The sequence below is a fragment of the Novipirellula caenicola genome, from assembly GCF_039545035.1.
GTDB lineage: Bacteria > Planctomycetota > Planctomycetia > Pirellulales > Pirellulaceae > Novipirellula > Novipirellula caenicola.
On sequence record NZ_BAABRO010000020.1, the window covers coordinates 1 to 57,671 of the forward strand.

Sequence of the window (57,671 nt, forward strand, 5' to 3'; positions counted from 1 at the left end):
AGTTCCCATTGATCGTCGGTTAAGCAATGCCGCCCCACCATGATTACCTCCTCCCTTTCGTTCGAACTAACTTACCTCTCATTCGTACGAAATAACGGGCAACATGGTTTTCAGACAGAGCCTAGTAGCGTTTTGGCGGCGACCAAGTTACTGAAGATCTCCTGGAACACCGCTCACGAGATCATGCAGCGAGGGGTCGAGCGAGGGCTACAGCGTCGTGATACCGACCCGATTGAAACCATCGGCATTGATGAAAAGAGTTTTGGCAAAGGTCAGGACTACGTGTCGCTGATGGTGGACCTGGAAGGATCGCGGGTGCTGGAAGTCGTCAAAGACCGCAGTGAGGAATCTTGCGACAAACTCTTTGATAGTCTCACCGATGAGCAAAAATCGGGTATCCGGGCAGTCGCGGTGGACTTCTGGCAAGCCTTTCGAAACAGCATTGTCAAACAAGTTCCCAAAGCGAAAATCGTTCACGACCATTTTCACATTAGCCAGTACCTCGTCGAAGCGGTCGACCTGGTTCGACGTCGAGAGAACAAACTCCTTCGACGCGAAGGCATTAACGCGCTAACGGGGACGCGTCAGTTTTGGCTCTTCAACGAGGAGAGTCTTGATGATGCCAAGCAAAAGCAAATGGAGGACATTCGCCGAGTAGCGATCAAGACGGCACGCGCGTGGGGAATCAAAGAGATGTTTCGTGACTTCTGGACTTACCGAAGCGCCGCTTGGGCGGAGAAGTTTTTTGATCGTTGGTATGCATGGGCGATTCGCAGCAAGCTTGATCCGATCAAGAAGGTGGCGAGGATGCTCAAGAAACACCTCGCTGGTTTGCTGGCCTACTTCGAGTACTCCATTACGAACGCCAAAAGTGAAGCTTTCAACGGTCGGGTGCAGGCGATCAAGTCGGCAGCCCGCGGCTTCCGCAACTTTGAGAACTACCGTATCCGGATCCTGTTCTATTGTGGAAAGCTACAGCTGGAACCAGATGTGAGCCACTAAAATCGACGAAGAGCCCCCTCCGGGAGGGTCGGCTGCGATAGCGGCCGGGGAGGGTGGTGAAACCATGCTTGCACGATCCACTTCTAACACTCCGAGCCCCACCCAGAGCCGGCTACCGCCGACTCTGACCTCCCCAAAGGGCATTGGTGTCTACACATCGATTATCTCTGATAGAGCGGCGTTTTCCATGTCTTTCATCTCCTCAAGTGAAAGTTCGGTCGCCATCAAGTAGTCCAGCATATTCAAGTGGACATAATACCCGGCCAGTAAAGCTGGGCCGGTGAACTCCACGCCGCGTTTCATCCGGCGTCCACTTAATCGGATCAGATGTCGACGAAATTTAATCGCCGCTTCGCTCTCGCTGGCCTCCAACTGTTTCACTAGCACACACGCCATTGCGGCCAGAAGCAGACGCTTTGCGATCGCCAAACCCGTTTCCTGCTGCCAATATTCCAACTCCAATCCGTGACTCTTGAGCAGTTTAAAAAAACTCTCGATGCGCCAGCGGAAGTAGTACCATTTGCCTACTTCGGACGCATCAGCTTCATCACCAGGGACGTTCGTCAGTAGGGTCCACTGGGCGACGATCCAGCCATCGTCATCGACCAGTCGCACAAACACGGCACGAAGCTCGATTGGTTTGCCGGCGATCGACTTTTTCTCACCGTCGATGACGGCACTGTGGGGGCGATAAAGGGTCACGGTTCGCTCGCCCACTTGTCGCTGGACCTTCTTCCCCTCGTGAAGAGCCTTGCCCGCATCGACGTACTGAAACGTTTGATCGAGTTCCTCATCAAGTTCACTCAGCAGCACCGAGCGACCTTCGCACCGTACCCGACGATCATCACAGCGGACCAAGAACAAGTGGCCCAGGCTGTGCCAGCGTCGTCGCCGTCCCAGTGAGTCCGCTTCGCGATCGATTACATGAACAGGAGTTCGTAGCAGATCCCAGCCGTTGGAAGCCTCGGCCATTGTCGTCTCAAGCTGGTCGAGATGGTGCCCCTCCCACAGCGGAGGTTCCTTTGCGGTGCTGTGCAGAGCCTCGCTCGTCTTGAGGTGGATCTGCATGGGAGCCAGCGTGATTCCGGAGTCTGCCTCGACCAACAGGGCCGTCGTCAAGTCGTAGCCGATGTCCGTCTTGTGGGTGAGCTGAAGCAAGTCGCTCTTGCGATTGGCGTGGCTCTTGTAGTCCAGCTTGCACCAATCATGGGCGACCAAAACAAATTTGCTTTGGCTGTTCCGGCAGCCATCTCGACCAAGCTTCCTGAGGGGCTCCATAAGTTTCTCAAGCGAAACCCGATCATTCTTCAGGAAACGCCACAGGTTCTGACTGGCCGAAGTCGTTTTATCGATGTCCACCGGGCAGTGTGGCCCGGGGTTGGACCTTGTGGCAGCCTTCATATGCGACTTAACCTGTTTGCGATACTGTGTTTGCAGGCGTTTTTCCAACGCAATTTGAATCCCATCCAGCAATCAATATCAAATCGATCAATTTGTGTAGACACCAATGCCCAAAGGGGAGGTGAATCTAAACTCACCCTCCCTCCGGGAGGGTCGGCCGCGATAGCGGCCGGGGAGGGTGGTGAAACCATGCGTGCACCGTCCACTTCTAACACTTCGAGCCCCACCCAGAGCCGGCTACCGCCGACTCTGACCTCCCCACAGGGGAGGTAAAATCTTGTGCTCACGCTGGCTGCTTCTTAACCGGAACCAACAGAACAATCGCAGCGGCTGAAATCGCGCAGAGAACCAGGATCGCCACGGGGTACCCCAGACGAACTTGCAGACTGCCTAGCAGCGAGGTGGACCAGGCCTCGCAAGCGTTGGTGGCCGCCATAAATGCGGTGAACTGAGTGGCAGCCAACTTTGGCGATGTCAAATTCATCAACCAGTGATAAAGGGCCACCGTCAGCCAACCGATCGTGAAGGCCACTGCCGTTAATAGCACTAGAATGTGCAGCCCTCCTTGCCCTTCTAACCACCGATCCACTACCGCCAACGAGACGATTGCGATCAGGTTGACAATCAAGGCGGCCGCGACAAATCGCGTCCCTTGGAAGCGTCTTGAGATGCGTCCGGCAAACAGAGAACCGACGATCATCGCGGCAATCATCGTCGTCGCCGTGAACTGGCCAACCTCGAACTCGCTGTAGCCATGATCGATCAACAACGGGCCCAGCACCGCTTCGAGTGATTTGAATGCGGCAGGGGCAATCAGCGCGAACAAAAACGCTCGTCTCATCTCACGCGTACGAATCGCGGCAAATAGTTCGCTTCCCAGTAACCGCAGTCGCATGAAAAATGCAGACCGACTGGCCCGATCCGCTTTCACGGCGCGTGCCGCGGCAATGTCCATGGACTTCTCCTTTGATTTCGTCAACGCGAGCGCCGAAACCATGATCAAAGCGATCAAGACGGCAACGACTCCGGCGAAACCGACGTATCGCTCCAAGATTAACGATCCACCTCCCATCGCCGCTCGCCCCACCATGACGCCGCACTGCATCCATCCGTTCAGCGAACCTCGCTCGATGGGCTGCGATTCACTGACACACAACGCGTCGATCGAAATATCCTGCGTCGCGGCGGCAAAAGCGTGGAACAACAAACACGCAGCAACCAACGAAAACTGCATGCGAACATCCAGCCACAGCAACGGGAGCAGCGCAATCGCCATCACCGATTGGCTGGCGAGAATCCAGTGGCGGAATCCCCATCTCGGGCCACGCAGCAGGTCAACCAGCGGCGCCCACAAGAATTTCAGCGTCCACGGCATGATCAACAACGCCATCAGCCATGTGATCTGATCGACTGGTATCTCCATCGCTCGCCAGCGAGTGGGTAATCCTAGCCAGATGAAACCAATCGGAGCTCCTTCGCTCAGATAGAGCAGTCCAAACAGGACTTTACGGCGTGACGGTGTGGCAAGGAGATCCATGCGGTCGATTGTAACCGCTGCTTCGCTTTAGCGATCAGACGAACCGACGATCCCACGCCGAGTCAATTCCGCCAGCACCTCGGCAGCCTGCTCGCTTGGCGTCGCCTCGGCGTGGCCGGCGAGATGAATCTCGGGCTGCTCGGGCGCTTCGTAAGGGTCGCTGATCCCGGTAAAGTTTTTGATCTCGCCGGCTCGTGCCTTTTTGTACAACCCTTTGGGATCGCGAGCCTCACAAATCTCTAGCGGAGTGTCGACAAACACTTCGAGGAAATCGCCCGCCGATCCGCTGGCCTCGACGATCTTTCGCACTCGATCACGATCTCGGCGGTAGGGACTGACAAACGCGGTCAACGTGATCAATCCTGCGGACGCCATCAGCGCGGCGACCGAGCCAATCCGGCGAATGTTTTCTTCGCGGTCGATGGCCCCAAACCCAAGCCCAAAGCGGCTGGCAAATTCTTCACCATGCTCGTCTCGCAAACCATCCGGAGGCGCACACAATCCGTGGCGAATGTTGTCTCCATCAAGCAAGATGGTGGCCCGCCCGAGCTGGTTCAGCTGACGCTCGAGCTCGTTGGCGACGGTACTCTTGCCGCACCCGCTCAATCCAGTGAACCAGACAACCACGCCGCGTTGGCCAAGATTCGCTTCGCGTGCGGCGCGATCGACGGTTTGTTCGTGCCATACAATGTCAGAGGGATTTGTCATCGGTTGCTAATTGCTTTCGTTTCGTATCGTGTTTCTGGTCAATCGGGGTACTGTAAATCGAGCGAGACCTATCGCCACTCGGGCGATCGCTTCTCTAGAAAAGCGGCGACGCCCTCTTTGGCGGAGTCCGTCGAACAGGCGGCGGCACTGTAGGCCGTGCCTGTGGCAATCTGGCTGAGCAGCAGTTCACCGACGCACTCGTTTAGCAATCGCTTGGTCGCCTGCACGGCTTCACGAGGCGCTTCAGCGCACGCCGACGCCAATTCGGACGCGGCCACCCAAATCTGGGCCGAGGGGACTGGCTTGGGGCACATCCCCAATCGATAAGCCTCGTCGGCGTCAATCACTTGGCCGGCAAGCAACATCCTAGCAGCCGTCGCGGCGCCAAAGCGAAACGAGATCAAAGCCCCTGTCGCACCGCTCACCAGCCCTCGACGGGTCGCTTGGGCACTGAGCGAACCACGCTCGGAGAGCACCAGCAGGTCGGCGGCCAGTGCGATGCCGAGCCCCGCCCCAATCGCGGCCCCATCGACCGCGGCGATCACCGGCTTGGGAAACCGCAGGATTTGCTCGAGTAGCTCCGCATAACGCTGCCACAACTTGAACAATTCCCCCTGGGATTCATCGACCGCCATCGCCGAGATCGCGCTGAGGACACTCAAGTCGATCCCGCTGCTGAAGTGCTCGCCACCACCGGTGAGAATCACGGCACGCACTCGTTTTTCTTGATGAAGGTCAGAAAACGCAGTCCGCAAATCTTCAATCAGCGTCGGGCTCAGCGTGTTGTGCCGCGAAGGGTGATCCATCAGGATCGTAGCGACGGCGTCATGAATCTTGATGTCGACATGTTGCATTGATTCGCTCTCGAAGGGGTGAAGAGCCATCAGGAAAAAAACGAAAGACGAGGCTCTCATTATCATCGCTGAACCGACCGTCGCGTGCTACCCGCGACAAACCCAGAGGCTGCAGCAGATCGAATCGAACCGTTTTGATCGAAAGACCGAGCGAAAACGCAACGAAAAAACCCCGAAGAACTAGGTTCTCCGGGGCTCCTTCTGCTCTCACGTCTTACGACGCTAGAGGGTATTGTTAAGCAACTGGATCGATTGCTTAGTTACCACAGTTGACGCATCCAGCGCCGGTTGCCATTGGTGCTGGCGATGCGACAGGACCTTCGCTGTAAACGGCTGGCGATGAACTGCCACCGCAGTCGACGCAACCAGCTCCGGTCGAGTAACCGGCTCCAGCTCCATATCCAGCGCCGTTACCGCCACCGTAAACAGGAACTTGGATCGTGGTCGGAACTTGACGGCAAACGCGAACTTGAACTTCACGCATCGATTGCACAGGAACGCACACGGTGTAGGTTTCTGGCACTTCTTCCTGAACGGTGTCGTAAACGGTGACGTTGTACGAACGCGTGCGGGTTTCAGGAACGTTGACGGTGTAGTTAACTTCGCGAGTACGCTCTTGGGTTTCCAAGCGGGTACGGTTGACCGTTCGCGTACGGGTCTCGGTGGTCATGGTCGTCTGAGGCACGGTACGAGTACGTGTTTCCAGACGAGTCTTGGTCACAGGCACCATGCGGGTGCGAGTTTCCGTCTTCATGCGAGTCACAGGAACGCTGCGAGTGCGAGTCTCGGTGCGGTAGGTCGTCACGTTGTACTCACGAGTACGTTCTTCTTGACGGCACTTTTGCACGGTCACCATACGAGTACGTTGCTCGTTGACCATTTCCGTGTAAGGAACTTGGCGGGTACGAGTTTCCATACGAGTACGAGTCACAGGAACTTCGCGAGTGCGAGTTTCTTGACGGCACTTAGTGACTTGGATCGAACGAGTGCGTTGCTCGGTCGTGTACTTGGTCACGTTGACCATGCGAGTGCGGGTTTCAGGACGCATACGAGTCACAGGCACCATGCGAGTTTTGGTTTCGCAAGTGTAGCTGGTCGTCGTGTAGGTGTAAGGAACCTGGGTCGTTTGACGCTTGTAAGTCGTGTAAGGCACTTGCGTGGTGACAAGGTTAGGAACGTAAACACGACGATAAGCGATCTGAGGACCGCAAGCTGCACCGGCCGAAACGCCGCCACCACAACCGTCGTCGCAACCGCTGCCGCAGGTTGAGACAGGCTCACAGCAACAGCATGAACCACAACCGTGAAGGCCGTGACGATGACCGCCCAACAGACCGCCACCGATGATTCCGCCACGGCGTGAATGTCCGCCACCGACTTCAACCGCTTGGCATTGGTAACTGCCCATGTCGCGGGTAACGGTTCGCATCGAGGTCACTGGTACACAAGTGCTAACGGTTCGGTAAGCAGTGTGCGTTTGTTGAACAGGAACGCGAACTTGATAGGTCTGAGCGACTTCTTCGGTGTAAGGAACGTTAACCGTATAAGTTTGCTCGACCTGTTCTGTGTGAGGAACCGAAACCGTGTAAGGTTGTTCGATCGTCTCAGTGTAAGGAACATTTACCGTGTAGGTCTGGGTGACCGTTTCGGTGTAAGGAACACATACTTGGTAGGACACTTCACGTGTCTTCTGTACTGGAACGCATACCGTGTAAGCTTGTTCAACTTGCTCGGTGTAAGGAACGTTAACCATGTACGTTTGAGTTTTGGTTTCAGTTACAGGAACGGAAACATTATAAGTCTGCTCAACGTTCTCGGTGTAAGGAACGTTAACCGTGTAGGTCTGTTCTACTTCTTCGGTATAAGGAACCGATACTTGGTAGCTTTGTTCGACCTGGGTCGTGACAGGCACCTGGACGGTGTATGGCACTTCTTCGGTGTAAGGCACACAAACTTGGACGTTGTACTTTTCCGTACGAGTCTGAGTTTGTGGCACCATTACGGTGTACTCTTGTTGCTTCGTTTCAACGCGTGCAACTTGACGAGTAACCGTTCGCATCCGTGTCTGCGTTTGACGCTGGTACGTCGTCGTTGGGACCATGCGTGTTTCGGTCACGTACTGCGAACGCATGACGGTTTGCGTTTGATACGAAACGGCTGGGCCGCACGCATCGGCACCACCAGCGTAAACGGCGCCCGAGCCGCTACCCATGGCGACACCGCCACCAGAAACACATCCGGCACCGCTCTCGCAGCCACCGCACGAACCACATCCTGCTTGGACATTCACTGCGAACACCAACGTCGCAATCAGTCCAAATACATACTTGAGCATTTGAGCTTTCATCTTGGGGAACCCTCCAAATACGTCTCACAGCCTGTGAGGCAACAGAAGAAAAACGAGGAGCTTTAACGGCTGCGTAAAGTGGGCGAACCTATCGCCCTGAGACGTTGAATTTAAACTGTGCAACCACACTGTCAACGATTACTTATTGAATAAAGGTCCCGAATCGTTAAATAGTATACTTGCATACAAATATTGACATCAAATTGGAGTCACTATCCCGCACACATTGTCGTCTAAGCGAGCAATACAGTATGTGAGTTGGTGACTGTAAATCTGATGTTAATGAAATGTATAAGTGCGGTTTAGAGTTAAATTTCTGGGGCTATGAAACGCGCTCGTCGAAGAAGGGAACCTAAGTGTAAATCGGATCGGTGCAAAACCGACCAAGATGCTTGATTACCTACCAAGTTTAAATCGGTCAAAACCGATCGCAATTCTTTCCTGCAAAAAACTTTTAAAAATCTCGCAATCGTGCGGTGCAGCGGTGCGTTTTACGCGTCATGGAGACGCGGTCGATGAGCCGAATCGAGCGAGTCGCCACTAGACAACCATACTCGCGCGGCATACGCCACGCATCATTTTCGGATTCGACCAAACGGTGTTCTCGATTGAAGGCCGGGGACCTCGACGCATGGGATTGTCCTGCCATCACACACACGCAAACAACTCAGTGCACCTGTATTTTTTGATAACACGATTGAGGCGCCGTTCTCTCGATTCACTTGATTGCATCCAATCGGACACCTGTTCATGTAGGACTTTCGCAACCGGCAATCCGGCGACTACTGGATCGTCGATCCTCGTGACCGGTCGCCGTCCTCTTCTGCCATTGCCAACGCCCCCATCGCAATCGATCCGTTAACACGACCTGTCGACTCGCCCCTCTCGTTCCTCGTTGACTTCGCTTTCGTTGAAATTTGGTAGCGGCACACTGAGCAGTACCAAGGCTTCGATTCGGTCACTGAAAATACCGCGGGGCAGCTGTCGCGGGGCGGCATTCGTCGGCATGACGATTGACTCGCTCGCAATCCAATCACCAGCGGCAGGGTCGCTGTGATCTGCTCGGGTCGTGCTAACGCGGCGAGCGGCTTAGTGGATTGAAAAACGCAGTGCTGAGTCGTGCCCCCTCGGGCACCGGGCAATCCAGCTGGCCCCACGCTGCTCCGCTACCAAAACGCCTCGCTTGGTGCCAACGTCGATGGCGTGGGTCTAGCGTCCCAGTCGTTGAGGGGCTGACGCCCAATGCCATCTACTTTGAGTAGCGGTGCGGCGCGGAGCCCGGCCGGCTAGGCACTGCCTGAGAACGCATCAGAGCCGGAAACTTGGTAGCGGAATTCGTGAAGAATGTCGATTTCCCAATGGGTTAGGGCATGCTGCCAAAGGGTATGCCATGCTGCCGAAAGTCTTGACGACTTCCGCTACGGGTTTTAGGCAGAGCCTAGTGGCATAGTCGATGGCGTTGGGCTGACGGCGGCGGCCCGTTGACTCCGCTCGATGGCCCGTTGACTCCGCTGGAAAGCGGCGGGTGGAACCGGAAAACAGCCGTCGATCAGCGGGGGATGACCGATCACAGCGTCATTTGCAAGAAGCGTGGCAGAACGCGAGAAATTCACGGCCCGATTGCTGCCCCCCACTTCACAATGAAGCGATTTAACATCTTGTTCGGACGCGGACGGCGAAAAGTGTGCCGTAATGCCCACCAAGGGATATATCTCTATGACAAACCAACATCGATTCTTTATGATGCAATCCTGATAGTGAACGGCAGGGCAAAGTAATACGCGATGAATTGCCAAAACGGGCATCATCGTGGCGAGGTTCTGGCAGCGTCGACTGCGACGCATGGGGGGCAATTCGAACGATTGCAAGACAAGAGTGATCAGCCAGCTGAAAATGACTTTCAGTTGACAAGATAGCAGCGTAGCGGCTTTCCACACGAGGTGATTTCGCGGATCATACGATTCGACGGGTTGCCCCTTTGTGAACAGCGGGTCGCCGGATCGACGAACAACCACGTTGCCAATCGGAGCTTGCTTCCGAAGGGCAATCGCGAGACGTGGCATATTGTTCGCGAATCGATTCGGAGACGAAACGCATGCGGTGCATGTTGACCAACATATAATACAGTGCACGTTCATCTGAGTGGGTGAGGGAAAGATCGATGAATCGATCGACACAAACAACGCAGAATCCAACCATGCCTCGCAAACTGATTTGTATTGGCGACCCGAGCACGCTTCCGGCGGACATCCCCGAGGGAGAAGTGGTGGTGGTCGACACCTCGGTGGCGGTGGTGGATCAGTTGGACGACCCCTCGATCGAAGGAGTCTGGATCGCCCGTGACCAGCTGCCCAAGATTAGCGAGCTGAGAGGGATTTCGCAGAGTGGCATCATGCTGCGGGATATGCCCGAAGGCGTGGCGTTGTTGGATTCCGATTTGCGAGTGCTATGGGCCAATCGTCGGCTGGTCGAGTGGTCAGGCCGCGAGGAGCCGTCGGTCGGGATGAACTTTTACGAGATGCTGTCCAACCCCGAGATCATGGGCCCCGATTTCTGCCCGTTTCACACCGCACTTGCGACGGGGGACGAGAGCAACAGCACGCTGCACACCGAAGACAGCCGCTATTTTCAAGTCCACGCGGCGCCGATGGTGCACCCGGTCCATAGCCGCCAATTGGTGGTCACGGTCAGCGACATCACCGAAGAAATACTGCAACAAAACAAGCTAGCTGCGATCCACCAAGCCGGACGTGAACTGGCCGATCTTCGCCCGACTGAAATCTTTATGATGGAAGTCGACGAGCGAATTGATCTACTAAAGGAAAACATTCGCCACTATCTCAGCAACCTGCTGAACTTCAACATCATCGAGATCCGCTTGCTCGAACAAGCGACCGGAAACTTGATGCCGTTGTTGAGCGTCGGGATCGACCAAGACGCTGCGGATCGGCAATTGATCGCACATCCTCAGGGCAACGGGATCACCGGATACGTCGCGGCCAGCGGCATCAGTTACATTTGTCACGATGTCGTCAATGACCCTCTGTTTATCCCCGGCGTAGCGGATTCACGCAGTTCGTTGACCGTTCCGCTGATGCTGCATGACCAAGTGCTCGGGACGATCAATATCGAAAGCCCCGAAATCAATGCATTTGGCGATAGCGACCTGCAGTTCCTCGAGATTTTTGCACGCGACATCGCGTTCGCGCTAAATACGCTGGAACTATTGGTCGCTCAAAAGGCGAATACGGCTCAGCAGAGCTGTGATGCGATTCACGGCGCGGTCGCGCTTCCGGTGGACGAAATCCTGAACGATGCCGTCAATGTGATGGAACAATACATCGGACACAGCTCGGAAGTCGTTGATCGATTGAAGCGTATCTTGCGGAATGCTCGCGATATCAAGCAAACGATTCAACAGATCGGCCAGCGGATGACGCCGCTCGAAGCGATTCCGGTCGGTGGCGAGTCGGCTCACCACGTGTCGCTACGCGGCAAACGAATTTTGGTGGTGGATGCCGACGAACAAGTTCGTGAAGACGCGCATCAACTGCTCGAACGCTATGGATGCATCGTCGAAACCGCGCATAAAGGCGACGAAGCGGTATTGATGGTGCGCGGCAGCGACGATTCGACGATTTACGATGTGATTATCAGCGACATCAAGCTTCCCGATTACAGCGGCTATCAATTGATGCTGCGATTGGGCAAGATCATGGACTATGTGCCCATGGTTTTGATGACGGGATTTGGCTACGACCCAGGACACTCGATTGTCAAGGCACGCCAAAACGGGCTTCATGCCAAAGGAGTCCTGTTCAAACCGTTCCGTTTGGACCAATTGATTGACGTTGTCAAAACCATCCTTGATTTCAACGAAGAAGTCAAAGCCAGCGGGGTTGTGCCTCCGAAACCAGTGGACAGCGAAGAGCCAGCGGAGTCAAAACCATCCACCGACGGCAATCCGCCGGCGAACCACAGCTAGACTCACCGCGTCTCATTTCCATTGCCACTTGTCACTTGGCTTTAAAAGGCCTTCGGATTTTGGCCTTTCTGATTTCAGCCACTTCTTGGCCTCGATGTCGTCGAGCAAATAGGCATTCCAAAACGCGAGACTGATTTTCTGAATCGCGGGATGATGGCTCGCATCGCGTTTGCGAGTACGAAAGCCGGCACTATCGCTGAACGTGAAGTGATAGCCTCCGTCGAAAACCAGTTGGTATTTGTCACCATCAGGTAGAGCCTCATAGACCTGTTGCCGTGATTCGGGCGTCGTTTGCGGATCAATCGGGCTGTCGTCGTTGGTACCCGTCATGCACAACACCGGTTGCTCGATATCGCCGAATGCGTTCGCTGGCGAAATCATTTTTGCCAACGAAGGGCTCATCGCAAAGAACGCATCAATCCGCGGATCATGATAGTTTTGGCGTGTAAGGAATTTGCGTCCTGCCACTCCCATCGTCGTGACAGCGCCAAAACTATGTCCGCTCATCCCGATCCGGTCGAGGTCCAATTTGCCAAATAGCGGGTGTCCGGTTTGCTGGTTCCACTGCTGCAGTTGATCAATCACAAACGAGACATCGGCGAAGCGATCACTCGCATTCTTGGCACTCGCGGCACTTTTTAGTTTGCTTAGCCGCTGCACGACCGAGCCGGACGCGATCACGTCGCGGTCGCTGCCGGGGTGCTGCATGAAAACACCGATGAACCCGTTCTTGGCCCAATGCTCGCCGAGATAACGATTGTTCTCTCGCGAACCACCCAGCCCGTGTGAAAAAAGGACAATGGGTTGGGGAGCCTCCTGTTGGACAAGGTAGATCCGCAACGGGACGCTGCGGTCTCGCGACGCGTCGACCGGCTCGTCATCGATTTGTTTCACGGTAACAACGTCCTCGGCGACATGGTCCTTGGTAACAACGTCCTCGGCTTCAACATTCATCCCCTGGCCGCCGATGATCATCCATCCAACCAACAAACCGCGGCAACATTGCAATTGAAAACTCATCACGAAAACCTCCCATGGATAATGTCTATCGGTCAAGAGAAATCGCTTCAGCGTAATCGAGTTCTCCGGTGCGACCGTCGTAATACTGAAAGATCACTTGAGGATGCGGATAGGCCACCAAGCGTTTGCCCCCAAGCTGCTTGGGCATATTAAAGACATTGTTGATTTGCACGACACAGAAATGCGGATACAGCCGCTCGAGTCTCGGTAGATCGTCGAGAATATACGAACTCCAGCGAATGTCACATTTACGAGGCCCGAATTTAAAGATGCCGGTGGCCGGGCGATCGCTCTCGTCAAACTTTGGCACATGATTGACGCTATTGTGCGGTCCACAGCAAAACTCCCAAATGTTTTCGGTCACCTTGATCGCAAAGCTGTTATGCAGGTCACCGGTCATCACGAACACTTTTTTACCCAACTTTTCCCAAGCATCGATCAACAGTTCACGTTCATGGAAGAACCCGGTCCATGCCTCTTCTTTATTTCCGGAAACCTCGTAGCCGCCCGCTCCACTGTGCGGGATCATGAAGGGCACCGTCGAGATCACAAAGAAGAAATCGGCATCACTTTGCTGCATGCTTTCCAGCAGCCATTCGCGTTGAGGTTGGCCCAGCATCGATACGTCGGGCTTGTCTCGCTGTGTGATGTCATGCATCCCTCGATCGCCCCGTGTGTCCAACAGAAAAAACTCGCAATTCGCAACGCGGAACTTTCCGTAGCTCCGTCGACCGATCGAGTAACTGACGTCGCCGTCGACTTTTGCAGGCATGTGCAGCCGCAATGTATGAGCGTCGACGACTTCGCGGATTGCATAAATATAAGAATTTTTATGTCCGTCATCGTTGTCATACTGCATATCATCGGTGCCCGCTTGTTTGGTCCCCCAGTGGACATGCAGGTTCAGCATCTGATCGAGCGGCAGCGTCGTGAAATCGGTATCAGCATCGACCAACAAGTCGCTGCCGGATTTCATCGTAGCGGTACCAAAATGAACCGGTTGCGAGTGTTCGACGGGATTGGCCCAGCCCAGATAGTCGTACCAAGCGGTGGTTCCAATATCGCGAAACACGGCGCGACGGTGCCGTTTTCCTGTTTCTGCAGCGCCCCATATATCGTTGATCAGTTCGTGGTCATCAAACGTGAACAAACTAGGCATGTTGCGGTGCCAACGCGCCATCTCGACGCCCCGCTCTAAATATAGTTTGTAGTTCTCCCAAACGCCTACGATCGTGGGCATCACCTCGACGACGCGAGGAACCTCGTCGATGCCTTGTGTTAAACGCCAAGCTTCGACGGGATACTCACGCTCTTCCTCGTAAAGCCAATCTCCATTCATCACGTGAAAATGAACCTTGTCCGCCCAGTCGCGGTTGAGCGTTTCGTAGGTGGGCGTGCGATGGCCAATCCCGTTGAGAGGATTTTGATTTGCGCACGAACCGATCTGAAAGCGAAAGTTGAACAAACCGTCGGGGTTGTGTTCTGGGTTGCGAGAATCTTCAGCACTTGGCAGCGTACGAAAAGTACCGGGCAGCCCGTGCGGACGCTCATTGACAACGATTTGATAATAGTACCGCGTGTCCGCTTGCAAATCGGTTAGCGTCACGACGCCTGTATTGTCGTTTTCGATTCGTGTTCGAGCGGCATCGCTCCGTTGGTCCATGGCATCTTCGGCGGTACCGTATTGAACCCAAAACGATCCCGGGTCCGAAGTTCGCCCCCAAACTCTGACGCTGTGCGCCGTCGACATCCCGAGCATCGGACCATGCGTCAACCGAATCGGATCGCGTTCAGCCAGTGCTGGCGAAACATCCAGACTAACCCACAAGAGAACGAATAACGGCAGCAAAGAAATAGGGCGTAGCATGATGTCCCGTGGTGCGAGGTAGAGAGGGAGGCAGAACCGACTCGGTTCCAACATCATACTCCGCCCATGCGATCACCGTGAGTTCCGGTTGCCTCGTCTGCTAACCAACCCCCAAACCGACACGCGTGTGACCAAGACCGAAACCTGAGCGTTCCACAAGCGGAACGCAATCGGCCCCGTGCGCCCAATCACGAAAACAGTTGATCGTAAACCTGTTTGGCGATCGCTTGCTCTTCATCGGTCGCCACCACCAAGGTGCGAACGGTCGCCGAAGGGTGGGTTAAATCCGCGATCGTCCGCTCGCCCAGCGGCGATTCATTTGCGTTGGGATCGATCACAATCCCTAGATGAGCCAGCGGAGTCGTGATCAGCGTGCGTAGTTCGGCAGCGTTCTCGCCGACGCCTGCTGTGAACACCAAGGCATCGAGCCCACCGAGAATTGCAAAATAGGCACCGATGTATTTTAGGATTCGATGGACATACACCTCGATGGCCAGCGCGGCATCCGCATCGCCTTGACTTCGCCGCGTCAGAACCGTTCGCATATCGACATCGCCGCAAAGCCCTAGCAATCCACTTTGCTTGTTGAGTAAGGCATCCGTTTGGTCGACCGTCATCCCCGTTTGCCGCATCAAATACAGTGGCACGGAGGCGTCGATGTCACCGGTCCTCGATGCCATCACCAACCCTTCCAACGGAGTCATCCCCATTGATGTATCGATGGCAACGCCATCGATCGACGCGGTAACGCTGGCGCCGCCCCCGAGATGCAGCGAGATGACACGCTGGCCGGTGGTCGCCGCATCAAGCGTATTTATCGCTTGTTCGGTAACGTAACGGTGCGACGTGCCGTGCGCTCCATAACGCCGCACACCATGCTCGCTGTATGCCCAAGTGGCAATCGCGTAGCGGTATGCCTTGGGCGGCAAGCTGGAAAAGTAGGCGGTGTCGAAAACCAAGACTTGGGGAACGGAAAGGTTCCGTGCGGCGATCGCCTCGATGACCGATCTCGCGGGCGGATTGTGCAGCGGCGCAAGCGTATCAAGCGTGGCCAGTTCCACCAGCACATTGTCATCGACAAGCGTCGGTGTGGCGAAGCGAGCGCCTCCTTGCACCACTCGGTGCCCAATCGCGGCCAAGTCGATGTCCTTGTGCCGATCCAATGCAATTCGTGCCGCATTTAGATGATCGGCCGCGTCACCGCCCACTTGACCGATGCGATCGACCAGCCCTTCGGTCAATCGATTTCCCGAGGCCGAGTCGATACAAGCGTATTTCAGCGTCGTGCTGCCAACATTGAAGACAAGGATGTTCATGAGTCTTGAGCCTGGATCGCAGTGATTGCCACCGTGTTAACAATATCAGCCACGGTACACCCACGAGATAAATCGTTCACCGGTTTTCGTAATCCCTGCAGCACAGGGCCGATGGCAACCGCCCCTGCTGATCGCTGGACCGCTTTGTAGGTGTTGTTGCCGGTATTGAGGTCAGGAAAGATGAACACGGTCGCGCGTCCGGCCACCGCACTGCTAGGCAATTTCGTGGCTGCCACGGCGGGATCGATTGCCGCGTCGTACTGCAGCGGGCCTTCGACCAGCAGCTCGGGGCGTTTGCGTTTCAGGATCGCTGTCGCTTCGCGAACCCGTTCAACATCCTCACCATGCCCGCTCTCTCCGGTCGAATACGACAGCATCGCCACCCGCGGATCGATCCCAAATTGCGTCGCCGTGTTGGCGCTGCTCGATGCGATTTCTGCGAGTTGATCCGCCGTCGGATTCGCAATCACCGCGCAGTCGCCGTAAACCAACACGTCATGCTTTAGACACATCAAAAACACGCTACTGACGCATCCGACACCTTCGCGTGTCTTGATGAACTCAAACGCCGGGCGAATCGTGTTCGCAGTGGTGTGGATCGATCCCGAGACCATCCCGCCAGCGAGTCCTTTGGCGACCATCATCGTGCCGAAATAGCTGACTTCGAGCATGCGGTCACTTGCGACGTCCAAGGTCACCCCTTTGTGTTTCCGCATCGAGTAATATTCGTTGACAAACGATTCGCGAAGCGGTGAGGTCTTGGGATCGATGATCTCCACACCAGAATCGGAAATCGAAATTCCCACATGACTCGCCGCAGCACGAATCGCAACCGGATCCCCCAGCAACACAATCTCGGCAACATCACGGCGGCGAAGCACATCGACCGCTTGCAAAATGCGAGGCTCACTGCCTTCTGGCAAGACGATGCGAACACGTTTCTCGCGAGCTCGTTGAATCAACGAGTATTCGAATAACATCGGAGTGACACGGTGTGTGTCGGGCGCCTGCAATCGCGTGGCAAGGTCCTCGGAGTCAATGGATTGTTCGAATAGACCAAGAGCCGAATCAATTTTGCGAGGCGAATGTTCGCCGATTTCTGCGCGGATCTTTGAAGCTTCGGTTGCCGCGGTAAACGTATCCACCGACGTCAACAAAACAGGCATGCCAGACGTGTTGCAAATCAATTGCTGGACCGCCAGCGGCGGCAACATCCCACCGGTCAACAAGATTCCGGCTGGTGATGGCCCGTTCGCATCGAGCGACGCCAGTGCACAGCCGGCCAAAATATCGCTGCGATCCCCTGGCGTGATCACCAGACTCGATGGATACAACCGCTCGAGAAAGTCCGGCAACAGCATCGCAGCGACCTTCAACCGCGTCACTTCGCGATCAAACGTCGTTTCGTCGCCACTGAATTTCGTCGCATTGAGTCCCACTTGAATCTCGCGAAGCGTCGGTTGACGCAGTAGCGGTTCCTCAGGAAGCAGGTACAAGGGAGCTTGGGAAGCCGACGATGTCTGGTTGTAGGCCGACCGCAGCTCCGATTCATTCGCTGCATCAATTTGGTTCAGTACCGTGGCAATGACCTGGCCTCCACGGTCCGTAATACTATCGTTGCCGATGTAAATCGACTGCATACAGTCTTCGACACTTTTGCCCCGTGCCGAATACACGGGCATGATCGCACAGCCAAGATTGACCGCGATATCCGAATTCAGCTCAAATTCGATTTCTTGCGCCAATCCTTGAAAACTCGTCCCCTCGACGATCACAAAGTCGCACGTCTCCTGCAAACGTTTGAACTTCTGTTGGATGCGTTGGATTAGCCCCTCGTAACGATCCTCTGCCAACATGCGGCGGGCTTCGATTCGCGTGACCCCCGCCATTTCGTCTGGGTCGGTTGTGATTTGGTAGCGCGATCGCATCAACCGGATGCTTTGATCTTCGTGCGGGCGAGAACGAACGACGGGGCGAAAGAAGTGCACGCGGTCGAAACGACGCATCGCTAATTCCATCACCCCAAGGGCAACCATTCGCTTGCCGGTCGCGTTTTCATTCGTCGCAATGTAGAGGCTGTCAGGCATGACATTTTGCTGCGTGAGGTGAAAAAGTGGCGAAATTCAGCCGCATCCGCACAAACGAAGTTGGCTCGATCACCCCTGGTACCAAATTGACCGCTCTCATTGAATGCGAAAACGCAAAACCAATGAAGGTGAGGGCAATCCAGCGAGAGGTGGTTGTGCCAAAACCGCACAGTTGGCTTCGAATTCACTAACGTGTATCCCAGCGATCCGCATACAACCGTGCAATGCAGGCGAGAATGATCGTCATCCCGAGCAAGACGGTCACTTCCAACCGCAGTGAGGTGACGGGCAAATCGTACCAGAATACTTTTTGGTATCCATCAAGCGCCCAGGCGTTGAATGTCAGTTTCCCCCACTGCTGCATTTCTTGGCTCATCACGTAACGCGGCACCATACTGCCACCGAGTGCCGACATGGTCAGGATCAGCACGGTCGAAACGGCAGTCAATTGGGTACGAGACCGACAAAATACGGCAAGACAAATGCCTAGACTCGCCGTGGCGGACGCCGTGCAGAAGGTCATCAATGCAAAACCGCTTCGATGGCCAAACAAATCGACCGAAAACACTTGCTGTGCCCACAGGAACATCACCGTCAATTGCACGCAACCAAGGCACATGATGTACAGCCATTTGCCAGCCAACAGTTCGCTGACACTCAACTGGCTCGACAGCAACCGGTCGAGCGTGCCGGCTTCGTGTTCCTCCAGCAGACTCCCGCCCGCTCCGGTCGCCGAAAACAGCAAGAACATCACTGCGATGCCGGCGGCGTACATTGCAATTTTGGGATTGTGCTTGCCCGCACCAAACAAATTGTTGGACTCGACGTCGATCAGCGAATCGGCCGCTCCGACGTCCGCAGTGGTTGCCTTCGCCGATCTTTCGAGACTCGCCGACGACGACGCAGGGTCAAGCGAATTTGCCGGCGGCGAATCCCGAGTGGCTGCGGCAACGACTTGCGCCAACATCACACGAATGATTTGGTCGCCGATCGGATTGCTGCCCTCGCTGAACAGTTTGACTGTCGACTTGGATCGCGATTTCAAATTGGCTTCGATTCCGCGAGGCAGGTACACCACGGTCGCGACGTCGTGGTCTCGCAGCACCACGCGGTTGAGTCGCTCGATTGGCCACCGCTTGGTCGTATTCAGCAGCCCCAGATCGATTTGCAGTGCCGATTGTTGCTTCAGCAGACTTGCGATCCGTTGGCTGGTCGCGGTCATGTCGTCATCAACGATCGCAACGTTGATTGCGGCATCACCGCTGCTGACGCCCCGGCTGAAAATCATCGCAAAAATACTGAAGAACAAGATTGGCAACACCAGCACCATCACAAGCTCTTGTTTGTTGTTCCACAACCGCAACAGCGAGATTTGAAAAATGGTTGCAATCATTCTCGCAGTTCCTTGCCCGTTAGATGCAAGAAGACATCCTCAAGCGTCGGCTGCTTTAACACCACTTGGGCCACTTGTAGTTGATCACGCTCGAGGCTTGTCAAGATTTCAGCCAATTGAGTGGCAGGGTTCGAAATCTCGCACGTTCCGGTCGTCCCGGACTCGTCCATCGACAAACCATGCCGTGTTGCATCGACGACATGCGGAAATCGGATCCGCAGCAATTGGCAGTGTCCGACCGTTCTAGCGATCAATTCATCCAACGTGCCCATCCCGATCACCTTGCCTTGGTCGACGATCGCGATCCGATCACAGCGATATTGAGCTTCGTCCAATTGGTGCGTGGTCAAAAGAATTGCTGTCCCACGGTCACGCAGTTCGTCAATCATTTCATGGATGCGGCCTCGGCTTTGTGGATCGACTCCCACGGTCGGTTCGTCGAGAAGCAAGATCGCAGGACGATGCAAGACACTGCATGCGATATTGAGCCGACGCTGCATCCCACCGGAAAATGTTTTCACAAGATGGTGACGCCGATCGGTAAGGTTCGCCCACTGCAGCGCCTGGTCGACTCGCTGACCAAGTCGGCGTCGATTCACGGCATGCAGTTTCCCAAACACCATCAAGTTTTGTTGCGCCGTTAAATCGTCATATAGAGCGATGCTTTGCGGAACCACGCCAAGCGATCGAGTGCGATCGGTTCCCAACGCAAATTTAAATGATCCATTATCCAATCGACTACGGCCGGCCAGACAGCGAATCAAAGTGGTTTTGCCGGCACCATTCGGACCAAGCAACCCAAGCAGCTCGCCGGGATAAAGATCGAGCGACAAACCACGCAGCGCACGCGTTTTGCCATGCGACTTTTCCGCAGCTTGGATCGAAAGGATTGCAGTGAGTGAAGCCATTCAAGCAGGATTCCAAATTGGCATGACGATGCACGCTTAATCCAGCAGCGGCAATGTCGCCCGCTGCTGTGCACTTTGCACCGCCGTGTCGACAATTTGTTGACCGATGCGGCTGATCTCGGGGCTTAGCGGTCCTTCGACTTGACCTCCGCGGGTAATCACATCGACCATGTACTGCACCGGATTCTGCTGAGGCGGCGTCAGCACGTCTACCTCGATCGGGTGCGCGGCGGGCTGGTTTTCGGTTTGAAGATTGACGACGCCGGCATAGTCTTCGCTAGAAATCGTTCCCTGCGTCCCCACGATCACAAAACCGCACTTGGGTTGTGGTTGGTGTGTCCACGGATCCGTAAAGGTTCCCCAGCGAGTTTCAAATTTGGACAAACCGGTGCGATAGCGGGCGACAATGATACTGTGCTCGTCCACCTCCAATCCCTCGGGCTGGTCGACGACACAGCTGACTTCGATCGGGCGACGGCCGTTCATGAACCACGTCCCCAGCGTTGTTCCGTAGCCGGCATAATCAAGCAGCGACCCACCGCCTTGGTCTCGCTTGTAAAACCAGCTGTTAGGTTTTTCACGCTCGACGTCGCTGGCGGTTCGCTCGACCTTATCGGCGGCATGCCACAGCGGGCCACGGTTGCCGCCATAGTGATGCACTTCGAGGACCTCGCCGATCACGCCTTCGTCGATCAACCGCTTGGCGGTGCGATGCGATGGCATCCAAGTCAGTGGCCAATTGATCGCCAACCGGCTTCCCGAAGCCTGTGTGGCCGCGATCATCCGGTCGGCTTCGGCCAACGACCCGGCAAACGGCTTCTCGACCATAATGTCGCAACCGAACGGAGCGACCTTTTCGACCCACTCGCCATGCTGCGACGCCGCCGGGCAAAGGATCACCAGATCGGGTTTGGTTTGCTGAAGACACGCCACGTGATCCGTAAAAATGCGGTCCTCAGGAACCTGAAATGATTTTGCCGCAGCAGTCATTCGCTGAGGATCATTGTCGCACAGCCCAACGATCTCGGCGTCGGGGTGTTCGTGCACCATTCGCAACAAATCCCCCATATGAAAATGATCAAAATTGATACCCGCGATTTTGAATCGAGCCATGTCTGAAAACACTAATTGCAAAGGAGGATAGAAAAACAGGTCTTCGGCAATGACAACCGATTGTAGCGTTTTGCAGGGTCGTTGATGTGCGAGCCCAGCGCAATTCCGTTAGACTAATTCGATCCCCAAAACATGATGCAGAGTCCACCCCCATGACGATCTGCGGCTTGTCCTGTCTATCAAAACGAGAGTGAGTCCAAGATGCTTTCTGAATCGCAAGGCAATCGTCGGCCCCTTCTACGATCCTCCCTAATCGCACGCTCGATCACATTTGCGGCCTGTGCCATTTGTCTTTGCTGCTACACCACACCCGCGACCGCAGAACCCCACGATTGGGAAAACGAACAGATCGTTTCGCAAAACAAGCAACCACCACGTGCGACGTCGTTGCCGTTTGCGGATCGCGAAAGTGCAATCCAAGCCACCCCCGAAGCAACGCCTTACTTCCAAAGTCTCAATGGGATTTGGAAATTCAACTGGGTGAAGCAACCGAGCGATCGACCGGTTGATTTTTACCGTCCTGATTTTGATGTTCGCCAATGGGACGATTTGGCGGTGCCAAGCAATTGGCAGATGCATGGATACGGTGTTCCGCTTTACAGCAATATCCCCTATCCGTTCAAAAAAGATCCGCCTCGCGTGATGGGCGAGCCGCCAAAACACTTTACTAATTTTGATCAACGCAATCCGGTTGGATCGTACCGTCGCCAATTCGCCATCCCCGAGCAGTGGAAGGATCGCCAAACGTTCTTGCAATTCAACGGGGTCGACTCGGCGTTTTACGTGTGGGTCAACGGTGAAAAGGTTGGCTACAGCCAAGACAGCCGCACTCCGGCACTTTTTAACATCACGTCCTTCCTGCAGCCTGGCGAGAACACCTTGGCGGTGGAGGTTTATCGCTATAGCGACGGCAGCTACCTGGAGGACCAAGACTTCTGGAGACTCAGCGGGATCTTTCGCGACGTTTTCCTCTGGTCCGCAGCCCCGCTGCATGTACGTGACTTTTTTGTGCATACCGATCTGGACTCGGACTACCAAGACGCAAAATTGTCGGTCGATATCGAAATCGCCAATTCAGGAAATAGCGAACAGAGCTTTACAGTCGCAGCCGAATTGATCGACGATCAAAATGCAACCGTATTTCGCGACGTTATCGCGACGGGAAAGGTTCCCGCGAATCGTTCGACGAATCGAACCTTGACCAAAGACGTTGTCGCACCAAAGCTGTGGTCAGCCGAAAACCCCAACCTCTATCGATTGCTTTTGACATTAAGTGATGATCAAGGCAACGTGATCGAAGTAACCACCTCGCGAGTCGGTTTTCGCAAGGTCGAAATCAAACAAGGCCTACTGCACATCAACGGCAAATACGTCTACTTGAAAGGTGTCAATCGGCACGAGCATGATCCCGACACTGGGCACACAGTTTCGACCGCTTCGATGATCGAGGACATCAAGCTGATGAAACAATTTAATATCAACGCGGTTCGTACCAGCCATTATCCGAACGACCCGCAGTGGTACGATCTGTGCGATCAATATGGTTTGTATTTAGTCGATGAAGCAAACATCGAATCGCACGGGATGGGTTACGGCCAAGAATCGCTCGCGAAGGATCCGGCTTGGGGAAAAGCTCACCTGGACCGTACCGAGCGGATGGTCGAACGAGACAAGAACCATCCCTCGGTGATCATTTGGTCGCTCGGTAACGAAGCCGGTAACGGCGTGAATTTCATGGACGACTACGACTGGATCAAAAAACGCGATCCGTCGCGTCCGGTCCAATACGAACGCGCTGGATACGACGACCGAAACACCGACATTCGTTGCCCAATGTATGCCGGCATTGACGAGATCGTCAGTTACGCGTCAAAGAATCCTGATCGTCCGCTGATCTTGTGCGAGTACGCTCATGCGATGGGCAACAGCGTCGGTAATTTCCAAGATTACTGGGACGCGATCGAGTCCTATGATCACCTGCAAGGTGGATTCATTTGGGATTGGGTTGACCAAGGTCTTCGCAAAACGATCCCCACCATGGTGATTGTCAAGGATCAACAAAACAGCGACCTATCCGCGAACGTGATCGGAGACGTGGATGCCGAAAAGGGAGTCACCGGAGCGGTTGTGGTCGGACGGTCCAAGGCGTTGCAGTTGACCGAAACCTTGACACTCGAAGCGGTGATTAACGGCAACCATGCTTCGGCATTTTGCCCGCTGATTTCCAAGGGCGACCATCAATACTTGCTGCGATTGGATGCCAAAGGCATCAACTTCACCCTGTACACCGACGCATGGAAAGGCCTTCACGTTACCTATGACAACGCACAGCTGCACGAAGGTCAAAACCGCATCACCGCGACCTACGATGGCAAGCACCAACGGCTGTATGTCAACGGCAAACAGGTAGGTGAAAAAGAATTGCAGGGAACGATTCACCCGAGTGTGTTTGACGTCAACATTGGTCGCAATTCCGAAGTCACCAACCGAGTGTCATCACTGCCGATTCGTGAAGCAAGAATCTACAACCGCCCGCTGTCGGCTGAAGAAGTCGCCAACGTTCAGCAGCGAGGTAAGGAAGGGCTTGTCTTGGATCTCGACCTTCGCAAAACGCAACAACAGCAGCGACCGGCGAACAGCCCCGATACGTTTTTTGCCTACGGTGGCGATTTTGGGGACCAACCCAACGATGGTAATTTTTGCATGAATGGTCTCGTCCAACCGGATCGCCGTCTGAATCCTCATCTTTGGGAAGTCAAAAAGGTTCACCAAAACATCAAGGTAACCGCGGTCGATTTGGCGAATGGTAAGTTTGCAGTCCAGAACAAGTTTCTATTCACCAATCTGAACGAGTTCATCGCCAAATGGGTGATACGCCGCGACGGTGACCCCATTCGCTCGGGAACGCTCGACCGTTTGGACATCGCACCATTAACAAGCGACGAAATCACACTACCCGTGGATGGGCTGGACGATCAAAACGGCGAGATCCTGTTAACCATTTCCTTTGAATTACCGGCCCCGCTGCCTTGGGCAGACGCCGGACACCGGATCGCTTGGGACCAATTTGTGCTTCACGATTGGAGTACCAGTCTGACCACCGATAGCGAGGAACCTACCCGTGTGGTGGTCAGCGAAACGCAGGATCAGGTGGAAATTACCGCCGGCAAAACTGTGGCCACGTTTGCGAAGAGCAGCGGAGAACTCCGTTCGCTCGAGGTGGATGGTCATGCGCTGTTTTCCGGACCGCTTGTGCCACAGTTTTGGAAAGCGCCAAACGACAACCAATATCGCAACAAGTACTTGAGCCGGTTGGGTGCGTGGCGGAATGCAGCCGACCAGCGGACGCTGACGAAGATGATGGTCGAGGAACAAAAAGACCACGTCGATGTCATCACTGAATCCGATCTGCCCGTGGGTGATGCTCGATTGACACTGCGATACTCAATTTTCCCCGGTGGTCACATCCATGTCGTTTCCGACTACGATCCAGGCCAAGGGGAACGGCCGCTGATTCCTCGCTTTGGCATGCAAGTCAAAGTCCCGCAAGCGATGGATCAAGTACGTTGGTATGGCCGTGGCCCGCAGGAAACGTACTGGGATCGCAAAACCGGAGGTGAGATCGCGGTCTATGAATCGAGCGTCGACGAGATGGTGCATCCGTATTGCCGGCCACAAGACGTAGGTAACCGGACCGACGTCCGATGGATCGCCGTCGTTGACAAAGCGGGACGAGGGCTGAAGTTCACCGGCAAAGCTCCCGTAAGCATGAGTGCATGGCCGTTCACGATCGAGGATGTGGAAACCGCATCCCATCCCTATCAATTGCCGCGTCGAGATTTCAATTTGCTCAGCATCGACGCAAAGCTACACGGCGTCGGTGGTGACAATTCGTGGGGAGCACAGACGCATGCTCAGTACACGATCCCGGGTGATCAACCGCTGCACTACGAATTCACGATCTCGCCGATCACCCCGTAGGTACGCAACGCAGATTTGGCAAAAGCGAACGGGATCGACGATTCGTTCGATCCGCACGGCCAGGACTCGGCTGCAGCCCGGTATACGGGAAACGGAGAACGTGTCAGCCTACTTTATCGAAGTGAGGGTGATCACCCCTCGTCTTCGTCTTCTTCGTCGTCATCCGAGACATCGACGAACGCGCCGCTCTCTTCATCTCGCTCGAATGCCGAACCTTCGGGGGCATCGAGCAGCGGGATAATGTCGGGGTCAAAGTTGGCGATTTCGTTGACGTCGTAGATACCGGTATTGTTGGCGTCATCGAGATATTTCTGGGTCTCGGTTCCCGCCAGGAAACGCCACCCGCTGTCCTCTTCGAAATCCGCTTCCTCACGGTACATGTAGCCCACCGGATTGCCATCGACGGTGATCGCGTCCGTGGCAAAGCAACCTCCAAAGCCCTCAGCGAGGGGTTGGATTTCAGCAGCAGAAAGGGCAAACTTTTTTTTCACAACGACGGCTTCTATCGAATTGGTGCAATGCGGAGGACGCTCCGTTTCAATTGCACCATGATGGTGCAATTCCATTGTTCATTGTAGCGAACTGGCGACCGGGGCCAAGTTTGGGTAGAGGCAACGTTGACGGGCCGCCGATTCCGGCTATTTGTAGGCCACGGCCGCACTGGACGGCCCTGCCAAGTGGATCACGTCAAAGCGTTGAAAACCGACTTGTCCACACCATTGACGGAAATCGGCTCCGGAATAGTCAAACGCGTCACCGAACTCGATCAACATGTTCAATGACATCAAAAGCCCATGAACATTTTCTCGACGGGCATCATCGATCAGGGCTTCGATGGCAATCAACGCTCCCCCAACGGGCAATGCGTCATAAGCGGCCTGGATCAACTGCATTTTCTTGTCGAGATTCCAGTCGTGCAGGATCATGCCCATCGTGATCACGTCGGCACGTGGCAATGGATCGGCAAAGAAATCCCCGGCGGCCGTGTCGATCCGTTCGCTCAACCCAGACGCAGCAATATGTTTTTGAGCGATCGGCTGGACCGCTGGCAAATCAAAACTAGTGCACTTCAGGTGCGAGTGTCTTTTGGCGACTTCGATGCACAATAGCCCGCTGGCGCCTCCAACGTCACACAGCGTTTGGTAGCCCGAGAAATCAAATTTGTCCGCCAACGCCTCAAAGTTGATCCGCGACAATCCTGTCATCGCACCGATGAACTGCTCCAATCGCGGCAAGTCCGAGTAGAGTTCCTCGAACATCCCCTTCTGCCCATGCTTGATTTCGTTCTGCGGTTTGCCGGTGCGTAACGCTTCAGGTAGATCGTTCCAAAATTTGAACAACCTGGCATTCAGCATGACGAGAATGCCGCCGATGTAACGCGGACTTGCTTCGTCGAGAAACAACGCCGCTTCAGGCGTGTTGAAGTACAAGGATGTCGGGCCGTCGCCATCGCGGCCAAGAAACTTCATCGCCACCAAGGCGTCAAAAAAGTCGGCGATCCCACGCGGGTGCAGCCCCAATTCCGCACCAAGTTCGGCGCCGCTCACATGCCGGTCGCCAAGCTTGGTGAACACTCCAAACTCGACTGCAGTCAGCAGTACTTTGGAATGCCAAAAGCCAAACGCGGTCTGCAAGATCGCGGACGGATCCGCAGGGTGATTGGTAGTCATAAACGCGTTCCCCCGTAACAGACGTTTGTTTGCGGAAATGGCGGAACGCAACCCAAAGCGGCGGTCTAGCGTGGCGGCGAAAACACCCACCACCGCCACCTCTCGCAGTCAAAACCGCAGACGACGCTCGAGGTGATCCACTTCAACAAGCGATCCCGGTCAAAACGTGGATCGACTCTATCTCGATTACGACTCGTCGGCGTTCTCGGACTCCGCTTGTGAATCGGATTCGTCCGCCGTCTCGACCTCGGTCACTTCCGCTTCTTCGGTCTCCGCCTTTTCAGCGTCAGGGGCGTCGTCGTCTTGCGATACCTCTTCGGTCTTGTCATCGCCGGACGTCTCTGCCTCGCTTTCGTCTTCCTTCTTCATCTCGGCCGCTTCGTCCTCCTCAGCAGCCTTTTCCTCAGCAGCCTTTTCCTCAGCAGCCTTTTCCTCAGCAGCTTTCTCTTCGGCGGCCTTCTTTTCAGCTGCTTTCTTTTCCTCGGCAGCCTTCATTTCTTCGGCAGCCTGACGCTCTCGTTCGCGTTCTTCGGCTTCCAATTCCTTCTTGCGTTGCTCGGCCTTCTCTTTCTGAGTCAGACGAATGTCCTCGTAGACTTCGGAGCTGACTTCGCGTCCACCGGCCATCATTTCAACAAACGCATTGAGCGGGAAATCCTCTGGCAATTCTTCGCTATCGATCGCAACTGAGTAACGTCGAACCGACTGCATCAGATCCTCGGCCGAATCGTCGATCGTCAGAATCGGATAGTCGTCAAAGATTTCGGCCCAGATCGCAAACGCTTGCTCATACAGATCGATCGCCTTGTCCAGCTCGGCGGCTTCGTTGGCCTTTTCGGCTTCATAGATCAAGCGACGCGCGGTGACGGTTCGCTCTTCTTGCTCGGCCAACGACAACGTATCCCAGTAAGGATAATTGATCTGTTTACGGTAACCATCGGTCTTGTTGCGACGTTGCTCGAGGTCGGCAATCTCGCCAGCCAATTCGATCGCTTGCAATCGCACTTTCGGATCGGCTCGTTTCGCCAACGTCATGAAATCGGAATGTTCGTTCGCTCCGGCCGCCGCGTCGCCGACCGTCTTTTTGAACTCTTCGATCCGCAGTGCTTTTAGCCGAACGAGCTCATCCAGCTGGCCCAATTTGATCGTAAAGGGCGAAGTCGTAGGAACACTTCGCTCGCCGAATCGGCGCCAACCTTCGGATGCCAACTGCCATGCGTTTTGGGCACGGTCATCCAACACGCCTTCTTCTTCGATCGCTTCGGCGTGCTTGATCCGCCACTTCGGACCGGTTTCAAAGAAGTTCAGCGGGGTTTGGCGACGAATTTTCACGCCCGAATCGACGATGTCATATCCGTGCATCAACCACAATCGTCCGACCAACCAATTGTCAGGTTTAAAGTAGGGACCTCGCGCCTCGGGGCTGTCCACGGCGATCCCTTGTTTCATCAACGATTCGTGCAGCACTTCGTCTTCGGAGAACAGTTTTCGGAACTGAGTCTTCTCGTCGGACATCCCCATTTTGTTGCCATAGAACCATCCGGTGTACCAGACCAAACGGGGTGCGTTACGGTTTTGGCGAACCCCTTTGGACAAGAACTCCGTCCCCTCACGCACCATTTCGTAGCGTTGGCGATAATCGTCGAACTCGGTCGAAACGTTGTAGGCAAGGTTGTGAGCCTGATGCTCCCAAACTTTGTCAAAGTGAGGCTGCAGCAGTGCGATGTTGTTGAGGGTCGCCTTCAGACGGTCCCATTCGTGCAGCACCTTGTAATGATGCGCCTTATTCCACAACAGCGTTGCCGCCACTCCGCGAAGTCCCAACGAAGCCAGTTTCATCGTTTCACTGGCCGGACTGATTTCGCCAAGGTCGCTTTCGGCGATATTAAACTTATCCCGCATCTCGGTTAGCTGACCGCCGGTATCCCCGCTGCCACCGCTCGGTTGACCAAGCATGTACAAGGGGACCACCATGGCCAACAGGATGACGAGGTAGATAAGTTTGCGACTGAGGACAGTAGTTCGGTTCATGCCGCGATCTCACGCGATTTCAAGAAGAAGTAACTGACAACAAATGCCAAAATGCAATAGCCAAGCGTTGCGGCGGCATGGCGTGCCAACAACGCACCAAAGATATCGAAACCGCTAGCGGCATACTCCGCCGTACTGACCATCTTGGGCAAGTTCGGCAGTGCGGTCGCGATTGCGTCAAGCGTATAGACAATTCCCGCATCAACCGCTTTGATCACTTTGCCGGCCAACGCATCGACGTCCAACTGAGTCGTCATCGCATCCTGTTTCAAAATACGAACAACCGATTCAATCGGTCCTCCACCTCGTTCGATTCCCGAATCGATGTAGTAGCGGGTGTCGTAAACCTGTTCGGCCGAGAACCCGAGCAACACGCACACGGCGGTCGCCACCATCGCCACAGGACCACTGAGGAACGTACTGAACATCACCCCAAAGGCAATGATCATCGTCATCTGCAACCAGATCGAAATGTAAGCCTTGGTCAAGTTCCAACCAAAACTGTTCTCACCGGGACGCAAGTAGACGCCGCTCTTGGTCACCCCAAGGTATTGGCTGCGGTCCAAACAGCGAATTTGCACCAACATCTGACCGTTTTCGTCCACCAAATCGTCGAACACATTCAGCATTCGCGTTTCGTTACCGTCGGTGCCTTCGATATTGAGTGGCAACAATTTTTCGTCGACGGTGTATTCGTCAACGATGAAGGTGATCGGGTTACTGCTGATCGCTTGATCGGGATGCTTCATCGTGATCGAACCACGAATCCCGGTCACGATATCGCCCTTGAACGAACGGTAAGCTCGAATCGACATGTCCAGCGGCAATCCGTCGGGATAACGCTCGGGCGTGACATCGGAAAAGGTGAATTCGGCCACACCAAGCGTTCCGCCTTCGATGTAACCATGTTCGGCGCGACGAGGCCCTTGGGTCACGCCGACCAATCGCGCGATCCCGGCACTTCCGTAACCCTCTTGGACCTTTTCGTTACCGACGTCGATCCCGGCGTCCTTTTTGTCGCCTTGGCGATCATAGAACTGGACTTCACCGTAGGATGGAATCCGAGCACGCAGGGCGCCGGTCGCCGGACCGATTGTGAACGAGCCATCTTCGGCTTGCGTGACCACGTGGCGGTGTCCACGAACCATGTCGGTAAGCCCCAGGCCTCCGGAATCAGGGTCAATCGAAAACGTGTGCTTATGGCCACGAATGTAATCGGTTTCGCCTTCGAGTCGGCCATTGCTGAGTTCACGCACATCGGTCACTTCGAGGTGCGTGTGACGCAAACCACGCGTGACGAACAAGTAGCTCGCCAATCCCATCGGAACCATCATCATGGTTCCCACGGCAACAAAGCCGAGCATCCGGCCGAGTACGATTTCGGTGGGACGCACCGGTTTGGTGACGATCGTATAGATCGTTTTACTCTTGATATCCGCTGGCAGCGAAAACGCACTGATGAACAACGCCAAGGCGAGGATCAGATAGTTCGTGGCGGTCAAAACAAAGCTGATGTACAGCCGCGCAGGATCATCGCTTTCGGGGTTCAAATACCATCCGGCTAATAGCAAGCCAACGACGAACAAGCCGACGACGAACAAGACTTTTCGACGAATCGCCTCTTTGAACGCCAACCGGGCCAGCGCCATCACGCGGCGTGCCGACGTGCCGGGCAAGTCGAAACGAATCAGGTCGCGAACCGTGCGGGCAACCGCGTAAAAACCTTCGCTCGGTCCATAGCGGGCAGCCGAGACCATGTATCCAATGATCAATCCCAACACAATCGCGAGCACGAACAGCACGATGCCTTGCAGCAACGCACTTTCGAGAAACGCATTGGGACGGACAAGCCATTCATAAAATGACCAGAAATCCTCAGGTTGTAGCGTCATTGACCGGCTTCCTCCGTCACATCACTTTCGCTCGTCACCCGACGTGCTCCGGGGCGATTTTCACTTTCACGAACGATGTTCAAGAACAGGTCTTCCATCGTTGTCGTTGGGTTGTCGATCGATTCGACCGTTCCGCCGTGCCGTTTGATCACATCGGCGATCTCGGACTTGGCCGCATCGCTTAACCCACGTGCGTGAACCTCGGTGATGTCTTGGACCTTCAACAGATCCGAAACACGGCCAAGTTCCTTCAGTTCGCCTTGATGCAGAATCGCAACCCGGTCACAAACGTCTTGCACGTCGGCCAATTGGTGGCTGCACAGCAGAACCGTCTTGCCTTGGTCACGCAGCGCGAGGATCAAATCCTTCATCTCGCGAGTTCCGATCGGGTCGAGGCCCGTGGTCGGTTCGTCGAGCAAAATCAGGTCGGGATCGTTAATGAGCGCCTGGGCCAACCCGACACGTCGCGTCATCCCTTTACTGTATTCGCGAAGCTGGCGGTGTTTGGCGCCTTGCAGCCCGACCAGCTTGATCAATTCGTCGACGCGTTTCTTTCGGTCGGCACCGGACATATTGAACAGTCGACCGTAGAAATCGAGCGTTTCCTCGGCCGTCAAAAATTTGTACAGGTACGATTCTTCGGGCAGGTAGCCGATCCGCTCGTTTTTGCTCGTTTCGGTCGCGTCCTTGTCAAACACCAGCACACGGCCGCTGGTTGGGAACAGCAACCCGAGGATCAGTTTGATCGTCGTCGATTTGCCGCTACCGTTGGGACCGAGCAGACCGAAGATTTCGCCGCGGCGGACTTCAATATCGAGCGACTTCAGCGCGTGGACCTTCTTTCGGCCCCAAAAGTCGCGATAGATCTTGCTCAGGTTTCGGGTTTCAATGACCACCCCCGAATCGGTGTCCGCAGAACTATTCGGAGCGGGTTGGCCGGCAGACTCAGCGACCGCAGTAGCATCGGTATCCACGAGCAAACGCTTTCTGTGTTGAGAAGAAGGAAAATGGGATCGTAACGGTTTGGAATCTCAGCAAAAAAAACACCGGGTTCCAAAGGTTTTTACGTTACGGCGTCGTGCTGGAAAGGGTTCGAATTTTTAACGACGGAATACTTCAGGTTTGTATTGGACACTGCCAAAACCGCACTGGCAACGCATCACGGATTGCCAATCCGCTACCTAAAAGCCTAAAAAACACGCTCTGGCTTCGGAAGCCAGTGTCGCAGCGCCTCCGTCGGCCGCATTCCTCGTCTCGTGTCGTCTCACGTTCATGACTGCCCCTGGCTACCAAGACTCGCTCGATTTCCTGTACGAGCGGATCAATTACGAACGGATTTCGACCACGCCGACGCGGTACCCGTTTCGGCTGCGGCGGATGGCCGAATTGTCAGAACGCATCGGTCTGGGCGATCATGTCCATGCAAATTCGTCCAAGCCCCCCATTCCGCTCGTCCATATCGCCGGTACGAAGGGCAAAGGATCGACCGCCGCCATGGTCGCCGCGATCCTCAGCAACGCGGGCTATCGCACGGGGCTTTACACCTCGCCCCATTTAAATCAGCTGGAAGAGCGATTTCGGATCAATCACGTCCCTTGCACCGCCAATGAAATCGTCGGCCTAGTCGATCGGATTCGCGGCGTGGTCGAGGAAATGGATCGCGAACCGGGCCCGGGGCCGACGTTTTTCGAGCTGACCACCGCGATGGCGATGCTGCATTTCCAGTCCCAAGCGTGTGATGCCATCATTCTCGAAGTCGGACTTGGCGGACGGCTCGACAGCACCAACGTCTTTTCATCGTCGGTGACGGCGATTACCAGCATCGGACTCGACCACCAACACGTGCTGGGCGATACGATCGCCGAGATTGCGGCCGAAAAAGCGGGAATCATCAAGCCGAACGTCCCGGTTGTCTCGAGCGTTGCCCGCCCCGCGGCGATCGAGGTGATCCAGCGGACGGCCGCCGAGCAAAACGCCCCGCTGTACCAGCTAGCGGAAACGCCTGCCCCGGCCGGGGCCTCCATCAACGATGCAGGACACCCCGGCGGAGACTTTCTCATTTCCATCGAACCAAGCGGTGATTGGGGATCCAAACTGTGCTACCAAGGGCGCACGGCCCCGCTTTGCCAATCCCGCGAAGTGACGCTGGCGATGGAAGGGGATCATCAAGCTCGCAATGCCGCAGTGGCAATCGCGGTGACAGATCTGTTGGCCGAATCGGGTCTAGCGGTCCCCGGAACCGCGTTCGCCTCGGGTTTGGCCTCGCTGAACTGCACCGCGCGTATCGAGCGTTTCCAATTGGACAACGACGTCGTCGCGATTGTCGATGCCGCCCACAACGAGGATTCGATCGCCGCGTTGATCAAAACGATCCACGACCGTTTGGCCGACCGCGAGATCACCGTCGTGTTTGGAACCAGCCGAGACAAGTCGGCCGAACCGATGCTGGCCGCCTTGGCCCCCAAAGCGACTCACCTCGTGCTGACCAAATACAGCGGCAACCCACGCTACCGCGAACCGGACGAGATGTTGACGATGGTGCCCGAAACCGATCGTCGACGAACGCAGGTGATCGCTAATGCGATCGAGGCTTGCCAACGCGGACGCGAATTGGCCAGCCCCGGAGGCGGCTTGGTGATTTGCGGTTCGTTCTTTCTGGCCGCCGAAGCGAGAGAATGGATTTTGGGGCTCCAGCGTGCTGCAGCGAATTAAGACGCCGCGGGGCTGGAACTGAGCATCAGTTCGACATCCCCGATCGGCAATTGAAGCTTCTCGCTGATCTGCTGCGCCGTCAGCCCCGCGTGACTCAGAGCTGAGATTCTTAACTGCAACACCGTGTGATGCTCGTCCTCGGCAGTAGGATTGGCGACCGAAGCATCGGGCTGGACGTTGGCGAGCGTCTCGATTCGCTCGTCCACTTGCCGCAACAACGTCTGCACGACCGCGATACGGGTATCCAATTCGGCGGTCAATTCACGTTGCAGGTCAAACATCGCGACTTGCCAACGCTGAGTTTCCACGGGGGCATCCGAAAGGGGCGCCACGGGATCCTTGCGTTTCTGAATCGCTTTGAGTTCCCGGTTGGCGGCCCGCGAATCCTGGGTGACCCGTTTCCGCAATGCGATTTGGCGGCGGGCTAGAACCCATCCCAACATCACAAACCCAGCCAACATCAATAGCTGTGCCTGCTGCATTTGGGCTAAAATCATCGTTTGCATTCGTCACCCAAGAAAACGGTGTCAACTAACTCAACGGCGCGTAGGATACGGTTGGTTATCATTAAATCGACCGCGGCCCCCGGCCCTCATTGAACCTTTTGAATCGTTTTCGTTTACGGCGACTTTAGCACTCCTTTCGCCTCTCGCGGTTTTAACGAAAATAGCGGCCATGCTTCCCTCATCTCACTCCTCTGCCTGTCCGACTGCGATGTCCTCCGCACGTGCATCATCGAACTTTTCCAACGACGAAGCGGTGGTGAGCGTGTGGCATGCGACGAGCTCGTCCTCGCATCCTGGTCCGATCGAAGCGTATTGTCACCAATGGCTCGATGAATCCGAATGCGAGCGGGCCGATCGATTCCGCGTGATGACAAGCCGCAACCAACACATTGTCGGACGTGGGATGGCTCGACACCTGCTCGGCCAATTTTCGGGCGCAGCCAACGTATCGCCAAAATCGATTCAGTTCTGCTGTCTGCAACATGGCAAACCGGCGGTCAAGTCACCGGCCGAAATTTCGACTCCGTTCAATATCGCGCACACCGACGGTTTAGTCTTGTGTGGAATCGGTCATGCGAAACATCAATTGCTCGGGGTCGATGTGGAACGACTCGAACGACGCACCGATCCCGAACTCGCAACACGGTATTTCTCGACGCCTGAAATCGAATACGTTCAATCGTTTACCGACACCGCGCGACGCAAGTTGGCGTTTTTGAAGGTATGGACGCTCAAAGAAGCGTTCATCAAAGCGATTGGCACGGGGCTACACACGCCGCTGTCGGATTTTGCGTTTGAAAACATCGACGACGACACGCCCACAATCCGAATGCTCAATCCCAAATTGGAAAGCGATCGAGATTGGAAATTCTTTTCGTTTCATCCGCGTGAATCGTTCATCGCAGCGATCGCGGTGGCAACCGACGAACCTGCCGACAATCTCTCGATGCATCTAAATAGCTTTGACGAGATTGTGGCCGAGCATCCTTAGCGTGCCATCTCTAGCGACTGCGGTTGTATTTCCGGCGGTACTTGTCGAACAACATGGTATGGCGACTCGACAAATCGACTTTGCGACCTTGGATATAGGCATCGACGACATTGCTCTCGGTTTCCAAGATGTCGCCGTCCGCGATGATCAACGTCGCGTCTTTGCCGACGGTCAATGAACCGACACGGTCGCTGACCCCGAGAATCTCGGCTGGCGAAAGCGTGATCGCGCGGACCGCATCCTCACGCGATAACCCGTAGGCGACCGAACACCCGGCATGGTAGGGCAGATTGCGGACGTTCGACGCACCGCCTGGATACCCCGGGCCCTCGCCGGCGATGGCATACTTCACGCCCGCCGCTTGCAACCGCTGCGGAAGGGTGTAGGGATGATCAAATGGATCGTGTCGACGAAGCGGCAAACGCAGCGTTCCCGCAATGATCACGGGAACGTTGTAGTGTTTCAACAATTCAGCACAGTCCGCAGCATCGTAGCCACCGTAGATCACCAGCTTCAATTTTCGGCTCTGAGCGTACGCCACGGCGGACTCAATCGAGTCGCGTCGATCCGCGTGAATCATCAGCGGCAAACGCCCTTGGATCACAGGCAACAGGGCTTCTAATTGAATGTCCTCGATCGCCGATCCCGCCGCTCGCTGCTCGGCGTAACGAGCGGCTCGATCCAACCATTGATCCAATTCCTCTAACTTCTGATCACGCTTTTTCGCTTCGGCCTTGGGATCCGCATCGCTGACTTGGGTCGCTCCCCAAGAAACGCACATCGCACTAGGCGCGGACAAATTCATCTCGCTAGCCGTCCAGCCATCCAACTGCATGACTGCGGATTGACCTTGAAAAAATCGTCCTCCCGGCGCTACATGCGCCAACAACACGCCGCTGGCTCGCGCCACCGGGATCAGTTCGCTATCGGGATTCACCGAAACCCATGATCGAACGTTGGGATTCTTGTCGCCTCGTTCGGCGTGATCCACGGTGACATCGACTCCCGTGATCTCGCGTAACCCGAGATCGGTCATTCCATCAAACAGCCCTGGATAAACATGCTTTCCAGCGGCTTCGATGACTTGCGTTCCTTTCTCTGGCTGGATGTCGTTTCCAACCGCCACGATCCGGCCATTGTCGAACAACAGATCCCCGGCTTCGATCACATCACCGTCGACCGTGTGCAGCGTTGCACCACGGATCAACAGCGGTCGCGATTGCTCGGGGCCAGGGATTTGATCATTGGCCGCCGCGCTACCGACGCCGACCGCACTGCATAACGCCAACAAGCAACCGATGACATTCAAAATCTTCATTGTACACCTCCGGCGTTTCGCCCTGCGTTACAGAACACATCAATGCGTGTCCAACGATCCTCTTCCTCGACTTTGTCTTTCTCGTCCTGTGGCTTTTCTTGCTTTGGTTCTTGCAAGGCGATTTGAATGATCCGCGAACGAAGCTCGCGATCACGTTGTCTCAGCTTGCGATCTTGATCGACATCAAAGTAGCGGCGACCATCAATCCAAGTCTGCTCGCAGCGTGACGTGGTCGACAGCGGACGCCCGCTCCAAACAACCAAATCCGCATCCTTTCCTGCTTCAATCGATCCGACGCGGTCGTCGATGCGAAGCTGCTTGGCTGGATTCAACGTCACAAATTTCAACGCTTCTTGCTCAGGCACACCGCCGTATTTGGTGGCCTTTGCCGCTTCGGTGTTCAAGTGACGGCCGAGTTCCGGATCATCACTGTTGTAGGAAACTACGATCCCGGCATCATGCATCAAAACACCGTTGTAAGGGACAGCGTCATAGACTTCGAACTTATACGCCCACCAATCCGCAAACGTCGACGCCATCGCTCCATGCTCGGCAATTCGATCGGCGACCTTATAGCCTTCGAGAATATGTTGCAGCGTACCAATGCGGATATTGAACTCTTCGAGCACATCCAATGTGGCCACAATTTCGTCTTGCCGATAACTGTGGCAATGAATCCAACGATCGCCTCGCTGAATTTCGACCAATGCATCGAGCTGCAAATCACGTCGCGGAGGCAATTGATCACGGACACCGTTGTGCCAAGCGGTGTTGGCCGCTTCGTATTGCCGCGCCGCGAGGAACTGATCGCGCAAAATCTGTTCGACCCCCATGCGTGTCGTCGGGTAACGGTTTGGTTTGCGTTTGACGTTTTCTCCCAAGGCGAACTTGATCCCCAGCGGAGCTTCGGCAAATTTCAACGCTTGCATCGTTCCGCCCCAACGCAATTTGATCACTTGGCTTTGCCCGCCAATCGGATTGGCCGAACCGTGCAGGATATTGGCGGACGTCACCCCACCGGCCAATTGCCGATAGATCGTGATGTCGGTGTTGTCGATAAAGTCTTCGACACGCACTTCGGACGTGACCGCTTGCCCTGCCTCATTGATCCCGCCATCGGTCGCCATGTGCGAGTGACAATCGATCATCCCCGGCGTGATGTGTTTCCCATTGGCATCGATTTGCACACAGTCTTTGGGGACCTTCAGATTTTGTCCGACTTCGGCAATCACGCCACCACGAACCAGCACGTCGCACGGGCTGATCACGCCGTCGTCGCCACACGTCCACACCGTCGCGCCGCGAAACATCACCAAAGCTGGCTGCTCGGGTGGCTCCGTCAGCCCAAATGCACCGAGCGGATAGACCAATTCGATCGGGTCCGTGACGGACGCAATCTCTTGCCCAGCCTCGGATGACTTTGTCTTCTCCGCTGACTCGACTTTCTCCGCTGACTCGGCTTTCTTGGCTGGTTCTTCTTTCTTGCTTGGGTCTTCTTTCTTGTTCGGGTCCGCTTTCGAATCTTCGATGCGTTTGAGCAACCATCTTTCAGACACTCCGCTTGGCGAGAGCAACGTGGCCATCAAACGAGGCGATTTCGGGTCATCCTCTTGCACCCTCAAAACGGTCAATTGCCAAACGCCTTGGTCGAACGAATCCGACAGCGAGTGCAGTTTGATCGAAGCCGAGACGCGGTCGCGTTGCCGAATCAGCTTTTCGAGCTTTGCCTTCTTGTCGCTCTTCTTTTTGGCCAGGCGAACGTAGCCCGAGAAGGACTTTTCGTTCTGCTCAAACACCAACTCGGCGTTGACGCGTTTGCCATCGATCGTCAGCGGGGTGCTCCATACGCCCTCGAGCCCATCGTCGTCGGCGGCGTCCTCGGCGATTTCATACCGAACGCCTGCGACCCAGGTTTCGAGCACTTTGGTGGAATCGTCTAGCAAATCCCCGTCGGTGATTACCAAATTGGCAAGCATCCCCGGTTTGATTTCGCCCACACGGTCTTCCACTCCCAGCAGTTTTGCCGGAGTGGTCGTCATCGCGGCCAGGGCAATCTCGCGTGGTAAGCCTCGATCGACGGCCACGCGAACCTGCTTCAAAAAGGTTTGCGGATCGTCTAAGCCATCGGTGGTCAAGGCAAATTCGACACCGGCAGCATGCAAGCGTTGGGGGTTTTCGGGCGCAAAATACCAGTGGATCCAATCGGTCAACGTCGAGTCGTTGATCGACGCCAAGGTCTCGGTGGCCAACACTTTGGGAAAATCGACGGGCAATAAAAACGAACGCCCCGTCGCGGCAATCTCATCCAAACCGCGGTACTCGCGTCCCGAACCACGCAGCAGGATATCGAGCGAGAATTCGTCGGCGATCGCTTCGGCACGAATCGCCATGCGTTCGTTGTCCGCGTCGAACAAAAATCGTCCGTCGGTGATCTGATGCGACAATTGATCGAGAGCCAGTGACGGCTCGGGACGATTTAAACTTGTATTTCGCTGGTAAACCCGATTGGCGTCGCGATACCAGACCGCGTCGTACAATGCTTGCCGCAGCAGCGCCGTAGCGCCCATCGGTGATGTGGGATAGCTGTCGCGTTTCTTTCCACGTGGCACGGTCAACGTCGCATGCTGGAAAACATTGGGCCGCAACAACCGCTGCGGGTGATCGGCATCCGTCAACAAGACCACACAGCTGCGGCCTTTCAAAATGCCTCCGCTCGGAGCGAGCAGCTGCGTCGTGATTCCTTGGCTGCGGCGTTTGCCGTCGTCGGCTTGTTTGTCACCGCTGACCCACGCGGCATGGTATTCGGGGGTGATATTGCGGTTCCAATACCCGGTTCCCTCGACTACGGGGTCTTCGGGAAGTTCGACCTCGTGAAACGCATCGATCAGTCCCGCATAAATTCGCTTGCCCGACACATCGATTCGCTTGGCACCGGGGGGAACGTCCATTTCGCTCGCCACGCGGATGATGGTCGTGCCGTCGATCAACAACGACATGACCTTTGGCGTCGCCCCAGGATGGGTGACAATTTCAGCTCCCTCAAGCAGCGTCGGTGATGGGTCGGCTTGACGCAGTGAATCAATCGGACGCGTCGCGGCGGATCGACGTCCCTCGCCTGTTTGAGCGAGCAACGCCGGGGACCCTGCAGCCCCCCAGCACAAAAGTGCTGCTAAACAAGCCAGCGGCCATGCTCGCTGGGGAGAGTTTTTCTTCAGACACATCGAGATCATCTGCACCGCTTTCGACGTACAGCAGGAAACAAAGACGAACGAACAAGCCCCGAGCGGGGGCTCGCGTCAATGTTAATCACTGAAGAAAGAATCACCAGGGACTGAGCTGACCTCCCCCGAGCCTCGTTCCTTTGTCACACGTCTCGATGCGTCGAGCGGCAGGAAACGATCCGTAATGGAACCTTTAAAGTTCCGAACCAAAGATCCGAGCGGCGGTGCTGAAGAAGCGGCGGCGAAGTGAATCAGGTTCCTGGCGATCATCACACTGTGCCTCCATCGCGGTGTACCAATCGCCGAGTTCGTGAAGAATGCGGGGATCATGAATCGCCAGCATCACTTCGTAGTTGAGGAAAAAGCTGCGCATGTCAAAATTCGCCGAGCCGATGAACGCGACCTCATCATCGACCAAAACCGCTTTGGTATGCACGACGCCGTCGCGATACCGCAGCACTCGGGCGCCCGCCTCGTGCAAATCACGACTGTATTCAAATCGTGCGTAGTCCGCTGGCATCATGTCACTCTCGTTGGGAAACATGATCCGAACATCGATTTCGCGACGACATGCCATTTCCAGCGATCGCATCGCGATCGACGAAGGGACGAAATAGGGGGTCACGATCCAGACCCGCTTGGTGGCTCGCTGGATCGCCGTGATCAACAGGTCCTCCATGACTTCGCCAGGCCCATCGGGGCCAATCGGGATCACTTGCACCCGGCTTGCCCCGTCATGCCCGTCATGCCCGCCATGCTCGGCATGCCCGTCATTCGCCTTGGAATTTTCTCGATGCTCCGATTCGCCCTTTGCCGATTCGCAATCGCCTGATTTGCAATGTTCCGAATCGGAATCGCCTGATTTGCCATCGCTGGTTTCGCGATTACTCGCCTTGCCATCACTCGATTTACCATTACTCGATTCGGTTTGTTTTGAATCGCATGACTTCGGTTTGAACACCCCGCAGCAGGGAATCTCCTTTTGCAAATCAGCTTCATCAAGCGAGTGATCTCGATTGACAAACCGCCAATCGGACCGGAAAACCGCTTCGACTTGGCACGCCGCGGGCCCCGTCAGTGCCACACAAAGATCGACCCAGGTGTCTTCATCGGGCTGCTCGGTGATTTCGTACTGCACCAAGTTTGCTCCGCCGACATAGGCCCGTTTGCCATCGGCGATCACGAGTTTTCGGTGATTGCGAAAATTCAAATAAGCAAACCGGGACAAACGTGACACAGGCTTGAACGTCATCGCTTCGCCACCCGCATCGCGAACGGTGTCGAGCATTTCATCGGGCATTAAGAAAGAACCAACGCCATCCACCAACAGCTTCACGTCGACTCCCTGGCGAGCTTTGGCCGCCAATTTGTCCACGATTTTGTGACCAAGGTCATCATCCGCCATGATAAAGCTAAGCACGTAGAGCGATTCGGTTGCCGAGTCGATTAGCTCGAACAGATACTGATACATTTCTTCCGGTTTGGCCAACAGCTTGACGCAGTTGCCGGGCGTCGAAGGGGCGAGCCCACGACGAATACCAATGTTCGACAATCCACACCGATCAGGCACCTCCACACTCGGACATGGCGGCATTTTCACGATGCCACGCAATTCGTGCTCGGCAGATATTTTGCGGCCCGCGAGGGTCAGGTACAGCAGAAAACCAACAGGTGGACAGAGCAGGATGACGACGATCCAGCCAAACCGGCCGACATGTTTTCGCTCGTCGTGACGCATTGCGGTCATGGCGACCAGCATCAACAAGGCCCCAATCACCGATCCGACATACCACCCCACATAGACCATCTTGTTCTCATTTGTAGTTCGTTATTGATTGCCCCGTTCCAGTAGGGCGACCAGGACAAGGTGCAAAGGGCATGCCAGAGAAAAGACGGGCAAAGGAGCGAATAGTCGGTTATTTCTCAAATCAGGGGCGAATTGATCAAGGATTTGTCCCCCCGCCGTTCGTCTGGGTGGGCAGCAGTGCGAGATTTACAGCGATTAGATCCGCGAGACGTATTGTCCGCTCAATCGCCGGATCAGCGAACGCATTTCCAGAACACTGATGGTGGCCATCACTCGATGCGCGGGAAGTTCGGTCTTGGCGATCACTTCGTCGATGGGCGTACTGGTTTCGCCGACCGCGTCCAGCACCGCTCGCTCGAGTTCATTCAGCAGCAAATCGGCACCACTGCGAATCGATTGGCCATCGCCGGCATCGACCGGATTGCACATCGGCCCAATCCCTTCGAGCACGTCTTCGATCGTTTGCACCAACTTGGCACCATCGCGAATCAATTGATTGCATCCTCGCGACATTCGACTGGTCACGGGACCAGGCAACGCAAGCACTTCTCGATTCAACTCGCATGCCAAGCGAGCGGTGATCAAGGCGCCGCTGCGATCAGGTGCTTCGATCACCAGCGTGGCGAGCGACATTCCTGCGATCAAACGATTTCGCTGTGGGAACATGCCGGCATGCGGCTTGGCATGCGGAGGGTACTCGCTGATCACAGCACCAGCCGCTGCAATCGTTTTCGCTAATCCCTTGTGCTCGCTCGGATAGATCTCGGCTAAGCCACTGCCGAGAACCGCGATCGTGCGGCCGCCTCCGTTTAACGCCCCTTCGTGGGCAGCCGAATCGATCCCGCGGGCCATCCCGCTGATCACCGTTATCCCGGCTCGTGCCATGGCATAACCGAACCGCTCGGCTTGCTTTAGCCCATACGTCGTGGCGTGTCGCGTCCCGACAATCGCCACGGCAAGCTCATCGGTAGCGAGCCACTGCCCATCGACGAACAAGATCGGCGGCGCATCGGGAAGATCAAACAGCGACTGAGGGTAGTCTTCGTCCTCGGACGAGATGATCGCCACGTCCTGATCGGTACACCACTGGATGATCGCATCGACATCAATATGATGCGAAGCGGTCCGGATCACGTGCACAAGTTTAGGACCAATCCCATGCACGGATGCCAATTCGTGATCATTCGCTTGTAACGCACGTTGGGCCGAGCCAAATCGATCAAGCAAGCCTGTTAGAATTCGCGGCCCAACTCCGGGCAGCATCGCCAACCGCAACATGGTCCGCGTTTCCTCGGTGATAACCCGCGGTGGTCGCGGCGCCGCGTCCTGCATCCCATCGGCGTACGTCATCGCCAACAAACCATCGTCCTGCGGTTCATCAGACTCGGGAGCGTCGGTTTGGAGTGGAGCGTCAACGCGAGGTGGATCGGCGTCCGCCCCTGCTCCGCGAGCATCATCGGCACTCTGCATTGGTTCGACTTCCATCAACGCATCCCTCGATCCTGATTGTCACTAAGGCACTCCGCCTGTAGGCCACGCTGACACATTGGCCCAGTGTCTCATTGGCCCATTCGCCCAGTGCGACATTGGCCCTCAATCACGCCAGGCCGAGATCGCGAACGGTTAGAAATCGTCCACGATCTCGTGTCCTTGATAGGTAATCAGCGAAGCGTAGACCTCCGCATCAATCTGTTCGGAAATAAAATGGGTGCTGCCATCGGCGAGATTGATTTGCAGTCCACCGACATGAAACGAATACGCCTCGTTGTTGTTGGTCTTGTTGATCACATAGGGTCCGGAACAGCTCAACCCATCGGCAGCAAAACCATGCATCGGAATGTAGTTCCCGGGATTCGCCCAACCACCAAGCTTCGATCGCGCGTCGGTGACATTCACATTGCCGCAGCCATTATTGTTGGTTGATGGTCCCAGCCGCCCCATCACAAAATACTGTGGGCGTCCCGCACACTCGACCAACAACATCGTATTGGACAGTCCGTCTAACACATCGCGAAACCGCGTGACTCGCGATCCATGATACAACCCACGGCGATTGACTCGCGGCTTGACAAAGCCGGCGTCGATGATGTTTTTAGTCACCTCGCCATGAGGAACGTAGTCGGTCGTCGCGGTATTGATTCCGGAGCCGAGTCGATCGAGTTCGTGATTATCCGGAGCCGAAGGACACAGATAGGTTTCCACGTGTGTCGCAACGGCGTCACGGTTGCGTACGTCATTCCAATTGACATCAAAGTCGTAATTCTCGAAAAGTGCCATCTGCTCGACAAAGGGCAATAGCGATGCTGCCCACGTATGCTGACGCGGGCTCGGTTGGCTTTTGCGGGGCAATTGTTGATACAGCGAATGATAATTGTGCGACGCCAACCCGATTTGACGCAAGTTATTGGAACAACTCATCCGCCGCGCCGCTTCACGAGCGGCTTGCACCGCAGGCAACAACAATGCCACCAACACCCCGATGATCGCGATCACGACAAGCAGTTCAATCAGCGTAAATCCGCCGCGGCACCGCGAGCGAAGCAAAAGCCGAGGAATTGACCTAGGAAAGCTTTTGCAAACTGGACCTGTCGCGCGCACGTGTCACCCCCGTAACCGCGGCAGATGACAAGAAGAAAAGCTGCCACGAGTGACCTGCCGCCCATCCCCCGTGAAGGGTCAAGTATAAGGGGATCGAGCGGGCAAAGTCGAGCAACAAATCAAGTCGCGTCGTAATTCGACTTGGTTGCGACCGTTTCGGTTCTCGGAAAACGGTAAAAAACCTGGATTGCCACGACAAGCGAAATGGTGATCAGCACTGCCCCCGCAAGAAACGGAGCCCCGGGAATCTCGACCGGAGCGGCATCACCGGTGAAATAATTGAACAAGCCTGCGGTGAAAAAGATCGGGGCGATGACGTTTGTCAAACTGACCAACGAGGTTAACGCCCCTTGAACTTTGCCTTGATCCGAATCGCTGACCGTTCCTGAAATCAGGCTTTGAATCGCCGGCCCTGCCAAACCGCCAAGCGAACCAAAGATGATCAAACCGGGGATCATCCAAGCCTGGTTGGCCAGCCCGTAACCTGCGAACGCGACCGCCGAGATCAGTGTCCCGAACAGCACAGCGTTGCGTTCGCCAAAGCGTTTGATGACCGGACGCACCAAACCACCCTGGACAACAATCGCGGTGATCCCGACTAGACCAAGCGCCTTGCCATTGGCCGCCGCGTCCCAATCAAACTGGTAACCGGTATACAACACCCACACATTTTCCAAGCCACGCTGTGCCAGCGATTTGCATAGAAAGACAACCGTCAATCCGACCACAAAGGGATACACCTTTAAATGGTTTAGCGTGCGAAACGGATTGCCGTGAGACAGCAAGAACTCACTGCGGCGGTGCTTGGGAAGCGACTCGGGCAACACAAAGTAGCCATACAACCAATTCACGATCGCAAGTGCCGCGGCCAAGAAAAACGGCCAACGCAAATTGTAACTGCCTAACAATCCACCGAGCGCCGGGCCGATCGTAAAACCGAGCCCGAACATCATTCCGACCAAGCCAAAGTTCCGAGCACGATTGGCATCGGACGAGACATCCGCGATGTAGGCATTGGCCGTGGTGATACTAGCGCCCATCACTCCGGCAAGCAGACGGCCTACCAACAGCCACCAAATATTGGGTGCAAATCCTTGGATCAGAAAATCGACACCCAACCCAAACAACGACACCAACAATATCGGCCGCCGTCCAAAGCGATCCGACAATGCCCCCAAAATTGGCGCGAACAGAAACTGCATCAAGGCGTAGATCGCACCGATCACCCCGACGTAGAAACTTGCGCCCGACTCGTCCGCTCCGATCAATTCTTGAATCAACTCAGGCAACACGGGAATCACGATCCCGATGCCAAGAATATCGATGAACAGCGTCAGCAAGATAAAGGCAATCGCGGCCTTGCGTTTCTGAGGCGGCAGCCGCGACTCGGATTCATTCGAATCGGACGGATCGTTTTTCAGGTCGCTCAATGAAGTCTCTTGAATTCGGTCTAAAAGTTTGGCGAGGCAACGTCGCCTGATCAGTCACGACTTAGGATGTTGCACTGAACCAGCGAGCGACCTGACGAAGTCCTTCACTTGGATCATGCTTGGGCCAATATTCGAGCCCCACATAACCGTCGTACTGGCTCGATTGAATCGCGGCGAATATTTGTTCGTAATTCAATTCGCCCAAGGTTAATTCGTGGCGTCCCGGATTTCCTGCGGCGTGAAAGTGTCCGATCTTGTCGATGTTCTGCATCAAATTGTGAATGACATGTCCTTCACTGATCTGTTGGTGATAGATGTCAAACACCACCTTCACCCGAGGGCTGTTGACCCGATCGATGATCTCAAACGCCTCGTCGCTGCGAACCAAATAGTACCCCGCGTGATCCACCAATTCGTTCAGCGGTTCGATCACTAGCGTGACGCCCGCGGCTTCGAGCAGCGGTGCGGCTGCGAGCAATCCATCGATCAACGATTGGTGCTGTTCTTGACGTGCAGCGTCGGGGCGAAAATCGCCGACTTGGGAAATCAGTACAGGGCAATCCAGCTGCTTGGCCGCGGCGATCGATTCTTCGAGTCCCGCGAGGTATTGATCGCGTTGAGCGGGATCGACCAACGAAATGAACTTGGTGCAGCAGGCCGAGATCGACATCCCATTTGCATCGCGATGCTGAATCAGTTCGTCAAGATTTTTTTCCCACCAACACCAAAACTCGAATGCCTTGATTCCCGCATCGGCCACGGACTTGATCGCATCCCCCACAGGCACGTTCTCGAAGACGGCGTCGATACAAACAGAGGGTTTCAGTTGATTTGGCATGAATCAGGTTTGCTTCGTGGAGACTTCTTGGTTGACGGGACCCTCGGTGGCAGCGAAGGCCGATCACGGATGGCCGAATCGCGATGCCGCATCCTCGGTTTTGGAATCCAGAGGCGGCAAGCGGGCGAGCGAATCGCCAAAGTCTACACCAATGCAGACAAGAAGCACGAGGGTGCTGGCCCTAGGGGGTGGGAAGTTCGAGAACCAATTGGGGAGCTTCGTTTGGATCTCGTTCACGGCTCGCAAACGCCAACAGGCTGTTGTCGGCATTGCCACCGGCCAGGATCAAGGTGACCGAGCGGCTTTTGGCACTCCGTAAAAACTCGGTCAGCTCGCTGCCGCCAATCGAGACTTGGCGATCATTTCCGTTGTCTTTGGCAGTGATTTTCGTCTCGGCCAAAATCGGCAGCGATCCCAGCCCACGCTTGGAATACGAATTCCCCCATGTCAACGCAAATCGTCCCGATTCCTGCCACCGCTCGGCAGCCGGTGTGTCCACGCCGTATAGACGCAACGTCGCATCGGACGGACGATCGTCGCCCGGCAGCGTGAGCACCAATTTGGCATCTTGAATCTTGTTTCGCTGCTTGCTGATCGCAGCAAGATCAAACCGCATGTAGGCATGTTCCAGCTCGGCCCCGTTTCGCGTCTGCACTGCAATGCCGGGGTTGGTCCCCATCGGATCACCGCCGCCTGCGCCACGACGCACCGAGGAATCGGCTCCGTTGCCATCGGCGGAACTGATCCGGATGGTCTCGACGGGAACCGAAGCGGGTTGTGGCTCAGGCGTGGTGGCCGCGTCAGGCAATGAGTTCTTCATCGCTGCCGATTCTGGCGGCACGTCCACCGGATTCTTGTCCGCCATGTTCGATTGCGAAGCGTCTGAGTTAGCAACACTTACCATCGGTTGCGGCTGGGCAACCTCGGACTTCGCAGGCGGCTTGGGCGAGGATGACTCGGCCTGATTTTTATTGCTGCCGTTGCTCTTGTTGTTGCCATTGTTTTTATTGTTATTGCCGCCCCCTTTCTTGTTCCCTTTTTTCGCCGTCGGTTGTTGTTTCGCAGCAGGCGACGGGTCCGCTTTTCTAACCGCAGTTTTGGCCGGAGGATTGCCGCGGTTAGAAGCTCCCTGCGCCGCCCCGGAGGTTTCTGCGACAGCGGGACTCGCCGCACCGGATTGCGCCACCGGCGGCGGAGCACTTGAACCGCTCGCAACCCACGCATAGATCGCGACGACAATCAGCAACAACGCCAAAACCGCGATGGCGATGAATGGCGCATATTGTTTCCAATCAATGGTCGCGGCGGGCTCTTGCTTTTTCGCCACCGGTCGCGCCGCCGCGGATCCAAACGAGCTTTGCGGTACCGTGGGGGCCGGAGCCGCTAACGGACTTGGGGTCGCCGCCGGAGTCGCGGGCATCGCAGGAAACGCAAACGGATCCGGGACCTCTTCGGCCGCCGCTTCGATCGAATGGTCGTCAAAGAGATCGTGATTTTGTTTTTTGCTGACGACCTCGCTCAACCCCAACTGCAATTTGCTGATCGCTTGCGCCACTTCGGATTTGGCATGGCACTCGACCTCGGCACGCTGCAATTCTTCGAGCAACACATTGGCTGACGCAGGTCGTTCACGAGCCTCTTTCGCTAACAATCGATGCACGAGATCCGCAAGCGGTTCGGGAATCTCGGGGTTCAGTTCACGAATCGGTTTGGGTCGGTGCGACAAAATAGCGACCAATTGCCCCGAGACCGATGAAGACGCCAGCGGCAAACGTCCGGTACATAACTCGTACAAGACCACCCCGAGACTATACAAATCGCTTCGATCATCCAGCGGATCGGTGCGTGCTTGTTCGGGCGACAAGTAACCCGGGGTGCCAATCACCGAACCGGTTCCAGCAAGCCGATCCACCGGAGTCTGTGCGAGCGCGAGACCGAAATCAAGAATCTTGATTCGATCGTTTCCTTCTTCGATCCAAATATTCGCCGGTTTGATGTCGCGATGAACAATCTGTTTAGCATGGGCTGCGGCAAGCCCACGTGTGATCTGCTTGGCAAAGTCGAGAATCTTTTCAAAACCCAACTGCGTTTTGCTCGAATTGAGTGATTCGAGCGTCTGCCCTTTGAGCAACTCCATTGCCATAAAAGGGGTGCCGTTGCGTTCGCCGACTTCAAAAATCACCACCACGTTGTCGTGATGGACCGCCGCCATCGCACGCGCCTCTTCGATGAATCGCGCCCGACTGTTGGGAGTCGCCGCAATCTTTTTGTTCATCACCTTCAAGGCGACGGTGCGTTTAAGCCGGGTGTCCTCGGCCCGAAAAACGTACCCCATTCCCCCCTTACCCAGCTCACTGATCACTCGATACGAACCGAGCATCCCCAGATCATCGGGTTGCGATGGGGGAGCGAGAAAGTCGTAGACTTGCTGGGTCGTTTTCATGGATTCGCATTAGGAACGATGAGTTTCTTGCATCCGTCCGGGCGAGAATAGTTTAACACGCAATAAAGTAAATGTGTGCGGGGAACCGGAAACCCCCAGCCGAAAACCACCGCTAATCGCTGTCATCCGCTAAATTCAAGCGGTCTATACCGGGCGATTCGCACCGGGCGATTCGCACCGGGCGATTCGCACCGGGCGATTCGCACCAGCGCCGTGACGAGTCTCGTACGCTGGAGATTGTATCGCTAGTTTACACACGGATCGCAACGGCAGCGGCATGGCTAGAATGCAAACGGCATTTTTGGGACGTATTTGCAAACGGCATACCGGCGACCGCACGGTGTGCCCTCGAACCGGAAAGAATGCAACTTGGTGCCCCCGGCATGTTGTTCGCGGTCCGCTGCCAAACGATACTATGAACCCTGCTTGATCATGATCCGTGCCTCAAGCGATGGAAAACGACTTCTGGACGTCACGGACCCTCCAAACCTTACCTGACCCCCTCACCATTCCCTTCACCCCAAGAATCAAGATGAAAATGCGGCTTAGCCTCACGATCGCCAGCCTTTGTCTGGCCAGCCTCTCCTTTGGATCACGGCCCGTTGACGCTGCGGATCCTGGCCTCAGCGACAAGGCCAATCAATTGACCGAGTCCGAGAAACGTAGCGGATGGGAACTCTTGTTTGACGGATCGAGCACCGACGGATGGCGAAACTACAAACGCGATGACGTGTCAGACGGCTGGAAAGTCGAAGACGGAGCGTTGATTCGTCACAGCAAGGGTGCTGGCGACTTGATCACCAAGGAAAAATTCGACACCTTCGAACTTTCGCTGCAATATAGGATCAGCAAAGAGGGCAACAGCGGGCTGATGTTCCACGTTGTCGAAGGCGAGGGACGCCCGTACTACACCGGCCCCGAAATCCAGATCCAAGACAACAAAGACGGGCACGATCCGCAAAAGGCGGGTTGGCTGTACCAGCTGTACAAACCCGGCAATGCTCCTGGTGAAGACACTCCGATTGACGCTACCCGCCCGGCCGGCCAATGGAATGAACTGTACTTGCGTATCGCTAACGATCAGTGCAGCGTCTGCATGAACGGCGTGCGTTACTACAATTTCAAAATCGGTGACAAGACCTGGAACGACCGAGTGGCCGCCAGCAAGTTCGCCCAATGGGAAGGCTTCGGCGAAGCGGGCGAAGGCCATTTGTGTCTGCAAGACCACGGCGACGTGGTGGCGTACCGCAACATCAAGATCCGGCGACTCAAAGATGGCCAACCCGTCAAACAACCGATCGACGGAAAACTTGGCATGAAAAGCGTCTTGGCGTTTCCTAATCTGCAGTGGGATCAATGGGATGCCGTTGACGACGCCGGCCAAGTCCGCCCGTTGCGGTTGATTGAATTGACCTACGCCAAAGGCATGCCCGAGCGACTCTACACGATCTCGCAACGCGGCATGATTTGGACGTTCGAAAACAAACCAGACGTCACTGAGTCCCAATTGGTGCTGGATTTACGCGAGAAGGTTTACGACTGGCAAAAACGGGGCGCAAACGAACAAGGGCTGTTGGGACTTGCCATGCACCCCGAATTCAAAAGCAACCGAAAGTTCTATGTCTACTACTCGTTGGCGGATGCCAAAAAGTCGATCATCTCTTGCTTCACGATGTCTAAGGACAATCCTCATCAAGCCGATCCCGAATCCGAAGTGGTGCTGATGGAGATCGACCAACCGTTCCAAAATCACAATGGCGGCAGCATCGAATTTGGCCCTGATGGCTATTTGTATATCGGACTCGGCGATGGCGGACTTCGCAACGATCCCTACGAAGCCGGCCAAGATCTGAGCAAGATTCTCGGTAAAATCCTACGGATCGATGTCGATAACGCGGGCGACGGCAAAGCCTATGCGATCCCCGCAGACAACCCGTTCGTGAATACCTCGGGCGCGCTACCGGAAATCTATGCCTATGGACTTCGCAACCCATGGCGAATCGCGTTTGACCCCGCCTCGGGTCGTCTGTGGGCCGGCGATGTCGGGCAAGAATTGTGGGAAGAAGTCGACGTGATCACCAAAGGCGGAAACTATGGCTGGAGCAGCCGCGAAGGCACGCACCCGTTTGGCAACCAACCGGTGCCCGAAAGCGTCAGCGAGCCGATTGAACCGGTGTGGGAATACGACCACGAAATCGGTAAATCGATTACCGGCGGCCGTGTTTACCGCAGCGACCGCAATGCGGATCTAAACGGCAAATACATCTACGCCGACTACGTCACCGGCAGCGTATGGGCACTGTCCTACGACCCGGAAACGGGCAAAGCGACTCGCAACGACCAAGTCATCCCCGACAGCATCCCGGTGTTGGCGTTCGGACAAGACGCAGCGGGCGAGGTCTACTACCTGACCAACAGCGTCCGCGGCGAATGCATCTACCGCTTCGACGCAGCCAAGTAAGGTCACCTCTTTAGCCCCGTGCCTGCGTCGAGGGGAACGGTCTGAGAAGCCCAGGATGCGAAGCAAATAATCTAGCGTAGTGGATCTTGCTAAAGGTCCTGCATGCGGGATCTTTAGCAAGATCCACTACGAAGAGGCCTAAGATACGAAAAAAAGCCGAGTCGCTAGACTCGGCTTTTTCTTCGTTTTCACGTTTGCGTTTCACTGAAACGAGCTGCTTGCGACTACAGAATGTCGAGCAATTCGACTTCAAAGACGAGCACTTCGTTGGGGCCGATCGCTCCCTGGCTGCCGCGTTCGCCGTAGGCTAGTTCCGAAGGGATGTAGAGCATCCATTTCGAGCCCACCTTCATTTCCTGCAGTGCCATCTGCCAGCCTTGGATGACTTGGCCGACCATGAATTCCGCAGGGGTTCCGCGAGCCACCGAGCTGTCAAACACGGTGCCGTCGATCAGTTTGCCGGTGTAGTGAACCTTGACCTTGTCCGACGCGGTCGGCGAGGCACCGGTACCTTCTTTGATCACCGAGTACTGAACACCGCCTTCAAGCGTTTTCACGCCTTCTTTCTTGGCGTTCTGCTCAAGCCAAAGCTTGCCTTTTTCTTTGTTTCGCAACATCGCTTCTTCTTGGCGTTTGCGAAGCATTGTTTCCATCTTGCCTTGAACTTCACGCAACTGATCATCGCCCATCGCGGGATCATTGCTGGCCAATCCGTCCTTCAAGCCTTCGATCAGCGTTTGGAAATTCATGTCCTCGGCTTGGAAGCCTTGATTGCTCATTTGTTGGCCAAGTGAAACGCCCAAGAAATAGCCGATCTCGTCAGCCTGTTCTACGTATTTCCGGGGTGCTTCTTCTGTTTTGGCGGCGTCGTCTTGTGCCATCGTCGAACTCGTCATAAGTGTAAGAGAGACGAGAGCCAACCCGCCAAACTGTAAAAAGGATTTTGTTAGATTCATCAGGTGGGACATCGGTAGGGTTCCTGCGTTTGATAGAAAGGTCATCGGCGTGCATTTATACAAGAGCGACTCGAGTTGTGTTACCACGCAACCGAGAGATTCACGCCGGCTCGACCGAAATGCATTACGGTGCAAAGACAATTGCGGCAATTACCATGCCGCCAATCACGGCCGCGACCAACAGCAACCGGCCCCAGCTGACCTCGGGATTGGTAGCCTGATTCAGTCGGGCACTGATTTGTTGCTCGAGAATTTGGCGTCCCTTTTCGGTGACCGATTCCGCCGCCACATCCTTGCCCAACCCGTCGGGAATCGATTCCGCGTGCAAATCGTACTTTTCGCCCATTTCCAACATCACGCCTTGGACCGAGCGAGCGTTAAAGGGGCGATCGTCGGGCAGCTTGCGCAGCAATTGGTCGACAATTTCATCGAGCTCGGGGGGACACTCGGGCAGCAGATCGCGGATTCGCGGCGGCTTGGCGTGCAGATGCTGCTCGAACAACTGGGCAAAATTTTCGCCCAAAAACGGCTTTCGCCCGGTCAACATCTCAAATAGACAGCAGCCGAGCGCGTACAGATCGGTTTTACCCGAAATCATCGCATCGCCGGTAATCTGCTCGGGCGACATGTAAGCGTGGGTGCCGACCGTCAATCCGGTGGTCGTGATATCGTTGTCGTGCAAATCACGGGCGATGCCGAAATCGCCTAATTTAACAATCGCCGACTTCGTCAGAAACAGATTGCCAGGCTTCAAATCGCGGTGAATGACGCCGTGGTTGTGAGCACACTGCAGGGCGGAACAGATTTGCCGAGCCACATCGACCACGACCTGCCAATCAAGCCGTCCTCGCGCCTCGAGCAACTCACCCACCGTGCCCCCTTCCACCAGCTCCATGATGTAATAGAGCTGCCCATCACTGGCTTCGCCTCCGCCAAAGGAGGCGATGATGTTGGGATGACGCAAACGTTGCAGAATCGTGACTTCACGGCGAAAGCGAGCTCGGATCAGCTTGTCACGACTAACACCGGGATGCAATTTTTTGATTGCAACCCGTTCGCCAGTCTCTTTCTCCGTCGCTTCATAAATCGTACCGACGGTGCCGACCCCTAGAATGGTCCCAAGCACGTAATCGGTGATTTGTGAAGAAGGCACGTCGATTTTCGCTCAAACGTCCTTAAACAGCGATCTTTTCGATCTTGACACGCGTGTGAATTTGGCGATGTCCGGTACGACGCTTGCTGTGCTTGCGACGACGAAACTTTTGGATATAGATCTTTTTGTCTTTCTTGGGGCCAATCACCGATGCGGTAACCGAGGCACCATCCAAGGTGGGCGAACCAAGCTTCAAACCGTCGTCGGCGCTAACCGCGAGGACTTTTTCGAAGGTAATTTCGGAACCTTGGGAAAGATCGCGGAAGTCGATGTCTACTTCCATGCCAGGTTCGACGCGGTATTGGCGGCCACCATCTACAACGATAGCGTACATTTATGCACTCTCAAGTGAATTCAAGCGTAAGGGCGTTTTGTCGAGCCGCGTAGTGTATCGATCGATCCACGCCACGTACAGGCCTTTGTCACGCTACGGACGACTATTTTTCCACCACGATCGTCCCTATCGACGATTTGGGCGGATCGTGCTGCCTAATCCTGTTGGCGAAACGAGGAATTCAGGTCGCCCACCGCTCACACCGAGGGCTGTTTGGATTACGATATCCGCAGGATTACGCGAACAAATCTCCCGTAGTCGCCGACCGAAACCTGCCCCCTTTCCCCCGCCGGTTGATGACAAACCGACCGGATTGTCGCAAGGAAACTGAAACTCGATGTTGCTTCATTGGCCCCAGAATCGATCCTCCTTGTTCCTGCCAATCGCCGCCCTGGTCCTTGTCGTGGCGGGAACCATGCGGAGCACCCCCGCGGTGATCGCTGCAGATCGCCCCAACTTTGTCTGGATCATGTCCGAGGACAACTCGAAACATTATCTGCGACATTTTGATCCCGATGGGGCCCCGGCGCCCAATATCGAGGCGTTGGCCGAGCATGGCATCACGTTTGACCGAGCGTTTTCATGCGCCCCGGTCTGCTCGGTGGCTCGCACCACGCTGATCACCGCCTGCTACGCGCCACGGATCGGCACCCAGTTTCACCGCCGCTCGAAAATGGCGGCGATGCCCGAGGGACTCAAGATGTTCCCGGCCTACCTGCATGACGCCGGCTACTACACGACCAACAACAGCAAGGAAGATTACAACGCCCAGAAATCGCCAGACCCTTGGAATGAATCGTCCCGAAAGGCGAGCTGGAAAAAACGGCCTGACAAATCGATGCCGTTTTTCCATGTGGTGACCTCGGCATTGTCGCACGAAGGCCGGCTGCATTTCCCTGAAAAGGCGATGGCCACTCCGCCGCAAACCGATCCGGCGTCGGTCAAATTGCAACCGTATTTTCCTGACACCGATACATTCCGCTACACGCGAGCGAGCTACCACGATCGCATGACGGCGATCGACCAGGTCGTCGGACAGGTCGTGGATGAATTGAAGAATGCAGGTGAACTCGAAAACACATTTATCTTTTACTTTGGCGATCACGGCGGCGTGCTGCCCCGATCCAAAGGCTATGTCTATGAAGCCGGGTTACACGTGCCGCTTGTCGTTCGAGTCCCCGAGCGATGGAAAGATTTGGTTTCGCGCGAACTAGGCTCTCGCACCAATGGGTTCGTCGAGTTTGTTGACTTTGGCCCCACGGTGCTGAACCTTGCTGGCGTTGACGTTCCTAGCGGTGTCGATGGCAAGGCGTTCTTAGGACGCGGCATCGACGTCGCCGAAGTCGATGCTCGCAACGAAACGTTTGGCTATGCCGATCGCTTTGACGAAAAATATGATTTGGTGCGTTCGCTGCGAATCGGGAACATCAAATACATGCGTCACTTCGAACCGTATTATCCTGACGGACTGCAAAACAACTATCGCTACAAAATGCTCGCCTACCAACAATGGCGACAACTGCACGCCGAAGGCAAACTGAACGAAGTCCAAAGCCAATTCTTTCGCCCCAAAGCGGTCGAAGCATTGTTCGATCTTGAGAACGACCCGCACGAAACCCTCAACCTTGCGAACGATCCCTCCGCCCAGGCAACCTTGAAAAAGATGCGAGCAAGACTGGACTCGCGACTCAAAGCGATGCCTGACCTGAGCTTCATCCCCGAAGCAGTGCTGTACGAATCGGCAATGGAAAACCCAACCGAATTTGGTCAGCAGAACAAAGAGCGTATTGCCAAACTGATCGACACAGCGAACCTCGCCTTGTTGCCATTCGACGAAGCTGAGAATCAACTGCGTGACGCGATCTCGAGCAGCGATCCATGGGTTCGCTACTGGGGCTTTGTCGCGGCATCCAGTATTGGATTAAACGCAAAACCTTTGACGAGCGAAGTCAAAAAGCATCTCGCCGACGAACAACCGCTGGTTGCCCTGCGTGCGATCGAATTCATGGCGTTACTGAGCGACGAGGATGTGCGACCGGCGCTCTACGAAACGATCCAGCGTGCGAGCAACGAGCCTGAACTGTTACAAATTCTGAACACGGCTGCTTACTTGAACGACTTCTTTGGCGATCGATTGACGCTTGATGTGGAAAAAGTGAAATCAAGCATCAAGCTGAGCAAGGACGGCGAAGTCAAAGACCGTCTGGACTATTTCTCGTCGAAGTAATTCTCGCCGCCAGCAGACGCAATTAATCACTTACCAGAATTTCCACCAAGGCTTCTTCGGCGGCGGGGGTGTCGCTCGCATTCCCAACACCCCGTACTCGTCGACGTCGCCTGACCGCACCTGAGCCACCTTGACCATCGACGCATCGATCAATTTACTTAACAGCGGCATGGTCGAGTCGTTTTTGCGAACATGCAGCTTGCATTTGAATTGCTTCGATGCCGCCATCATCGCAGAGATCGCTTGACGCGGTCCGGGGGTGTTGCCGAAATCGGTGATCACAAAGGTGCCGGCCCCTTTCTTGTGCCCGGTCACTTCGGCGAATTTGTAATGACCTTGCTCCCCATCGAGCTCATCCCAGCCATGATACTCTTCCTGCATCTTGACTCTCCAAAAGTTGAGTCTGCGGCGAAGCCTCACGCGGCGATGTCCATCCCTAAAACGCTGCGAAGGATCCGCTAGGGAAAAAGTGGCGAACGCCACGCGTTCGCCCTCAAAGATATCTATCATCCTTAGGACTGCCCCCTTAACGCAAGTCAAACCGATGGCAACTCGGTTAGTTTCGGGGCAAAATCAGCATGAACAAATCAACACTAGACCAATTGGCCATCGCGAAGCTCGCGACTCTGTTTTAACGACTCGGCGAGTGAGTGGCTGTGAGTGACAACGACTAGGATAACCCCCTGGCTGCTGGGCAGATCAAGCAATAATTCGGTGACCGAGTCCGCGGTGCGGCGGTCCAGGTTGCCGGTGGGTTCGTCGGCCAAGACCAAGGACGGCCGCATTAACAGCGCCCGCGCGATCGCAACCCGCTCTCGCTCGCCACCGGACAACTCGCTTGGCAGATGAGCTCGCCGCTCGACCAACCCCACACTTTCGAGCAGATGTTCGGCATGCGTGAACCGTTCGGCTGCGGGACTTCCTTGTGCCAATGCAGGAACCAGCACATTTTCGAGCACGGTTAGCTGCGGCAACAAATGGTGGTCCTGAAACACAAATCCGACGTGCTGGTTGCGAAACCCGGCCAGCTCTTTTTCGGTCAACGCAAACGGATCCTGGCCGTCAATCCGCACCGTGCCTTGATCGGGATGGTCAAGCGTCCCCAGGATTTGCAGCAGTGTACTTTTTCCGCAGCCGCTCGGTCCGACGATCGCAAGCGAGTCGCCGCCGACCAACGACAGCGACACGTTGCTCAATACCTGTAGCGGCTCGCCCACCGTTGGATACGACTTCGAGAGATTCTCGACCTGCAAAGAAGTTTCGCGATTAACCGTCGTCACTGTTGCTGCTCTCCTTTGTGGCCTCCAGGGGCCACCGTTAGCCTTGAATCACGCTTTCACATAACGCGAGGCTTGCGATTCCATAAAACGTGTATTCGACATCGGTCGTGTCGTCCAACGACAGCCCGACAAACCCGCCCGGGCTTCGCTGCATCATGCGAGCGTACTTTTGGATCGAGACGACATCCACGACAGATGTGGCATCCAGATCGACCAACGTGATCAACCCTGTGCACGTACTCAATAGATCCGCAAATGGGATTCGCGTGTTCGCGGTCATCCCC

General features: G+C 55.4%; 40 protein-coding genes (1 of these 40 running past the window's edge). 7 read left to right on the forward strand and 33 right to left on the reverse strand.

What is annotated here, in order from left to right:
• Positions 1-39: 39 nt before the first annotated feature.
• Positions 40-1,002, forward strand: a complete 963-nt coding sequence (locus ABEA92_RS26220) for an ISL3 family transposase (RefSeq protein ID WP_345687894.1) — start codon at positions 40-42, stop codon at positions 1,000-1,002.
• A 150-nt stretch (positions 1,003-1,152) separates the two neighbouring features.
• Here ABEA92_RS26220 and ABEA92_RS26225 read toward each other — a convergent pair whose 3' ends face one another.
• From ABEA92_RS26225 to ABEA92_RS26250, 6 genes are all read right to left on the reverse strand, one after another.
• Complete coding sequence (locus tag ABEA92_RS26225) at positions 1,153-2,355, reverse strand: transposase (RefSeq protein WP_425572508.1); 1,203 nt, start codon at positions 2,353-2,355, stop codon at positions 1,153-1,155.
• A 331-nt stretch (positions 2,356-2,686) separates the two neighbouring features.
• Positions 2,687-3,940: an MFS transporter gene (locus tag ABEA92_RS26230; RefSeq protein WP_345687896.1), complete on the reverse strand. Its 1,254-nt coding sequence runs from the start codon at positions 3,938-3,940 to the stop codon at positions 2,687-2,689.
• Positions 3,941-3,967: 27 nt separating this feature from the next.
• Complete coding sequence (cysC, locus tag ABEA92_RS26235) at positions 3,968-4,648, reverse strand: adenylyl-sulfate kinase (RefSeq protein WP_345687898.1); 681 nt, start codon at positions 4,646-4,648, stop codon at positions 3,968-3,970.
• Positions 4,649-4,716: 68 nt separating this feature from the next.
• Positions 4,717-5,502 (reverse strand): enoyl-CoA hydratase/isomerase family protein, encoded by a 786-nt coding sequence (locus ABEA92_RS26240; RefSeq protein ID WP_345687900.1) that lies wholly within the window; start codon positions 5,500-5,502, stop codon positions 4,717-4,719.
• A 256-nt stretch (positions 5,503-5,758) separates the two neighbouring features.
• On the reverse strand, positions 5,759-7,849 hold the full coding sequence (locus ABEA92_RS26245) for a hypothetical protein (protein WP_345687902.1): 2,091 nt from the start codon (positions 7,847-7,849) through the stop codon (positions 5,759-5,761).
• A gap of 858 nt (positions 7,850-8,707) precedes the next feature.
• Positions 8,708-8,857 carry a hypothetical protein gene (locus ABEA92_RS26250; protein WP_345687904.1) on the reverse strand — a complete coding sequence of 50 codons (150 nt, stop codon included), beginning with the start codon at positions 8,855-8,857 and terminating at the stop codon, positions 8,708-8,710.
• Between the two features lie 1,153 nt (positions 8,858-10,010).
• On the opposite strand from ABEA92_RS26250, the gene ABEA92_RS26255 reads away from it, so the two are divergent.
• Positions 10,011-11,834, forward strand: coding sequence for a hybrid sensor histidine kinase/response regulator (locus ABEA92_RS26255; protein WP_425572502.1), 1,824 nt, complete (start codon positions 10,011-10,013; stop codon positions 11,832-11,834).
• A 12-nt stretch (positions 11,835-11,846) separates the two neighbouring features.
• Here the strand turns inward: ABEA92_RS26255 and ABEA92_RS26260 are convergent, their stop codons facing one another.
• The 7 genes from ABEA92_RS26260 to ABEA92_RS26290 form a co-directional block, all read right to left on the reverse strand.
• The gene (locus ABEA92_RS26260) at positions 11,847-12,854 is read right to left on the reverse strand and encodes an alpha/beta hydrolase family protein (RefSeq protein WP_345687906.1); all 1,008 of its coding nucleotides are present in this window, start codon (positions 12,852-12,854) and stop codon (positions 11,847-11,849) included.
• Positions 12,855-12,879: 25 nt separating this feature from the next.
• Entirely contained in the window at positions 12,880-14,721 is a 1,842-nt protein-coding gene (locus ABEA92_RS26265) for an alkaline phosphatase D family protein (protein WP_345687908.1), read from the reverse strand.
• 188 nt (positions 14,722-14,909) lie between these two features.
• Positions 14,910-16,037: an acetate/propionate family kinase gene (locus ABEA92_RS26270; protein ID WP_345687910.1), complete on the reverse strand. Its 1,128-nt coding sequence runs from the start codon at positions 16,035-16,037 to the stop codon at positions 14,910-14,912.
• The gene (pta, locus tag ABEA92_RS26275) at positions 16,034-18,124 is read right to left on the reverse strand and encodes a phosphate acetyltransferase (RefSeq protein WP_345687912.1); all 2,091 of its coding nucleotides are present in this window, start codon (positions 18,122-18,124) and stop codon (positions 16,034-16,036) included. The genes ABEA92_RS26270 and pta overlap by 4 nt, the downstream gene beginning before the upstream one ends.
• Before the next feature lie 187 nt (positions 18,125-18,311).
• Positions 18,312-19,517 carry an ABC transporter permease gene (locus ABEA92_RS26280; RefSeq protein WP_345687914.1) on the reverse strand — a complete coding sequence of 402 codons (1,206 nt, stop codon included), beginning with the start codon at positions 19,515-19,517 and terminating at the stop codon, positions 18,312-18,314.
• A complete protein-coding gene (locus ABEA92_RS26285; RefSeq protein ID WP_345687915.1) occupies positions 19,514-20,425 on the reverse strand; it encodes an ABC transporter ATP-binding protein in 912 nt (303 codons plus the stop codon). The genes ABEA92_RS26280 and ABEA92_RS26285 overlap by 4 nt, the downstream gene beginning before the upstream one ends.
• Before the next feature lie 36 nt (positions 20,426-20,461).
• Positions 20,462-21,538, reverse strand: coding sequence for a Gfo/Idh/MocA family protein (locus ABEA92_RS26290; protein ID WP_345687916.1), 1,077 nt, complete (start codon positions 21,536-21,538; stop codon positions 20,462-20,464).
• A gap of 201 nt (positions 21,539-21,739) precedes the next feature.
• Between ABEA92_RS26290 and ABEA92_RS26295 the strand changes: the two genes are divergently transcribed.
• On the forward strand, positions 21,740-25,519 hold the full coding sequence (locus ABEA92_RS26295) for a glycoside hydrolase family 2 TIM barrel-domain containing protein (protein WP_345687917.1): 3,780 nt from the start codon (positions 21,740-21,742) through the stop codon (positions 25,517-25,519).
• A 131-nt stretch (positions 25,520-25,650) separates the two neighbouring features.
• Here the strand turns inward: ABEA92_RS26295 and ABEA92_RS26300 are convergent, their stop codons facing one another.
• The 5 genes from ABEA92_RS26300 to ABEA92_RS26320 all read right to left on the reverse strand — a co-directional run bounded on the left by ABEA92_RS26300 (position 25,651) and on the right by ABEA92_RS26320 (position 32,086).
• Positions 25,651-26,010 carry a DUF2185 domain-containing protein gene (locus ABEA92_RS26300; protein ID WP_345687919.1) on the reverse strand — a complete coding sequence of 120 codons (360 nt, stop codon included), beginning with the start codon at positions 26,008-26,010 and terminating at the stop codon, positions 25,651-25,653.
• A 147-nt stretch (positions 26,011-26,157) separates the two neighbouring features.
• Positions 26,158-27,189 carry a methyltransferase gene (locus ABEA92_RS26305; RefSeq protein ID WP_345687921.1) on the reverse strand — a complete coding sequence of 344 codons (1,032 nt, stop codon included), beginning with the start codon at positions 27,187-27,189 and terminating at the stop codon, positions 26,158-26,160.
• A 186-nt stretch (positions 27,190-27,375) separates the two neighbouring features.
• Positions 27,376-29,220, reverse strand: a complete 1,845-nt coding sequence (locus tag ABEA92_RS26310; RefSeq protein ID WP_345687923.1) for an IRE (iron responsive element) — start codon at positions 29,218-29,220, stop codon at positions 27,376-27,378.
• Complete coding sequence (locus ABEA92_RS26315; RefSeq protein ID WP_345687925.1) at positions 29,217-31,112, reverse strand: ABC transporter permease; 1,896 nt, start codon at positions 31,110-31,112, stop codon at positions 29,217-29,219. The genes ABEA92_RS26310 and ABEA92_RS26315 overlap by 4 nt, the downstream gene beginning before the upstream one ends.
• A complete protein-coding gene (locus tag ABEA92_RS26320; protein ID WP_345687927.1) occupies positions 31,109-32,086 on the reverse strand; it encodes an ABC transporter ATP-binding protein in 978 nt (325 codons plus the stop codon). Before ABEA92_RS26320 ends, ABEA92_RS26315 begins: the two co-directional genes overlap by 4 nt.
• A gap of 298 nt (positions 32,087-32,384) precedes the next feature.
• On the opposite strand from ABEA92_RS26320, the gene ABEA92_RS26325 reads away from it, so the two are divergent.
• Positions 32,385-33,824: a bifunctional folylpolyglutamate synthase/dihydrofolate synthase gene (locus ABEA92_RS26325; RefSeq protein WP_345687929.1), complete on the forward strand. Its 1,440-nt coding sequence runs from the start codon at positions 32,385-32,387 to the stop codon at positions 33,822-33,824.
• On the opposite strand, the gene ABEA92_RS26330 is transcribed toward ABEA92_RS26325, so the two are convergent.
• The gene (locus tag ABEA92_RS26330; RefSeq protein ID WP_345687931.1) at positions 33,821-34,321 is read right to left on the reverse strand and encodes a hypothetical protein; all 501 of its coding nucleotides are present in this window, start codon (positions 34,319-34,321) and stop codon (positions 33,821-33,823) included. The two genes, ABEA92_RS26325 and ABEA92_RS26330, sit on opposite strands and share 4 nt — an antisense overlap.
• A gap of 217 nt (positions 34,322-34,538) precedes the next feature.
• Here ABEA92_RS26330 and ABEA92_RS26335 point away from each other — a divergent pair, with 217 nt between their 5' ends.
• On the forward strand, positions 34,539-35,321 hold the full coding sequence (locus ABEA92_RS26335; protein WP_345687933.1) for a 4'-phosphopantetheinyl transferase family protein: 783 nt from the start codon (positions 34,539-34,541) through the stop codon (positions 35,319-35,321).
• Positions 35,322-35,331: 10 nt separating this feature from the next.
• Here ABEA92_RS26335 and ABEA92_RS26340 read toward each other — a convergent pair whose 3' ends face one another.
• The 8 genes from ABEA92_RS26340 to ABEA92_RS26375 all read right to left on the reverse strand — a co-directional run bounded on the left by ABEA92_RS26340 (position 35,332) and on the right by ABEA92_RS26375 (position 48,976).
• Positions 35,332-36,639, reverse strand: coding sequence for an amidohydrolase family protein (locus tag ABEA92_RS26340; protein ID WP_345687935.1), 1,308 nt, complete (start codon positions 36,637-36,639; stop codon positions 35,332-35,334).
• Positions 36,636-39,770: an amidohydrolase family protein gene (locus ABEA92_RS26345; RefSeq protein ID WP_345687937.1), complete on the reverse strand. Its 3,135-nt coding sequence runs from the start codon at positions 39,768-39,770 to the stop codon at positions 36,636-36,638. The genes ABEA92_RS26340 and ABEA92_RS26345 overlap by 4 nt, the downstream gene beginning before the upstream one ends.
• Before the next feature lie 283 nt (positions 39,771-40,053).
• Positions 40,054-41,667 (reverse strand): phospholipase D-like domain-containing protein, encoded by a 1,614-nt coding sequence (locus tag ABEA92_RS26350; RefSeq protein ID WP_345687939.1) that lies wholly within the window; start codon positions 41,665-41,667, stop codon positions 40,054-40,056.
• A 195-nt stretch (positions 41,668-41,862) separates the two neighbouring features.
• Entirely contained in the window at positions 41,863-43,152 is a 1,290-nt protein-coding gene (dprA, locus tag ABEA92_RS26355; protein ID WP_345687941.1) for a DNA-processing protein DprA, read from the reverse strand.
• A 138-nt stretch (positions 43,153-43,290) separates the two neighbouring features.
• Entirely contained in the window at positions 43,291-44,211 is a 921-nt protein-coding gene (locus tag ABEA92_RS26360; protein WP_345687943.1) for a DUF1559 family PulG-like putative transporter, read from the reverse strand.
• Between the two features lie 173 nt (positions 44,212-44,384).
• Positions 44,385-45,695, reverse strand: coding sequence for a TCR/Tet family MFS transporter (locus tag ABEA92_RS26365; RefSeq protein ID WP_345687945.1), 1,311 nt, complete (start codon positions 45,693-45,695; stop codon positions 44,385-44,387).
• Positions 45,696-45,756: 61 nt separating this feature from the next.
• Positions 45,757-46,533, reverse strand: a complete 777-nt coding sequence (locus ABEA92_RS26370; protein ID WP_345687947.1) for a hydroxypyruvate isomerase family protein — start codon at positions 46,531-46,533, stop codon at positions 45,757-45,759.
• Between the two features lie 181 nt (positions 46,534-46,714).
• Positions 46,715-48,976, reverse strand: a complete 2,262-nt coding sequence (locus tag ABEA92_RS26375) for a protein kinase domain-containing protein (protein ID WP_345687949.1) — start codon at positions 48,974-48,976, stop codon at positions 46,715-46,717.
• Positions 48,977-49,508: 532 nt separating this feature from the next.
• Here ABEA92_RS26375 and ABEA92_RS26380 point away from each other — a divergent pair.
• Positions 49,509-51,437 (forward strand): 3-keto-alpha-glucoside-1,2-lyase-like domain-containing protein, encoded by a 1,929-nt coding sequence (locus tag ABEA92_RS26380; protein WP_345687951.1) that lies wholly within the window; start codon positions 49,509-49,511, stop codon positions 51,435-51,437.
• A gap of 224 nt (positions 51,438-51,661) precedes the next feature.
• Here the strand turns inward: ABEA92_RS26380 and bamJ are convergent, their stop codons facing one another.
• The 3 genes from bamJ to rplU form a co-directional block, all read right to left on the reverse strand.
• Positions 51,662-52,318 (reverse strand): BamJ family beta-barrel-assembly machinery protein, encoded by a 657-nt coding sequence (bamJ, locus tag ABEA92_RS26385; RefSeq protein ID WP_345687953.1) that lies wholly within the window; start codon positions 52,316-52,318, stop codon positions 51,662-51,664.
• 199 nt (positions 52,319-52,517) lie between these two features.
• Positions 52,518-53,546: a serine/threonine protein kinase gene (locus tag ABEA92_RS26390; protein WP_345687955.1), complete on the reverse strand. Its 1,029-nt coding sequence runs from the start codon at positions 53,544-53,546 to the stop codon at positions 52,518-52,520.
• A 22-nt stretch (positions 53,547-53,568) separates the two neighbouring features.
• Positions 53,569-53,880, reverse strand: coding sequence for a 50S ribosomal protein L21 (gene rplU, locus ABEA92_RS26395; RefSeq protein WP_008706265.1), 312 nt, complete (start codon positions 53,878-53,880; stop codon positions 53,569-53,571).
• Between the two features lie 337 nt (positions 53,881-54,217).
• Between rplU and ABEA92_RS26400 the strand changes: the two genes are divergently transcribed.
• Positions 54,218-56,107 carry a sulfatase-like hydrolase/transferase gene (locus tag ABEA92_RS26400; protein ID WP_345687957.1) on the forward strand — a complete coding sequence of 630 codons (1,890 nt, stop codon included), beginning with the start codon at positions 54,218-54,220 and terminating at the stop codon, positions 56,105-56,107.
• A gap of 30 nt (positions 56,108-56,137) precedes the next feature.
• Here ABEA92_RS26400 and ABEA92_RS26405 read toward each other — a convergent pair whose 3' ends face one another.
• From ABEA92_RS26405 to ABEA92_RS26415, 3 genes are all read right to left on the reverse strand, one after another.
• The gene (locus ABEA92_RS26405) at positions 56,138-56,488 is read right to left on the reverse strand and encodes a hypothetical protein (RefSeq protein WP_345687959.1); all 351 of its coding nucleotides are present in this window, start codon (positions 56,486-56,488) and stop codon (positions 56,138-56,140) included.
• Positions 56,489-56,700: 212 nt separating this feature from the next.
• Positions 56,701-57,387 (reverse strand): ABC transporter ATP-binding protein, encoded by a 687-nt coding sequence (locus ABEA92_RS26410; protein WP_345687961.1) that lies wholly within the window; start codon positions 57,385-57,387, stop codon positions 56,701-56,703.
• A gap of 37 nt (positions 57,388-57,424) precedes the next feature.
• Positions 57,425-57,671, reverse strand: partial view of a prenyltransferase/squalene oxidase repeat-containing protein gene (locus ABEA92_RS26415; protein ID WP_345687963.1) — the end only. 707 nt of this gene lie beyond the right edge of the window; only the last 247 of its 954 coding nucleotides appear in the window; its start codon lies beyond the right edge, outside the window — the gene reads right to left on this strand; it ends in the stop codon at positions 57,425-57,427.

Coding starts and splice junctions, on each gene's coding strand:
- ABEA92_RS26220 (WP_345687894.1), top strand. CDS start 40: ATGATTACCTCCTCCCTTTCGTTCGAACTAACTTACCTCTCATTCGTA.
- ABEA92_RS26230 (WP_345687896.1), bottom strand. CDS start 3,940: ATGGATCTCCTTGCCACACCGTCACGCCGTAAAGTCCTGTTTGGACTG.
- cysC (WP_345687898.1), bottom strand. CDS start 4,648: ATGACAAATCCCTCTGACATTGTATGGCACGAACAAACCGTCGATCGC.
- ABEA92_RS26240 (WP_345687900.1), bottom strand. CDS start 5,502: ATGCAACATGTCGACATCAAGATTCATGACGCCGTCGCTACGATCCTG.
- ABEA92_RS26245 (WP_345687902.1), bottom strand. CDS start 7,849: ATGAAAGCTCAAATGCTCAAGTATGTATTTGGACTGATTGCGACGTTG.
- ABEA92_RS26250 (WP_345687904.1), bottom strand. CDS start 8,857: ATGCCGACGAATGCCGCCCCGCGACAGCTGCCCCGCGGTATTTTCAGT.
- ABEA92_RS26255 (WP_425572502.1), top strand. CDS start 10,011: ATGAATCGATCGACACAAACAACGCAGAATCCAACCATGCCTCGCAAA.
- ABEA92_RS26260 (WP_345687906.1), bottom strand. CDS start 12,854: ATGAGTTTTCAATTGCAATGTTGCCGCGGTTTGTTGGTTGGATGGATG.
- ABEA92_RS26265 (WP_345687908.1), bottom strand. CDS start 14,721: ATGCTACGCCCTATTTCTTTGCTGCCGTTATTCGTTCTCTTGTGGGTT.
- ABEA92_RS26270 (WP_345687910.1), bottom strand. CDS start 16,037: ATGAACATCCTTGTCTTCAATGTTGGCAGCACGACGCTGAAATACGCT.
- pta (WP_345687912.1), bottom strand. CDS start 18,124: ATGCCTGACAGCCTCTACATTGCGACGAATGAAAACGCGACCGGCAAG.
- ABEA92_RS26280 (WP_345687914.1), bottom strand. CDS start 19,517: ATGATTGCAACCATTTTTCAAATCTCGCTGTTGCGGTTGTGGAACAAC.
- ABEA92_RS26285 (WP_345687915.1), bottom strand. CDS start 20,425: ATGGCTTCACTCACTGCAATCCTTTCGATCCAAGCTGCGGAAAAGTCG.
- ABEA92_RS26290 (WP_345687916.1), bottom strand. CDS start 21,538: ATGGCTCGATTCAAAATCGCGGGTATCAATTTTGATCATTTTCATATG.
- ABEA92_RS26295 (WP_345687917.1), top strand. CDS start 21,740: ATGCTTTCTGAATCGCAAGGCAATCGTCGGCCCCTTCTACGATCCTCC.
- ABEA92_RS26305 (WP_345687921.1), bottom strand. CDS start 27,189: ATGACTACCAATCACCCTGCGGATCCGTCCGCGATCTTGCAGACCGCG.
- ABEA92_RS26310 (WP_345687923.1), bottom strand. CDS start 29,220: ATGAACCGAACTACTGTCCTCAGTCGCAAACTTATCTACCTCGTCATC.
- ABEA92_RS26315 (WP_345687925.1), bottom strand. CDS start 31,112: ATGACGCTACAACCTGAGGATTTCTGGTCATTTTATGAATGGCTTGTC.
- ABEA92_RS26325 (WP_345687929.1), top strand. CDS start 32,385: ATGACTGCCCCTGGCTACCAAGACTCGCTCGATTTCCTGTACGAGCGG.
- ABEA92_RS26330 (WP_345687931.1), bottom strand. CDS start 34,321: ATGATTTTAGCCCAAATGCAGCAGGCACAGCTATTGATGTTGGCTGGG.
- ABEA92_RS26335 (WP_345687933.1), top strand. CDS start 34,539: ATGTCCTCCGCACGTGCATCATCGAACTTTTCCAACGACGAAGCGGTG.
- ABEA92_RS26340 (WP_345687935.1), bottom strand. CDS start 36,639: ATGAAGATTTTGAATGTCATCGGTTGCTTGTTGGCGTTATGCAGTGCG.
- ABEA92_RS26350 (WP_345687939.1), bottom strand. CDS start 41,667: ATGGTCTATGTGGGGTGGTATGTCGGATCGGTGATTGGGGCCTTGTTG.
- dprA (WP_345687941.1), bottom strand. CDS start 43,152: ATGGAAGTCGAACCAATGCAGAGTGCCGATGATGCTCGCGGAGCAGGG.
- ABEA92_RS26370 (WP_345687947.1), bottom strand. CDS start 46,533: ATGCCAAATCAACTGAAACCCTCTGTTTGTATCGACGCCGTCTTCGAG.
- ABEA92_RS26375 (WP_345687949.1), bottom strand. CDS start 48,976: ATGAAAACGACCCAGCAAGTCTACGACTTTCTCGCTCCCCCATCGCAA.
- ABEA92_RS26380 (WP_345687951.1), top strand. CDS start 49,509: ATGAAAATGCGGCTTAGCCTCACGATCGCCAGCCTTTGTCTGGCCAGC.
- bamJ (WP_345687953.1), bottom strand. CDS start 52,318: ATGGCACAAGACGACGCCGCCAAAACAGAAGAAGCACCCCGGAAATAC.
- rplU (WP_008706265.1), bottom strand. CDS start 53,880: ATGTACGCTATCGTTGTAGATGGTGGCCGCCAATACCGCGTCGAACCT.
- ABEA92_RS26400 (WP_345687957.1), top strand. CDS start 54,218: ATGTTGCTTCATTGGCCCCAGAATCGATCCTCCTTGTTCCTGCCAATC.
- ABEA92_RS26405 (WP_345687959.1), bottom strand. CDS start 56,488: ATGCAGGAAGAGTATCATGGCTGGGATGAGCTCGATGGGGAGCAAGGT.